The 43,393-nt window shown below is 53.1% G+C and carries 42 protein-coding genes and 2 riboswitches; of the genes, 13 read left to right on the top strand and 29 right to left on the bottom strand.

Annotated features, from left to right (window positions below; translation table 11 throughout):
- From CFI03_RS04540 to CFI03_RS04525, 4 genes are all read right to left on the bottom strand, one after another.
- On the bottom strand, nucleotides 1–583 hold a 583-nt coding region (locus CFI03_RS04540; protein WP_248756608.1), incomplete at its 3' end, for a peptidoglycan-binding domain-containing protein.
- Nucleotides 584–749: 166 nt separating this feature from the next.
- The gene (locus tag CFI03_RS04535) at nucleotides 750–1,568 is read right to left on the bottom strand and encodes a GNAT family N-acetyltransferase (protein WP_248756607.1); all 819 of its coding nucleotides are present in this window, start codon (nucleotides 1,566–1,568) and stop codon (nucleotides 750–752) included.
- Nucleotides 1,569–1,691: 123 nt separating this feature from the next.
- Nucleotides 1,692–2,210, bottom strand: a complete 519-nt coding sequence (locus CFI03_RS04530) for a DUF3231 family protein (RefSeq protein ID WP_248756606.1) — start codon at nucleotides 2,208–2,210, stop codon at nucleotides 1,692–1,694.
- 2 nt (nucleotides 2,211–2,212) lie between these two features.
- Nucleotides 2,213–2,698 carry a WGxxGxxG family protein gene (locus tag CFI03_RS04525; protein WP_248756605.1) on the bottom strand — a complete coding sequence of 162 codons (486 nt, stop codon included), beginning with the start codon at nucleotides 2,696–2,698 and terminating at the stop codon, nucleotides 2,213–2,215.
- Nucleotides 2,699–3,107: 409 nt separating this feature from the next.
- Between CFI03_RS04525 and CFI03_RS04520 the strand changes: the two genes are divergently transcribed.
- Nucleotides 3,108–3,392 (top strand): alpha/beta-type small acid-soluble spore protein, encoded by a 285-nt coding sequence (locus tag CFI03_RS04520; protein ID WP_248756604.1) that lies wholly within the window; start codon nucleotides 3,108–3,110, stop codon nucleotides 3,390–3,392.
- A gap of 30 nt (nucleotides 3,393–3,422) precedes the next feature.
- Here the strand turns inward: CFI03_RS04520 and CFI03_RS04515 are convergent, their stop codons facing one another.
- From CFI03_RS04515 to CFI03_RS04500, 4 genes are all read right to left on the bottom strand, one after another.
- Complete coding sequence (locus CFI03_RS04515) at nucleotides 3,423–3,845, bottom strand: DUF1284 domain-containing protein (RefSeq protein ID WP_248756603.1); 423 nt, start codon at nucleotides 3,843–3,845, stop codon at nucleotides 3,423–3,425.
- Between the two features lie 65 nt (nucleotides 3,846–3,910).
- The gene (locus CFI03_RS04510) at nucleotides 3,911–4,237 is read right to left on the bottom strand and encodes an MGMT family protein (protein ID WP_248756602.1); all 327 of its coding nucleotides are present in this window, start codon (nucleotides 4,235–4,237) and stop codon (nucleotides 3,911–3,913) included.
- 93 nt (nucleotides 4,238–4,330) lie between these two features.
- A complete protein-coding gene (locus CFI03_RS04505; RefSeq protein WP_248756601.1) occupies nucleotides 4,331–5,884 on the bottom strand; it encodes a DHA2 family efflux MFS transporter permease subunit in 1,554 nt (517 codons plus the stop codon).
- 159 nt (nucleotides 5,885–6,043) lie between these two features.
- Nucleotides 6,044–7,438: an aldehyde dehydrogenase gene (locus CFI03_RS04500; RefSeq protein ID WP_481857648.1), complete on the bottom strand. Its 1,395-nt coding sequence runs from the start codon at nucleotides 7,436–7,438 to the stop codon at nucleotides 6,044–6,046.
- A 93-nt stretch (nucleotides 7,439–7,531) separates the two neighbouring features.
- Here CFI03_RS04500 and CFI03_RS04495 point away from each other — a divergent pair, with 93 nt between their 5' ends.
- Nucleotides 7,532–8,182 (top strand): lysoplasmalogenase, encoded by a 651-nt coding sequence (locus CFI03_RS04495; RefSeq protein ID WP_349292459.1) that lies wholly within the window; start codon nucleotides 7,532–7,534, stop codon nucleotides 8,180–8,182.
- A 29-nt stretch (nucleotides 8,183–8,211) separates the two neighbouring features.
- Here CFI03_RS04495 and rlmN read toward each other — a convergent pair whose 3' ends face one another.
- Nucleotides 8,212–9,282 (bottom strand): dual-specificity RNA methyltransferase RlmN, encoded by a 1,071-nt coding sequence (gene rlmN / locus CFI03_RS04490; RefSeq protein WP_127496439.1) that lies wholly within the window; start codon nucleotides 9,280–9,282, stop codon nucleotides 8,212–8,214.
- Nucleotides 9,283–9,628: 346 nt separating this feature from the next.
- A riboswitch (cyclic di-AMP (ydaO/yuaA leader) is annotated at nucleotides 9,629–9,823 on the top strand.
- A gap of 102 nt (nucleotides 9,824–9,925) precedes the next feature.
- Nucleotides 9,926–10,111, top strand: a riboswitch (cyclic di-AMP (ydaO/yuaA leader).
- Nucleotides 10,112–10,232: 121 nt separating this feature from the next.
- Between rlmN and CFI03_RS04485 the strand changes: the two genes are divergently transcribed.
- From CFI03_RS04485 to CFI03_RS04465, 6 genes are all read left to right on the top strand, one after another.
- Nucleotides 10,233–10,652 carry a hypothetical protein gene (locus CFI03_RS04485; protein WP_248756599.1) on the top strand — a complete coding sequence of 140 codons (420 nt, stop codon included), beginning with the start codon at nucleotides 10,233–10,235 and terminating at the stop codon, nucleotides 10,650–10,652.
- Nucleotides 10,653–10,793: 141 nt separating this feature from the next.
- Nucleotides 10,794–10,871: a K(+)-transporting ATPase subunit F gene (gene kdpF, locus CFI03_RS31400; RefSeq protein ID WP_201003172.1), complete on the top strand. Its 78-nt coding sequence runs from the start codon at nucleotides 10,794–10,796 to the stop codon at nucleotides 10,869–10,871.
- 27 nt (nucleotides 10,872–10,898) lie between these two features.
- Nucleotides 10,899–12,578 (top strand): potassium-transporting ATPase subunit KdpA, encoded by a 1,680-nt coding sequence (gene kdpA, locus CFI03_RS04480; RefSeq protein WP_248756598.1) that lies wholly within the window; start codon nucleotides 10,899–10,901, stop codon nucleotides 12,576–12,578.
- A 45-nt stretch (nucleotides 12,579–12,623) separates the two neighbouring features.
- Nucleotides 12,624–14,633: a potassium-transporting ATPase subunit KdpB gene (gene kdpB, locus CFI03_RS04475; RefSeq protein WP_248756747.1), complete on the top strand. Its 2,010-nt coding sequence runs from the start codon at nucleotides 12,624–12,626 to the stop codon at nucleotides 14,631–14,633.
- Between the two features lie 25 nt (nucleotides 14,634–14,658).
- Entirely contained in the window at nucleotides 14,659–15,261 is a 603-nt protein-coding gene (gene kdpC / locus CFI03_RS04470) for a potassium-transporting ATPase subunit KdpC (protein ID WP_248756597.1), read from the top strand.
- Nucleotides 15,262–15,335: 74 nt separating this feature from the next.
- Complete coding sequence (locus CFI03_RS04465) at nucleotides 15,336–17,663, top strand: histidine kinase (protein WP_248756596.1); 2,328 nt, start codon at nucleotides 15,336–15,338, stop codon at nucleotides 17,661–17,663.
- Here the strand turns inward: CFI03_RS04465 and CFI03_RS04460 are convergent.
- Nucleotides 17,635–18,324, bottom strand: coding sequence for an NAD-dependent epimerase/dehydratase family protein (locus CFI03_RS04460; RefSeq protein ID WP_248756595.1), 690 nt, complete (start codon nucleotides 18,322–18,324; stop codon nucleotides 17,635–17,637). The two genes, CFI03_RS04465 and CFI03_RS04460, sit on opposite strands and share 29 nt — an antisense overlap.
- Before the next feature lie 111 nt (nucleotides 18,325–18,435).
- Nucleotides 18,436–19,488 carry an NAD(P)/FAD-dependent oxidoreductase gene (locus CFI03_RS04455; protein WP_248756594.1) on the bottom strand — a complete coding sequence of 351 codons (1,053 nt, stop codon included), beginning with the start codon at nucleotides 19,486–19,488 and terminating at the stop codon, nucleotides 18,436–18,438.
- Between the two features lie 225 nt (nucleotides 19,489–19,713).
- Here CFI03_RS04455 and CFI03_RS04450 point away from each other — a divergent pair, with 225 nt between their 5' ends.
- Genes CFI03_RS04450 through CFI03_RS04440 form a run of 3 tightly spaced genes read left to right on the top strand, consistent with a single transcriptional unit; the run spans nucleotide 19,714 to nucleotide 22,713 of the window.
- Complete coding sequence (locus CFI03_RS04450; protein ID WP_248756593.1) at nucleotides 19,714–20,691, top strand: iron-hydroxamate ABC transporter substrate-binding protein; 978 nt, start codon at nucleotides 19,714–19,716, stop codon at nucleotides 20,689–20,691.
- A 4-nt stretch (nucleotides 20,692–20,695) separates the two neighbouring features.
- A complete protein-coding gene (locus CFI03_RS04445; RefSeq protein ID WP_248756592.1) occupies nucleotides 20,696–21,709 on the top strand; it encodes a FecCD family ABC transporter permease in 1,014 nt (337 codons plus the stop codon).
- Nucleotides 21,706–22,713 carry a FecCD family ABC transporter permease gene (locus CFI03_RS04440; RefSeq protein ID WP_248756591.1) on the top strand — a complete coding sequence of 336 codons (1,008 nt, stop codon included), beginning with the start codon at nucleotides 21,706–21,708 and terminating at the stop codon, nucleotides 22,711–22,713. The genes CFI03_RS04445 and CFI03_RS04440 overlap by 4 nt, the downstream gene beginning before the upstream one ends.
- Nucleotides 22,714–22,761: 48 nt before the next feature.
- On the opposite strand, the gene CFI03_RS04435 is transcribed toward CFI03_RS04440, so the two are convergent.
- Nucleotides 22,762–23,475 (bottom strand): helix-turn-helix transcriptional regulator, encoded by a 714-nt coding sequence (locus CFI03_RS04435; RefSeq protein ID WP_248756590.1) that lies wholly within the window; start codon nucleotides 23,473–23,475, stop codon nucleotides 22,762–22,764.
- A 119-nt stretch (nucleotides 23,476–23,594) separates the two neighbouring features.
- Between CFI03_RS04435 and CFI03_RS04430 the strand changes: the two genes are divergently transcribed.
- Nucleotides 23,595–25,028: an MFS transporter gene (locus CFI03_RS04430; RefSeq protein WP_248756589.1), complete on the top strand. Its 1,434-nt coding sequence runs from the start codon at nucleotides 23,595–23,597 to the stop codon at nucleotides 25,026–25,028.
- Nucleotides 25,029–25,055: 27 nt separating this feature from the next.
- Here CFI03_RS04430 and CFI03_RS04425 read toward each other — a convergent pair whose 3' ends face one another.
- The 10 genes from CFI03_RS04425 to CFI03_RS04380 form a co-directional block, all read right to left on the bottom strand.
- Nucleotides 25,056–26,921, bottom strand: a complete 1,866-nt coding sequence (locus CFI03_RS04425) for an LTA synthase family protein (RefSeq protein WP_248756588.1) — start codon at nucleotides 26,919–26,921, stop codon at nucleotides 25,056–25,058.
- Between the two features lie 16 nt (nucleotides 26,922–26,937).
- Nucleotides 26,938–27,600 (bottom strand): TetR/AcrR family transcriptional regulator, encoded by a 663-nt coding sequence (locus CFI03_RS04420; protein WP_248756587.1) that lies wholly within the window; start codon nucleotides 27,598–27,600, stop codon nucleotides 26,938–26,940.
- Nucleotides 27,601–27,713: 113 nt separating this feature from the next.
- Complete coding sequence (locus tag CFI03_RS04415) at nucleotides 27,714–28,451, bottom strand: hypothetical protein (protein ID WP_248756586.1); 738 nt, start codon at nucleotides 28,449–28,451, stop codon at nucleotides 27,714–27,716.
- A gap of 19 nt (nucleotides 28,452–28,470) precedes the next feature.
- Nucleotides 28,471–29,145, bottom strand: coding sequence for a polymer-forming cytoskeletal protein (locus CFI03_RS04410; RefSeq protein ID WP_201002736.1), 675 nt, complete (start codon nucleotides 29,143–29,145; stop codon nucleotides 28,471–28,473).
- 19 nt (nucleotides 29,146–29,164) lie between these two features.
- Nucleotides 29,165–29,794 carry a YhbD family protein gene (locus tag CFI03_RS04405; protein ID WP_201002738.1) on the bottom strand — a complete coding sequence of 210 codons (630 nt, stop codon included), beginning with the start codon at nucleotides 29,792–29,794 and terminating at the stop codon, nucleotides 29,165–29,167.
- Between the two features lie 151 nt (nucleotides 29,795–29,945).
- Nucleotides 29,946–31,199 (bottom strand): MFS transporter, encoded by a 1,254-nt coding sequence (locus CFI03_RS04400; RefSeq protein ID WP_248756585.1) that lies wholly within the window; start codon nucleotides 31,197–31,199, stop codon nucleotides 29,946–29,948.
- 2 nt (nucleotides 31,200–31,201) lie between these two features.
- Nucleotides 31,202–31,633, bottom strand: coding sequence for a MerR family transcriptional regulator (locus CFI03_RS04395; protein ID WP_248756584.1), 432 nt, complete (start codon nucleotides 31,631–31,633; stop codon nucleotides 31,202–31,204).
- A 229-nt stretch (nucleotides 31,634–31,862) separates the two neighbouring features.
- Nucleotides 31,863–32,831, bottom strand: coding sequence for a quinone oxidoreductase family protein (locus CFI03_RS04390; RefSeq protein ID WP_248756746.1), 969 nt, complete (start codon nucleotides 32,829–32,831; stop codon nucleotides 31,863–31,865).
- A 109-nt stretch (nucleotides 32,832–32,940) separates the two neighbouring features.
- Nucleotides 32,941–33,645, bottom strand: a complete 705-nt coding sequence (locus CFI03_RS04385) for a hypothetical protein (RefSeq protein ID WP_248756583.1) — start codon at nucleotides 33,643–33,645, stop codon at nucleotides 32,941–32,943.
- Between the two features lie 15 nt (nucleotides 33,646–33,660).
- A complete protein-coding gene (locus CFI03_RS04380; RefSeq protein WP_248756582.1) occupies nucleotides 33,661–34,662 on the bottom strand; it encodes a phosphotransferase in 1,002 nt (333 codons plus the stop codon).
- Between the two features lie 145 nt (nucleotides 34,663–34,807).
- On the opposite strand from CFI03_RS04380, the gene CFI03_RS04375 reads away from it, so the two are divergent.
- Nucleotides 34,808–35,659, top strand: coding sequence for a pentapeptide repeat-containing protein (locus tag CFI03_RS04375; RefSeq protein ID WP_248756581.1), 852 nt, complete (start codon nucleotides 34,808–34,810; stop codon nucleotides 35,657–35,659).
- 30 nt (nucleotides 35,660–35,689) lie between these two features.
- Here the strand turns inward: CFI03_RS04375 and CFI03_RS04370 are convergent, their stop codons facing one another.
- From CFI03_RS04370 to CFI03_RS04340, 7 genes are all read right to left on the bottom strand, one after another.
- The gene (locus CFI03_RS04370; RefSeq protein ID WP_248756580.1) at nucleotides 35,690–36,508 is read right to left on the bottom strand and encodes an SDR family oxidoreductase; all 819 of its coding nucleotides are present in this window, start codon (nucleotides 36,506–36,508) and stop codon (nucleotides 35,690–35,692) included.
- A gap of 104 nt (nucleotides 36,509–36,612) precedes the next feature.
- Nucleotides 36,613–37,194 (bottom strand): TetR/AcrR family transcriptional regulator, encoded by a 582-nt coding sequence (locus tag CFI03_RS04365; RefSeq protein ID WP_248756579.1) that lies wholly within the window; start codon nucleotides 37,192–37,194, stop codon nucleotides 36,613–36,615.
- Between the two features lie 206 nt (nucleotides 37,195–37,400).
- Nucleotides 37,401–38,453: a hypothetical protein gene (locus CFI03_RS04360; protein ID WP_248756578.1), complete on the bottom strand. Its 1,053-nt coding sequence runs from the start codon at nucleotides 38,451–38,453 to the stop codon at nucleotides 37,401–37,403.
- Complete coding sequence (locus tag CFI03_RS04355; RefSeq protein ID WP_248756577.1) at nucleotides 38,450–40,225, bottom strand: HSP90 family protein; 1,776 nt, start codon at nucleotides 40,223–40,225, stop codon at nucleotides 38,450–38,452. Before CFI03_RS04355 ends, CFI03_RS04360 begins: the two co-directional genes overlap by 4 nt.
- Nucleotides 40,226–40,415: 190 nt before the next feature.
- On the bottom strand, nucleotides 40,416–41,273 hold the full coding sequence (locus CFI03_RS04350) for a M15 family metallopeptidase (protein ID WP_248756576.1): 858 nt from the start codon (nucleotides 41,271–41,273) through the stop codon (nucleotides 40,416–40,418).
- An 85-nt stretch (nucleotides 41,274–41,358) separates the two neighbouring features.
- On the bottom strand, nucleotides 41,359–42,456 hold the full coding sequence (locus tag CFI03_RS04345) for a sensor histidine kinase (RefSeq protein ID WP_248756575.1): 1,098 nt from the start codon (nucleotides 42,454–42,456) through the stop codon (nucleotides 41,359–41,361).
- On the bottom strand, nucleotides 42,440–43,150 hold the full coding sequence (locus CFI03_RS04340) for a response regulator transcription factor (RefSeq protein ID WP_248756745.1): 711 nt from the start codon (nucleotides 43,148–43,150) through the stop codon (nucleotides 42,440–42,442). Before CFI03_RS04340 ends, CFI03_RS04345 begins: the two co-directional genes overlap by 17 nt.
- Nucleotides 43,151–43,393 lie beyond the last annotated feature (243 nt).

The raw sequence follows: 43,393 nt of genomic DNA, 5'->3' as shown, positions 1-43,393 counted from the left end.
CGCCTGCACCGCCGCCACCAATACCTGTGCCGCCGCCTGCTCCGCCGCCACCGCCAGCTCCTGCGCCGCCGCCTGCTCCGCCGCCGCCACCAGCTCCTGCTCCGCCGCCAGCTCCTGCGCCGCCGCCACCGCCTGCTCCTGCGCCGCCGCCTGCTCCTGCGCCACCGCCTGCTCCGCCGCCTTGGCCAACGCCAAGACCTCTAGCTTTGCCGACACCTTTGGCGCTTACCTTTTTGCCGTATTTAGCCGTGTTGTACGAGTAAGTAATCGACTGGAATGTTTTTGCATCCACCGAGCCAGTCACCGGGAGGCCATGCGTTTTTTGATAATGCTTGACGCCTCTTACGGTTGTATTGTCATAATAACCGTTGATTTTGCCGGAATAGCTGCCGATTCCCTTAAGCATCCCTTGAATAACGTAGATGTCCGGTCCTTTGGCTCCTTTGCCGACCGCAAGAGTCGTTCCGGCACCGCCAAACATAAGTGCAGCAGACAAAACAACCGCACCCAGGATTTTTCCGGCCTTTTTAGCCTTCCCTTTATTCTCGTCCTCGCGGGAAGACAACATCCAATCCCATTTCATTTGTTACTACACCTTCCTATTCTCATTGAATTGTATTTCCACGCCTTACTATTCCCCAATTCAAAATTTCATACGGCACCTTTCGATATAAAAAATAACGGAAAGCTACCGCGGTGCCCGGTAACAACAGCAAACCCTCTCCGCTTAACCGGAGAGGGTTTTGTCTTTAGGATACGAACTTGACGTCGGCTACCTTGCCGCTTTCCACAAAGCCGATATTCTGATACACCTTATTGGAATCGGGGTTGGTCAAATCCGCATACAGCATGGGGATCCGGTTTTCTTGCACGATCAGGCCGCAGCAGGCGGCAACCGTCGCGCTCGCAAACCCCTGCTTACGCAGCTCCAGCGGCGTATAGACATAATTAATACGGGCATGGCGCGGAGAGCGGTGAGCGATATGCGCCATCGATACCGGCCTTTTATCAACAATCCATATGTATAGATTGCCTGTAGCAATCGTATTTTCCGCGGTTGGCAATTGACTAGCCGGATGGACCTTGTAACCGTATGCGTTTTCCGCAAAGCCGGCCATGAAATCCGCGATTAGCGGAGCGTCCGAGGAAACGGTCAGCCGCAGCTCTCCCTCTACTTCCGCCGGATACCGGATGTCCGGACAATAATAAGCTTCCATCCCCATTTTGTACTCGGGGCGCACACGGTAGCGTACAGCGTACAGCTCCGCAAACAGCTTGGCATGCCTAGGCTCCGCCGTAATTCCGCGAAGCGAATATCCGGTAAGCTTCACCAAGGCTTTGAAGAGAAGGAGTCTTTGTTCCTCCGCAAGCGCTTCATCCACCCATAGCCAGGCATTATGACCAGGCGAACCGGCAAAAATCGCGGAGCCGCCCGCGGCTCTATAGATAACCGAATGGCTCATCTCGCATATCCGGTGCAGCAAATTCATCTTTACCTCGTCTGGAATAAATAAGGGTGATCTTAGAGCATCCATAGCCTGCTCGCCAGGCAGCAATCTCTCCCACATCGCGAATTCTCCTTTCTTATATGGCTCGCGTCCAAAGAAATTCTTCCCAGTCTATATGTATCTGTTGTATTCGTCAATCCTGCAAAAAGCCCTGCTCGCTGAGCAGGGCTTTTTGCTTAATTTTTAGGCATGAACAGGCTCGGAGCGCTTCAGTTGGAGCGGTGGCGGGATCAGCCACCCTTTCTTTTTGGACATCTCCAAAATACGCAAGCCCAAGGCTGCCTTAGTCATGTGGTATTTGCCGAACAGCGCGCCAATATCTTCCCTAATCGAGATACCCATAGCCTGGCTGCAAGCCACAAGACCCGCCGACAGACCGCCGGCAATGCCAAAGGCGATTTCGTTATCCGCAAATCTTGCTCCCGCGGGAATATCCTCAAGCTTTACCGGCGGCCTTTCGGGCATCGCCGGAGCAGGCGTTATCCCGTTACGGGTGAGCAACGCGTCCAACTCAGTCGACTCCAGCCTTGACTGGTCAATAAGGTCCTCCAGGATCTTTTTGAGATCCTTATCGCCGGCATGGCTTAAATAAGCCTGACAGCAGGAAACGGCGCTTTTGGCCACCATAGACGCCTGCCATACGGCATAGATCTCACCGTAATGCATCGGCTCGTCTTTTGGATTACCACTTAAAATCCCCATTCTTAGGTACGCTCGCGATCACGGCTTCTAAGTCCGAACAATCCGGCCAAACCAAGCAGACCAAGCCAGCCCCAGTCGTAATCGCGGTCGTTCGTGTTAGCCAAGGTGCGGTAATTGCCGTTTGTTAAGGCGCTTGTTCCCGTACCTGTAGTGCTTGTCGTGCTGTAGCTGTTCATTCGGTTTGTATTACCAATGAAGCTGTTCCGGTTCGGATTATAACCGTTATTGGTGCTGTAGTTATTAGTGCCGTAAGGATTTGTGCCGAAGCCGTTCGTACCGTTCATTGTTCCGTTGTAGTTGTTCGTACGGTTGGTTGTCGTGCTGTTGCCATCCGTTCCGTAAGTTCCGTAAGTCGTGGAACCGTAATGCGTGCTGCGGAAGTTGTCCGTTGCGACCTCATCTTTGGCTGACGCAGCAAAGGCTGGGACGGAAGCGGCAGACATAAGAATAGTTGCGGCGCACAGCGTGGAGAATAATTTCTTTTTCATTGGCGAAAACCTCCCTCGGATATTTGGTACATCCATAAGTGTGCTGTGAGGAAGGCACGGATATTCTGCCAGATTTTTAACTGGAGGGAATGAGGCCTATATCCAAACCATTCCTTCCGAAGTAATCTCATATGCAAATGAGAGTTTATAAAATAAGGATTAGGAAGGGACAAAAGCGAGATGACCAAAGCCATTATTGTAGAAACAAGTCAGGCAAGCGCAACTACATGGTTGTCGTGCATAACAAAAACACGCTGAATCAGAGGCTTCTGAACAGGCATACCTTTATTTGCAACAAGGCAAAAGTGGATGCCATTCTAGCCAAGTTTATTTAATGCTTCTCCTTCATAAATGCCGAGGCTGCAGGGAAAGGTAATACCGTCAAATTACGATGAGGCGGTGCGGCGAAATGGGAAGACGAAGCAGAAGATTACTTGTTCCTGAAGCAGGGGCGGCCATGCAGACCTTAAAGGCAAACGTGATGCGCCAGGAAGGCTACGCGGTTGACGAGAACAGACCGGATGACGTGAAATACGAAGTAGCTAGCGAAATGGGAATCCGGATGAACCGCAATGGCGACAACGGGAATATGAAAACCGAGGATGCCGGCCATGTCGGGGGAAAAATCGGCGGTGCCATGATCCGGGAAATGATCCGGATGGCGCAGGAGAAATTAGCAAAGCGGCAGCCTTAAGCTGCCGCTTTATTTTTTGCCTAAATGAGGTTAAGGCAACGGTCTTAGCATTTTGGCCTGCCGGATATGGGCAACCCCTTCCTGGCACAAACCGTATGGCTCCCATGGACAATCGTAGCAGAGCCTGTGAATGTCATCCGGTTGAACAGCGGCAGCAATGTTCCCGATCAGTTCCTCCCAGCTTAACCGATTGCCGGCCGCCAGCCCGAGCTCGCCTAATATTTCGCTGTCTTTCCGGTATACGCTTGGATTATGGCAATGGTTCGGCTGGTCGGATGGAAAGGCCGCGCAGATCTTATCCGGGCCTTCGATAATCTCTATGATCGTCTTCGGGTCGTTCCGCAGCGTTTCATAAACGGCTGTCATGTTCGTGCAGAAACTTTCCGAATATCCCTTGCCGCGGTATCCAAGCAAACAAAACAGATGATGCCCTCTTAACGCGATGCTTTGCATGGGAACTGCTCCTCCCCTTCATATGTTAACCCGATTTTACCACAAAGGTTAACACATGGGGAGAGTTATCTATCGGGCGGAATATCCGGTTCATACCTGTACTCCTCCAGGTCAATCATTCCGTTAATCCCTATATACACGCCTTCAGCCTCCAGCATATGCCTCTGCAGCATCCGTGATTCGTCTTCCTGGATAGCGATTTCCCCTTTGGCGTTCACCACCCGATGCCAGGGCAGCTGATGGGCGCTGCTCAAGGAATGCAGGATACGCACGACCTGTCTTGCCCCGCGGCTGCTGCCTGCCAATCCCGCGATTTGCCCGTAGGTCATCACTTTCCCTTCCGGGATCTTCTTAATAATATCGACTACTCTCTGCGTATAAGGCTGTAACATAAGCGTTTGTCCTTTCCCCGTATACTCAAAAAGGATCAGTTCCACTAGCGTTGGCTAATGAAACTGACCCTATTCTCGGTTAATTGATTTCCATTATCCCATATGAAGCCCTTCGAGAGCCGCTTCCGGCTTGTCGGCCTGCGCGCTCTCTCCGGAATTTTTCTTGCCTCTGCGCAGCAGAAGCCCCAGCAAGGCTCCGGTTATAGCCACAAACACCATAATGCCGAAGGTGTAGTCAAACGCATCGACCGCCAAGGCGAGGAGCTGCTGCAGCTGCTCCGGACTCGCCTGCGCGGCGCCGCTTCCCGCGGTCTGATTAGCCAGCGCTTCGGGCGGCACGTTCGCTTCAACCATGAGCTTTGCAATCCGCTTCGTCAGAATCGTGACGAGCAGCGCTACCGCCAGCGAGCTGATTACCTGCTGCATCGCGCTCGTAAGCGAAGTAACCCGGCTGACCAGCTCCCGAGGCGTCTTGTTGATCAGATGGGAATTAAGCGGCATCATCATAAGCCCCATTCCCGAACCGGCCATGATAAGCGGCAGCAGCAGATCCTCTCTTCCCGTATGAATGTCGAGATTCGAGTATTGGAAGATTGCTCCGGAAACAAGGCTGAGCCCGATAACAACCAGCCAGCGGACCCCGATCCGGTCGAATAAATACCCGCCGATCGGCATCATGCAGGCTGAAGCCAGCGCTTGCGGGAACAAGGTCAGGCCGGTATCAAAGGCGCCGTAGCCGCGGCCCTGCTGAAGAAACTGAGGCAGCAGGAAAATCGCGCCAAACAGCGAGAACTGGACAATCCACTGCACCACAATGCCGAACGAGAAATCAACCGAGCGGAACACCCGAAGATCCAGAAGCGGATGCTTCGCGCGCAGCTCTACGAAAATAAAGACGATTAACGCGATGCCGCCAACGATAAGGCCGGTGAGCGTTTTGTCCGAAGTCCAGCTTTCGGCGCCCTGGTTAACGCCATAGGATAAAGCGGCGAAAGCGAGCGGCCCCAGAATCATGCCCGGAATATCCAAGCCGGCAAGCTTCTTGGTTGCCAGCTTCGGCAGACTCCATAGCCCAAACAATACGCTGATAATCCCAACCGGCAGATTAATTAGGAAGATCCAGCGCCAGGAATGGTATTCGACCAGCCAGCCCGAGAGAATAGGGCCAATCGCCGGCGCCAGAAGGATCGGCACGCCAAGCATGCCCATGACCTGCCCTACCTTATTGGGCGGACTCAGCCGGTAAACGTACGCCATCGCAACCGGCAGCACGAATCCGCCGCCAAGCCCTTGGATAACTCGGAACATAATCAACGTCTGCGGGTCGTTCGGCAGCGCGCATAGGAGCGAGCCAATCGTAAAGAGAATAACCGAAGTCAGAAAAACCGTCTTGGCTCCGAACCGGTCGGACAGCCAGCCCGCAAGCGGAATGACGGCGGCCTGCGCCAGCATATACCCCGTTACGGTCCACTGCAGAGTGGGAAGCTGCGTATGGAAATCCTCCACGAGCTTCGATAAAGCGACGTTCATCGCCGTTGTATCGAGAATAACCATAAAACAACCGAGAATAATCGCGACAAGCGGAAGCAGAATGCTTTTCATGCTGAAATCCTGCTCCTGAGGGTTATCCGTTAACCGTTGTTCCATCCGTATAACCTCCTACATGGAATACCCCATTACGCCAAGGTTGAGAAGGACAACGGCAGTCTGTAATGGTAGTGTGCAATCCCATGTTACTGAGCAAATTAGGCGAAGTCAATCGATTTTTTGGTAAAAAATGCATAAAACGTTTTCAGCTTTATTCCGCTATTTCATCAGCCGCCGGATGATCGAAAGACCGCCCTTGGCCGACGGATAACGGAAGGCGAAATCGAATCGGGTCGTTTGCTTCAGCACGCTTTTCATATGGGAAAAGGTCTTGAAGCTGTACTCGCCATGATAGGCCCCGATACCGCTCTCGCCCACTCCGCCAAACGGCAAATACGGCGTCGCCAGATGCATAAGCGTATCGTTGATGCATCCGCCGCCAAACGGCACCGCTTCGGTCACCCGCTTCTGAATAGCCGCGTTCTCGCTGAACAGATAGAGAGCAAGCGGCTTCGGACGCGCATTGATCTGATCAATCGCCTCCTGCAGCTCGTCATAGACCAAGACCGGCAGAATCGGGCCGAAAATCTCCTCCTGCATGACCGGCATATTCCAATCTACGCGGGTTAATACGGTTGGCTCGATCCGGAGCGCCATCTCGTCTGCCCCTCCGCCCATGACAACCTCCCCTTCGCGAAGGAAACCTGCAAGCCGACGGAAATGCCTCTCCGAAATGATTTTGCCGTAATCCTTATGCTCAAGCGGATTCTGGCCATAGAACTTCGTTACCGACTTGCGGAGCTGCCTCAGGAACTCCTCCAGCACGCTGTGATGCACGAGCGCGTAATCGGGCGCGATGCAGGTCTGCCCGGCGTTAATGAATTTGCCGAAGGCAAGACGTCTAGCGGCCAGCTTGAGATTGGCGTCATGATGCACGATAGCCGGGCTTTTTCCCCCGAGCTCCAGCGTAACCGGCGTCAAATGCTTGGCTGCCGCCGCCATGACCTGCTTGCCGACGTTAACGCTGCCCGTGAAGAAAATTTTATCGAACGGCAGGTTCAGCAGCTCTTTGCTTACTTCAACTCCGCCTTCCATAACGGCTATGTAAGAGGGGTCGAACGTATCCTGAACAAGCGAAGACATGACCTCCGATACGGCCGGAGACAGCTCCGAGGGCTTCAGGACTGCGGTATTGCCCGCCGCTATAGCTCCGACAAGCGGCGCCATCGCAAGCTGGAACGGATAGTTCCACGGAGCGATAATAAGCGCGGTGCCAAGCGGTTCCGGCACGATATACCCCTTGCTGCCCATGTGGGTGAGCGCCGTTTTGACCTTGGCGGGCTTCATCCACCGCTTCAGCCGCTTCTGCACAAAAGAGATTTCCTTCAGGACAAGTCCAATCTCTAGCATATAGGACTCCTGCTCGCTCCGGTTCAGGTCAAGCCGAAGCGCCTGCATAATCGCATCCTCGCGTTCCGTGACGGCCTGGCGCAGCTTGGCCAGCTGAGCCTGCCGGAATTCGAGACTCCGGGTTGCCCCCGTTCCGTAATAATGCCGCTGCTTTTCCAGCAACGCTTGAGCTGTATTCGTGTTCGAGTTCAAGTTCATATTCATGCGATACCCCGCCTTTTTTCGATATAAATCCGGACTTGCAAAATGAAATTCTATGCTATAGTTAGGAAAAAGGAGCGATGCCGATTGAACAAAATGCTGCTTGCCCTTATTCTGCTTACAGGCTTGCTTTACATTTTTATCATTCCCGCTGAACCGCATGCCGTCAAGCTAATTTTCAAAGCGATTCCGATGCTTCTGATCATCGCTTATGCTTACTTGCAGTCCGCTCCAAACGGTAAGCGGTTTCAATGGATTCTGCTGGCCGGTCTTGTCTTCAGCGTGGTTGGCGATGTTACCCTGGGTAACTTCGTCGTGGGACTGTCCGCCTTTTTGATCGGCCATTTGTTTTATTTAAGCGGATTTTTCGGGCAATGGAAGTTTTCCTTCTGGCGGCTCGTAACGATCGTTCCAATCGGTGCTTATGCCGTCTATATGGGCTACGAGCTGCTTGATGCGCTTGCGAAATCGGAGGACGACGCTCTGAGAATCCCCGTTCTTGTCTATGTAACGGCCATTTCGCTGATGGGCTGGTCGGCTATGATGTCCTGCAACGCATGGGCGATTGCGGGCGCCCTGCTCTTTATGGCTTCCGACTCCATTCTCGCCTGGAATAAGTTTATTTCGGATATTGCCGGGTCAGACGTGCTCATTATGACCACTTATTATGCCGCCCAATTCTGCATCGCCACCTGCATCGGATACCGGAGCCGCACCGCTCCCAAGCAAAAAGCCATGATCCTCTGATCATGGCTTTGATTATGCCGGTCAGGTTGTTATCCGGCTTTTTCCTTGTTCATCTGCTTGCTGCGCAGCTGGCCGCAAGCCGCGTCGATGTCGGCGCCATGCTCGAGGCGGACGCTGACGCTGACGTCTTGTTTTTTGAGCGTATCGTAGAAGCCCTTTATGGAATCGTTCTCGCTGCGCTGGTATTGGCTATGCTCGTCAACCGGATTGTAAGGAATCAGGTTCACGTTCACGAGGGAGCGGCGGCGGTCGCCCACCAGCTCGGCAAGCTCAAGCGCATGCTCCGGCTGGTCGTTGACGTCCTTGAGCAAAATATATTCCAGCGTAATGCGGCGGTTCGTCCGCTCCAGATAATAATCGATCGCATCCATCAGCTTCTCGATCGGAATCGCGCGGTTGATCTTCATAATCCGCGTCCGCAGCTCGTTATTAGGCGCATGCAGCGATACAGCGAGGTTAACCCCTTGATCCTTGTCGGCAAACTCCCTGATTTTGTCCGCGAGACCGCTTGTCGATACCGTAATATGGCGTGGTCCGATAGCCAGACCTTTATGATCCTTGACCGTTGTAAGGAAGTCGTTCAGGTGAATAAAGTTATCAAACGGCTCGCCGATGCCCATGACAACGATATGGCTGACCTTCTCGCCTTGGCCTGCTTCGTCAAGATGGAGCTGAATCTTCATAATCTGCTCGACAATCTCGCCGCTTGTCAGATCCCTGCTCTTCTTCAGCAGGCCGCTGGCGCAGAAGCTGCAGCCGATGTTGCAGCCCACCTGCGTGGTTACGCAGACCGACAAGCCGAACTTATGGCGCATCATTACCGTCTCGATCAGGTTGCCGTCATCCAATTTAAGCAGCAGCTTGACGGTACCGTCCTTCGACACCTGCTTCGTATGCTCGACCAGCGTCTGGATCGCAAAGTTCTCCTCCAGCAGCTTCACGCAGTCCGGATGAACATCCGTCATATCCGCAAAGCTCGTAACCCGCTTCCGGTACAAGTATTCCCATACCTGCGTCGCCCGGAATTTTTTATGCCCGCGCTCGCCAAGCCAAGCCGTTAATTGATCTAATGTAAATCCGTAAATGGATGGTGTACTCATCGTTTTTCCTCTTTTCGTGAAACGCGGCCAAAACAAAACCGCATACTGCTCCTATTGTCCCAAAATTAGCTGACGAAAACAAGGGGCGAAAAAGTCCAATCGTTCCAGAATACGCTCATTCCGCCCTCTTATCTGGCAACCCGGATAAACCAATTTAGGCTTGGCATACACCTAAGTTTCACAACGAATTGCAGCATTCGGGAGATATAAGGTCCAAGAAAGAGCATGGTAGAGTTACCTCCAAATGTAAACGCTCTAACCAAACTCCTTGTCAAAATTAGACAATATGCCGCCTCTACGGTTCATTTACAACTTCGGCCGTCAGGCGTAATATACGATTCAGCAAATGCAACAATCGCTGAGTTTCCGTTAAGGGAAACGGGGGAACCAATCGATAAGCGGCATGGCAACGGTGTGAGAGCCGGCGCGGCATGCTTATCCGGGGTGAATCCGGGAAAAGGCTGCGCGCGGCCGAACCCGGTAGGGCGACTCTCACCGTCCGAATCCGTCAGCTAACCTCGTAAGCGATGAAAATGCTCAAGGCAGGGCATTTTCCAAGTAGAGAGGATGATGTGATCTTGTGACCTTTAAAGGCCGCGGGGATCTTTCCTCTGCGGCTTTTTCTCATGCCATTTTTAATCAACTGTCTTTATCGCTTAATCCCCTTCGCGGGGAACGGGGGAACCAATCGGACGGGCGGCTGTTCCATACAGCCAGCTTGTCCACGGGGTGAATCGCCGAAGCAGCGCGGGACGCGCGGCATCGGCGTAGGGCGACTCTTACGCCCGAATCCGTCAGCTAACTTCGTCAGCGTACCAAGAGAGGCAACGATGATCGTGAATATAGGCGCGGTTTATTTTCTGCTGCGCTTATAAGCCGCGTGAAGAGTCCCTCTTCCGCGGCTTTTTTGTTTGTCGTTGATTCCTCTAACGAAAAGAGGAGCGTAAACCATGGACGATTATATACTCGTCTCCGCACCCAACGTGCAGGGCGAGGATTTCATTAAACAGCTGCTGCGCCGGCATATCCCGTTTGCCGCCATCGTGAACAACAAGACCGAATACGAGCGGATGCTGGAGCTTGGCGTATCCACGATCATCGTCATTAATACAACCGATGAAGCCACCTGGCGTGTTCCGGAGCTGCCCGTCGGACGGATCTTTTTATTCGAAAGAAGCTTGAATCTGTGCTGCCGTTATATCCAGATCTGCCGCAGCTGGACATCCAAATCGATCTGCGTCGTTACGGACAGCGCGAATCCCCGTCTGATCTATAAAGGGATGGGCGCCAATTACGTTATTCATTCCAGCCATGCGGATACTTCCTTTTTAATCATAAACGACCTCATGGCGAGCCAAGATAATCGGTAAGGTCGAAAGTTATTCGCCATTCTTTTAGGAGGAATTTGCTATGCAGGATATCTATATGGTGCTGCTTCTGGCAGCGATATTCGTACTTTTCGCCGGCTTTATGCAATGGTGCGACCGGGCTATTCAAGAGGAGGATAAGCGATGATCGTCACGTTAGTGCTTGCCCTGTTTCTTTTTCTTTACTTGATTTACGCCTTGATCAATCCGGAGAAATTCTAAAACCTTATCGATCGCTGGGAGGCCACAATGGATATTTTACAGCTCATTATCGTGATTGGCGTGCTCGTACTGCTCGTCAAACCGCTCGGAACCTACGTGTACCACGTGTACTCGGATCAACCGAACCGGACCGACCGTTTATTCGGCGGCATAGAACGGTTCATCTATAAAGTCATCGGGCTGAAATCCCGTGACGGCATGACTTGGAAAAAGTACGCGTTAAGCTTCCTTCTTACGAATATCGTGCTCGTCGCGCTCAGTTATCTGATTCTGCGGCTGCAGGGCAGCCTTCCTGGCAATCCAAACGGCATCGGCGCTATGGAAGAAACGCTGTCGTTCAATACCGTCATCAGCTTTATTACGAATACGAACCTGCAGCATTACAGCGGCGAAACGGGGCTGTCCTATTTCTCGCAGATGGCCGTCATCATGATGATGATGTTTACCTCGGCGGCTACCGGTTTCTCGGTTGCGATTGCTTTTATCCGCGGCTTAACGAGCAGAGGCAGCACAATCGGCAATTTTTTTACCGACTTCGTGAAATCCCACACGCGGATTTTCCTGCCGCTCGCAACGCTTATTACGCTGGTACTCGTGGCTCTTCACGTGCCGCAGACGCTGCAGCCTAACGTAACGGCAACAACGCTGGAAGGCGCAACGCAGAGCATCGCCATCGGGCCGGTTGCTTCGCTGGAATCGATTAAGCATTTGGGTACCAACGGCGGCGGCTTTATGGGCGCCAACTCGGCGCATCCATTCGAGAATCCAAGCCCGCTGACGAACGTGATCGAGATTTTGTCCATGTGGGCGCTGCCTGCTTGCCTTCCCTACGTATACGGCCGGTTCGCGGGAAACCGCAAGCAAGGCTGGGTTGTGTTTGGCGCGATGATGTCGCTGTTCCTGGTATTCCTTGCAACGGTCTACACGGCTGAGCTGCATGGCAATCCGGTACTGAACAACCTTGGCGTAGACGCCTCGCAAGGCAGCATGGAAGGCAAGGAAGTCCGGTTCGGCATTGCCCAGTCCTCCCTCTTTACGGCGGTGACAACGGCGGCTACTACCGGTTCGGTCAACAACATGCATGATACGCTGACCCCAATCGGCGGTCTTGTCCCGCTGGCGGAGATGATGCTGAACGTTGTGTTCGGCGGCAAAGGCGTTGGCCTCGTCAATATGCTGATGTATGCGATTCTTGCCGTCTTTATCGCGGGACTAATGGTCGGTCGGACACCTGAGTTTCTCGGGCGGAAAATCGAACCCAAGGAAATGAAGCTGATTGCGATCGCGATTCTCGTTCATCCGTTTATTATTCTGGCGCCAACCGCCATTGCTTTCCTGACGGATCTTGGCCAGGGTGCCATTACGAATCCGGGCTTTCACGGCATCTCGCAGGTGCTCTATGAATACACCTCGTCAGCTGCGAATAACGGCTCCGGCTTTGAAGGTCTTGCCGACAATACGCCGTTCTGGAACATGACGACCGGCGTCGTCATGCTGCTTGGACGATATGTTTCGATGATTGCCATGCTGGCTGTAGCCGGATCCTTGGTCCGCAAAAAGCCCGTACCGGAAACGATCGGCACATTCCGGACGGACAACGTGCTGTTTGGCGGGATCCTAGTAGGAACCGTCGTTATTGTCGGCGCGCTGACGTTCCTGCCTGCCGTTGTACTTGGACCTATCGCAGAGTATTTAACGATTCGCTAACGGATAAGGATGAGGTGAATAACCGTGACCACACAACGTAAATCCATGCTGACCTCGGCGATTATCAGTCGCGCGGTGAAGGACAGCTTTCTGAAATTAAATCCGCTGACCATGATGAGAAATCCCGTCATGTTTGTCGTTGAGGTCGGCACGCTTGTCGTCCTGCTAATGACGATCTTCCCCGGCTATTTCGGAACGGAGGGCCGACTCGGGTTCAATCTGACGGTCTTTCTGATCCTGCTGTTCACCGTCCTGTTCGCTAATTTCGCGGAAGCGCTGGCCGAAGGACGGGGCAAAGCCCAGGCGGACTCGCTCAAGAAGAGCAAAAAGGACATTACGGCAAACAAAGTTACGGGCCAGACCATAAAACAGGTATCGTCAACCGAGCTCCGCAAAGGCGATATCGTCGTTGTCTCCGAAGGAGAGATGATTCCGGGTGACGGCGAAATTATCGAAGGCCTTGCCTCTGTCGACGAGTCGGCAATCACCGGCGAATCTGCACCGGTGATCAAGGAAGCCGGCGGCGACTTCAGCTCGGTAACGGGCGGCACCCGCGTTGTCAGCGACCGGATCAAGGTCCGCATTATGAGCGATCCCGGCGAATCGTTTATCGACCGCATGATCTCTCTGGTTGAAGGCGCCAAACGCCAAAAGACGCCTAACGAGCTGGCGCTGAACACGCTGCTTACCAGTCTGACGCTGATCTTCCTGATCGTTGTGGTTACCCTTGCGCCAATCGCCAAATATGTTGGCGTAGAGCTTGACATTCCGGTGCTTATCGCCCTGCTGGTCTGTCTCATCCCGACTACCATCGGCGGTCTGCTCTCAGCAATCGGGATCGCCGGCATGGACCGGGTGACGCAGTTTAACGTGCTGGCCATGTCCGGCAAAGCGGTAGAAGCAGCCGGCGACATTAATACGATGATTCTGGATAAGACCGGTACCATCACGTACGGCAACCGGATGGCAAGCGAATTCCTGCCCGTCAAAGGCGTAACCGTTCAGGAGCTTGGCGAGTGGGCGGCGGTCAGCTCGGCCAAGGACGAAACGCCGGAGGGCCGTTCCGTCCTGGAGCTGATGAAGAGCAAACAGCTGAGCTATCAGGCCCAGCTTGCCGAGAATGCGCAGGTCATTGCGTTTACGGCCGAGACCCGGATGAGCGGTCTGGATCTTCCGGACGGACGGAAAGTCCGCAAGGGCGCCGTCGATGCCGTGAAGAAATGGGTAGCTTCCCAAGGCGGCACCGTCCCGTCCGATCTCGACGCTACCGGCGAAGGAGTTGCCGTGCTTGGCGGTACGCCGCTCGCCGTTGCGGTTGATAGCCGCATTTATGGGATTATTTATTTGAAGGATACCGTGAAGCCGGGCATGCAGGAGAGATTCGATCAGCTTCGCCGCATGGGGATCAAGACCATTATGTGTACCGGCGACAACCCGCTGACAGCCGCAACGATTGCCCGCGAAGCCGGTGTGGATGATTTTGTGGCGGAGAGCAAGCCGGAGGATAAAATCGCGCTGATCCGCCGCGAGCAGACGGCGGGCAGCCTCGTTGCCATGACGGGCGACGGAACGAATGACGCTCCGGCCCTTGCCCAGGCCGACGTTGGCCTTGCCATGAACAGCGGTACCGTAGCCGCGAAGGAAGCGGCCAATATGATCGACCTGGATTCCGACCCGTCCAAAATTATCGAGGTGGTTGCCATCGGCAAGCAGCTCCTGATGACTCGCGGCGCGCTGACGACTTTTAGTATCGCGAACGATATCGCGAAATATTTCGCCATCATACCGGCCATGTTTATGATCGCGATCCCTCAGATGGACGCCCTGAACATTATGAAGCTGGGTTCGCCCTCTTCGGCCATTCTGTCCGCGCTTATCTTTAACGCGATCATCATTCCGCTGCTCATTCCGCTCGCTATGCGCGGGGTGCAGTACAAACCGATGAGCGCGTCGAAGCTGTTAAGCAAAAACCTGCTGATCTACGGACTGGGCGGCGTTCTTGCCCCGTTCATCGGCATTAAGCTGATCGACCTATTTGTTCATGTATGGATCTAGACCGATCTGAAAGGATGAGATAATCATGACGAACTCCACATCTTCATCGGGATCTAACGGCTCTCTCTTTATGATTGCCTTAAGAGCCGGTATCGCGTTTATTCTGCTATGCGGCATTATTTACCCGCTAGTGTCAACGGGCCTTGCGCAGCTGCTCTTCCCCCATCAGGCGAACGGCAGCATGATCAAGGATTCGAGCGGCCGGATCATCGGCTCCTCCTTGATCGGGCAAAGCTTCACCGACCCTGCTTATTTCCAAGGACGGGTATCCAGCATTGACTATAAAGCGGAAGCATCCGGCTCCAACAACTACGCGCCTTCGAATCCCGACATGCTTCAGCGGACCAAAGATTCGATTGCCGCCTGGCAGGCTGCCAATCCCGACGTCCCGGTCAGCCAGCTTCCCCTTGCGCTGATTACCAACTCCGGCTCGGGTCTTGACCCGCATATTACGCCGGCATCGGCCGAAGTCCAAATCCCCCGCATCAGCAAGCTGACCGGTCTATCGGCGGACACTCTGAAAGAGCTGGTGAAAAAGCATACCGACGGACGGGATCTTGGCGTCTTTGGCGATCCCCGCGTGAATGTGCTGGAGCTGAACATCGAATTAAGCCAGCTCCGCAAGTAAGGTTAAGCCCGCCTGCCCGCAAGTGGCGCAGACGGGGCTTTCCCGAGGTTTACGGAGAGGAGGAATGACCGAACATGAACGACAGCTATCGCCGCAAAACACCCGAAGAGCTTCTGAAGGCCATAACGAAGCTGCATCACGGACGGCTCAAAATTTATATCGGTGCCGTCAGCGGGGCCGGCAAAACGTATCATATGCTGCGAGAAGGCCAGCAGCTGCGGAAGCAAGGCATCGACGTGGTCACCTGCGCCGTCTCCACGATGCAGCGGCCGGAGACGATGGAGCAGCTTGCCGAACTGGAACGAATCCCGAGCATTCATTGGCAAAAGGACGGGATAGAGCGCAAAGATCTTGATATGACGGCTATTAAAGCGCGCAATCCCGAGGTTGTGCTCGTGGACGGCCTTGCTCACCGAAACCGGCCGGACAGTCCCCTTCCCACCCGCCTCGACGATATTCGTCACTTGCTGGAATGCGGCATCAGCGTGATTACAACGCTTAACGTATATGAGCTGAACGGCGTATCGGACCTGGCCTTTCAGCTCACCGGCATCGAGGCCGAGCATACCGTTCCCGACGATATTCTGGAGCTGGCCGATGAAGTCCGATTAATCGACGTATCGCCTGAAACGATTCTAACCCGCTTGAATGAGGGGCATTTGCGCAACGCAAGCTCCCCCCATTTGCTGCTTAGAGGCAATCTCGGCAAGCTGAGAGAGTTAGCGCTGCGGCTGATGGCGGAGGATGTAAACGATTCGCTTGAAGATCACAGGAGACAGCAAGGCCTGGTAGGTCCGTCCGGCGCAGCCGAGCGGATCCTGGTTGCCGCCCAATATCACTGGAACGGCTCGATCCATATCCGGAGGGGCCAGCAGGTTGCCAGAAGGCTGAACGGGGAGCTCCTTGTCGTATCCTTCGTCAAAGCGGAGAAAGCAATGACGAAGGAATCAGCCGCGTTCAAGCGGTCCATTATCAAGCTTACCCAGAAGATTGGGGCAGGCTTTGAAGAGCTTGCCGTTCCCCATCTGCACCGGCGCCATCTGTCCGAGCAGATGGCGAGATACGCGATGGATCACGGCGTGACCCGCATCGTGCTCGGCCATTCAAAGCATACGCCGCTGCAGGAGCTGCTTCACGGCTCGGTTGTGAACGGCATTTTGCGCTATGCGCGCCATATCGACGTCTTTTTCGTTGCGGACCGCACCGAAGCTGAAGGCGAGCGTATCTTGCCGGCCAAGCATCGGACCACTCCGGAACCCGTCTACAAAAGACTTAGCCCTGCCGAGCAGCTTCAAACGACGAAACGGCTCAAACGGGGCACCTTCAAGGTCTATATCGGGGCCGCGCCAGGCGTCGGCAAAACCTACACGATGCTGAGGGAAGGAAATGTCCTTCTCCGCAAAGGCATTGATGTTGTCATTGGGCTTCTCGAGACGCATGGACGCAAGGATACCTTGGAGCAGATCGGCGATCTTGAGATGATCCCAAAAGCCACTATCCCTTATAAAGGAACGAAGCTTGCGGAAATGGATGTTCCGGCGATACTGAACCGTTTTCCGGAGGTTGTGCTCATTGACGAGCTGGCCCACACGAATGTGCCGGGAAGCCATTACAAGAAGCGGTACGAAGATGTCCTCGCCATTCTGGATGCCGGCATTTCGGTTATTTCAACCGTAAACGTCCAGCATCTCGAGAGCTTGAACGATGCGGTTGAGCAAATTACCGGCGTTAGGGTAAGAGAGACAATCCCGGACCGTATGCTTCGGCTGGCGGACGAAGTCGAGCTGATCGATGTATCGCCCAAAGCGCTGCAGGAGCGGATGCGGCAGGGAAAGATCTATCCGATGAACAAGGTCGAGGAGTCGCTTGGCGCGTTTTTTCAATTGGGCAATCTGATTGCCCTTCGGGAGCTGGCTTTACGCGAAATCGCCGATGACGTGGATGAACGGCTGGAGTCGTGGGAAAGAACGGGCGCGTTGCGCGGTCCCTGGCGGAGACAGGAGGTTATTTTCGTAGCCATAACCGATCTTGCCCAGGGTGAGCGGCTGATCCGCAGGGGCTTCCGAATCGCCTACCGGCTGAAGGCGGAATGGCATGTCATGGCCGTGGATAACGGCCAAGCGGATTGTGCCGCGACAGAACGCCGCTTGGAGGAGCTGCGGGAATTAACGGAGCAGCTTGGAGGTGCGTTTATCCGAAAAGAGATGAAGCAGACGCGCGATATTCCCGCTTTTCTGCTTACCCATGCCAACGCGCGAAAATCCACGCAGCTAATCGTTGCCCAAGAGAAAAAGGGCTGGCTTGCGCGGCTGTTCCGGCCATCCATTATGAAGAAGCTGCTGCAGGGCGGCCGGAACATGGACGTGATGGTGGTCAGTTGCCTTCCTTCGCAAGAGCAATAATATCCTTCGGATCGAGAATATGACGATCGTAATCGGTATAAGAGGTCTGAATCATGGCAAGGCCCACCTGACGCAGCGTGATGAGATGGTTAGGAAATATCGGCCGCAAGAGCGGATACAACCAGGTCAGCGCCCTTGCCCATTTCGGAATCCTTACCTGCCCTTTGCTCGGGTGCATGTAGCCCGGACGGAACATAAAGGCCCGGCGGAACGGCAGCTGCAGCAGGTGATTCTCGGTTCTTCCCTTCACTCTCGCCCACATGCTCCTGCCCTGCTCCGTGCTGTCCGTCCCGCCGCCCGTTACGTAACAGAACACCATATCCGGGTTCAGGGTGGAGAGCAGACGGGCAACATGCATCGTAAGATCGTAGGTCACGCGGGTATAATCGGCCTCCGACATGCCGATGGAGGATACGCCAAGGCAGAAATAGCAGGCATTGTAGCCTTCCAGCTCATGCTGGATAGGGGTCAAATCATGAAAATCCTGATGGATGATTTCCTGCAGTTTCGGGTGCGCAACGCCGCTAGGCCGCCGGGTAATGACAAGCACCTGCTCGACATCGGGGTGAATCAGGCATTCCATCAGAACGCCTTCTCCTACCATGCCCGTCGCTCCGGTCACAATCGCTTTAATTTTTGGTTTTGCCGGCTTCTCTTCCATCTCCCGCATCTCTCCCTTATTTGCAATCACTACAACCATTATGGCATAGGCAATAAACAGGTACAAAAAAAGGACGGAGCAGCTACCTTGCTGCTCCGTCCTTTTTCTAAGCTAGACCATCATTTGCTTCACAAGCTCGCGGTTTCGTTCTTTGAATAATTCATTATGGGATGAGACCATTCCGTACTTATTGGCTTCCGGTTGGATGTAGGATTTCGCTCTGTTTACCGCATTCGCCGCATCCTGGAAGCAGCCTGCAATAAGATGCAGCTTGCCGTCATGCATCAGGATATCCCCTGCCGCAAACATGCCCGGTACGGAGGTTTCGCCGCTTGGATTGCCCTTCACATACCAATTGTCGACCATCTCGATATTCAGCTTGCTGTTCTCGAGCAGAGAGGAATCCCGGTCGTAACCGTGATTAATGACCACCTCGTCAATCGACAGACGGGATACTTCGCCGGACTTGCTGTTCGTAAGCTCGACGTGTTCAACAAGCTCATCTCCGGAATTTGCCAGCAGCTTCGTAATTTCGGTATGGAACAAGCACTCGACTTTCGGGCTGTTCAGCAGCGTCGTTACATTCGCTTCATGCCCGGACAAGGCCTCTTTGCGATAGGTAATATAGATCTTCCTCGCGAATGGCAGGAGCTCCATCGCCCAATCCACGGCCGAATTGCCGCCGCCGGAGATCACGACGTTCTTGTCTTTGAATCTCTTCAATGATTTAACGGTATAGTGAAGGTTGGTTACCTCAAACTTCTCCGCGCCTTCAATCGCAAGCTTGGTAGGATTCAGAATGCCGCCGCCAACCGCAACGATAACGGTCTTCGAATAATGGATGCGTCCCGATGAGCCATGGAGCTCAAAGATATTGTCTTCGTTCTTGGTAATGGATTCGACCTTCTCATTCAGGACAACCTCAGGATCGAAGGTCAGCCCCTGTTTCACCAGTTGCTCGATCAGCTGCGCGCCTGGCGTTGGCGTTAAGCCTCCAATGTCCCAGATCATTTTCTCCGGATACACATGAACCTTGCCGCCCAGAAACGGCTGGAATTCGATCAGCTTTGTCTTCAATTCTCTAAGACCGCTATAAAAAGTCGAGTAAAGCCCCGCGGGACCGCCCCCGATTACCGTTACGTCATACAACTCTTCTTGCGTCATGAACGTTCCTCCCCGGAAAAGCACCGTCGTAATTGATTATCATTATCAACAGTATAAAGCTTTTGAGAATAATTTTCAATAAGCGGTTGACAATCGGACCGAATCCCTATAATTTAGTAAATGGCACTAATAGTGATAATCATTATCATTGAATGAGTGTTACATTGAGTCTATTGCTTTCGTTGCTTATGTATTTCATTCCAATATAAAGGAGTTCACACACCCATGAAAAAAGCAATTATCTCCCTCATGATGCTCTTCGTTATTATTCTGAGCGCATGCGGCAACAACAACTCTGGTAATAATGCCGGATCAGGAAACACGGCGGCAACAAACAACGCCGGGGCGGCAAACGCGTCCCCATCGGCGGACACGGCTTCCGAAGCAACAGGCACGATTACGTTCCAATCGGAGAGCGGTCCTATGGAAGTGCCTGCTAATCCGAAGCGTATCGTCGATCTTTCTTCTTATACCGGCAGCTTGATTTCCCTCGGTCTTACTCCTGTCGGCGTTACCTCCTGGGCGAAAGACAATCCCAACTTCGCCGAGCAGTTGAAGGATGTAACGGAAGTATCCGAAGATGATGTCGAGAATATTCTCGAGCTTGAGCCTGATCTGATCATTGGCACGGAAACGACAAAAAATGTGGATAAACTGAAGGAAATCGCGCCAACCGTTATTTTCACCTACAATAAAGTCGATTACCTGCAGCAGCATATCGAAGTCGGCAAAGCCGTTAACAAGGAAAAAGAAGCAACGGCTTGGGTAGAAGACTTCAAAACACGCGCCACTCAAATCGGCAAAGACATTAAAGCGAAAATCGGTGAAGATTCCACGGTTACCGTCATCGAGAACTACGACAAGGAATTGTATATGTTCGGAGATGCCTGGGGACGCGGCACCGAAATTCTGTACCAGGCGATGGGCCTGAAGATGCCTGAGAAAGTAAAAGAAATGACCTCGAAAGACGGCTGGTATGCTTTGTCCCTGGAGGTTCTTCCCGAATACGCAGGCGACTACATCGTCTTCAGCCAAAGCAAAGACACGGCGGGCTCCATTACGGAAACCGAAACTTACAAGAACATTCCGGCTGTGAAAAACAATCATGTTATCACGGCGGACGCTAGAGGCTTCTACTTCAACGATGCCTATACGCTTGACTATCAGCTGAACTTCTTCAAAGAGCAGTTCCTGGGGAACTAAGCCGATGACGCAGGAAACGAGACGCCCCATTCCTTTTGCGTTTAAACTTTTTGCAGGGATCGTTTTCTTTGTCGCAATCTTCTTCTTGGCCATGGTGTTCGGCGCTGCCGACACCACGGTCCATGATACATGGCTCGCGCTGACGTCACCCCACGATACTAGTGAAAAGGTGACGCTTTTGCGCGAAATCAGACTGCCTCGCGAGATTGCCGCAATCTTTGTCGGTGCGGCGCTAGCCGTATCCGGCGCCATTATGCAAGGCGTGACTCGGAATGCTTTAGCCGACCCGGGGCTTCTCGGCTTATCGGCCGGAGCGAATGCCGCTCTTGCGGCAACGGTTGCGCTGTTCCCTCAAATCAATTATTTCGGCATTATGATTGCCTGCTTTATCGGCGCGGCCCTTGGCTCCATCCTTGTCATAGGAATCGGCGCGGCGAAGCGAGGCGGCTTCTCCCCTATTCGGATCGTACTGGCGGGAGCGGCTGTTTCCACGTTTCTGTACGCCGTTGCCGAAGGCATCGGCCTCACCTTCAAGGTGTCCAAGGATGTCAATATGTGGACCTCCGGCGGTCTGATCGGAACGTCCTGGGGGCAGCTTCAGACGATTGTTCCGGTTATCGCAGCCGGCATTCTTATTGCCATTGCCATGTCGAAGCAGCTTACCATCCTTAGTCTTAGCGAAGACGTGGCGACCAGCCTTGGGCAAAAAACCGGTCTGATCAAAGGTATTCTGTTCACCGTTACGATTCTGCTCGCTGGCGCTTCCGTTGCGCTTGTCGGCAACCTGGCTTTCCTCGGCCTGATGATTCCGCATATCGTGCGGGCTATTGTCGGCCAGGATTATCGTTATTCCATTCCGATGTCCGTTTTCGCGGGCGCTTCCTTTATGCTCCTCGCCGATTTGATCGGCCGGACCATCAATGCGCCGTACGAAACACCTGTGGCGGCCGTTATTGCGGTTGTGGGCCTGCCTTTCTTCCTCATCATCGTTAGAAGAGGAGGCAAAGCGCTGAAATGATTTTATCGCATATGGTTCGAAAACAACGCATTATTCTCGGGGTCCTGCTTCTGCTTATCGTGGCGACCGTCATTGCAAGCCTTAGTCTCGGATACTCAACCTTAACCTTTAAAAGGCTGCTTCCGGTACTTTTGGGGGATGGCACGAAAAAAGAAAACTTTATTCTGTTCGACATACGGATGCCGCGCGTCATCATTACTTTGCTCGCCGGCATGGCGCTTGCCTTGTCCGGCTCCATTCTGCAAGGGGTATCCCGCAACGACCTGGCCGATCCCGGCATTGTTGGCATCAACTCGGGGGCTGGCGTTGCCATCACGGTCTTCTTCCTGTTCTTCCCGACGGAGGCCGGTCCCTTCGTGTATGCTCTGCCGGTTGTCGCCTTTATCGGCGGTCTGGCAACCGCGGTCCTTATAGCTCTTTTCTCCTGGAAAAAGCATGTCGGCATCCAGCCGGTCAGCATGGTGCTGACGGGCATCGGCTTCCAAATGGCGCTTAGCGGCGTCATGATCGTGCTCATCTCCTCGGCTGACCGCCAGAAGGTGGATTTTATCGCCAAGTGGATCGCGGGCGGCATTTGGGGAACGGATTGGGTCTTTATTAACGCCATGTGGCCATGGCTCGCCATCTTTATTCCGTTTACGCTCTACAAGGCAAACCGCCTTAACATTCTGGCGTTAAACGAACCCGTCGCGGTTGGGGTTGGCATCTCGCTGACCAGAGAGCGCCTTGTGCTGCTCTTCTCCGCGGTTGCGCTTGCGGCCTCCGCCGTATCCGTCACGGGCGGGATCGCCTTCATCGGCCTGCTTGCTCCGCATATCGCGAAGGCTCTGGTAGGTCCGCGAAATCAATTGTTTATTCCGATCTCCATTTTGTTTGGCGGCTGGCTGCTTGTTCTGGCCGATACGATTGGCCGTCAAATCGACATCGCGGGCGGATTGCCTGCAGGTATCGTGGTATCGCTGATCGGCGCGCCGTATTTCCTGTTCCTGCTGCTCAAGAAATGATTATAAAACTAACAAAAGGCTGCCCATGGGCAGCCTTTTGCAGCCTCCTCAGTTGTTCATGATGATCCTCGCCTCGTAACGAATCACCCACTCTTTCCAGAAAGCCTGCAGGTCAAAGCTCTCGGGCCGCTCGAATCTTTCTCCTGTAACCGTCAGATCCTGTATGCGGGATAACCGGTAAGCTTGCACCCCCTGATTGCTTTCCCCAACGAGAAACCAGATACCGGCTTTGGCTACAAGGCCGTAAGGCTTAACGGTTAAGCTTTTTTCCGCGCCGTCACGGCTCCGGTAGCTAATCTCCACCGCGGAAAGCTGCATGATCGACTCTTGAACCGCGGCAAAATGCGGCAAGGCCTTCTCTTCCTGCTGCCAGGAATCCGGGTCGATATGAATGCGCTGCCGGATCCAGACGGCATCCTCGCGGCTTTGCTCCGGCAGCGCCTGCATCAGCTTGAGCAGCGCGGAACGAAGGGCGGAGCCAATTCCGAGCTGATCCAACGATCCCTCCGCCGCATACAAGAACAAGGCCTGAATTTCCGGCGTCGTTAAGCCGTCAATCGGGCTTTTGTAATTAGGCGGAAGCGAGAATCCGCCGCCGGCACCGGGATCCGCGTAGACCGGAACGCCCGACAAACTGAGCGCATCCATGTCGCGGTAAATCGTACGCTCCGATACCTCCAGACGCTCGGCCAGCTCCGCGGCGGTCTTCTTCCCCTCCAGCTGAAGCAGCATCAATATGGATATGAGCCGGTCAGCCCTCATGTCCAGCTCTCCTTCCGACAGTTAATCTTGCTCTTATTATTAATCACTGACAATAGATGTCAAGGTTGATGTTGTACACTAGCAGCATAATCCACACTAAGAACGGAGCTCTGATTCCTATGATACGGGCACCAATACGGTTACAGATACAGAAGTGGAATAATTGGCTCGGTCACCATCCCACTTTAAGAAGATTACAGCTTATCGCCCTGCTCCGCAGTATTGGACAAGGCTTTGCGGCGGTCGAGACAAGCTTATATTTGAGGGATCTCGGCTGGAGCGGAGCTTCGATCGGAGGATTGTTCGCGGCAGCCGGTCTATTCCGTACCCTCATCGCAACCTTTACCGCGGAAATTAACGCCCTTCTTGGTCCAAAAAAATATTTGCTGCTGTATGAGGGCTTAACGGGAGCAGCAGCCTTAATGGTTATCCTATCAAGCCGTACGGTGCCGCTATGCCTGGCCGTCATCGCTGCCGGCTTTGGCATGGGCCACAGCGGATCAGGAGGCCCGGCGGCCCCCATAGAAAGGCGATGGCTTAGCGCCTTCTCCCGCAAGCTGACCATCCTCTTCGGCAAGCATGCGCTGCTCGGTTATGCGGGGATGGGACTTGGAGCATTTATCGCCTGTCTGACTCCCCTGCTCCAGATCCGGCTGCCGAATCAGGAAGCCTATCGGCTGCTATTTATCGTCCCCGCTATATGTGCCTTTGCCGGCGGCGCGCTCATCCTCACCATTCAAGGCGGAGCAAGGCGCCGATCGGCTACGGGCGAGGAATCCCGCCTTGCGGCTTCCGCATCGGCAGCGCCGCCTCCTTCGGTCAAATCGGCCATAAGCAGACGTATGTCCTTACTGCTGGCTGCAGGAGTCATTATGCTGGGCTTCCTCACTCTCTTTGCTAGGGGAAGCGCCAGCTTTCCGCTGCTCTCGGCATTAATGCCCGTACTGCTCTTCCTGCTGCTTATTGCCCTAGCCATGATTCGGGCAGCCGGCAGCTCGCCGGAAGAGATGGCCGGCATGATGAACATGGTACAGACGGTCGCGGTTACGCTGACCAGCACCATGAGTGCTTATTGGTTTTCCGAACGGTTTCGGGTATCCGCCACTGAGGTTGGATTGGTCATTGCTCTGTCTTATCTGCTAGCCGGGGCCTTGTCCTATGTCCTGATTCATGCTTCAGAACGAATGGGGCCAATCAAGCCGGTAGTCAGCCTGCAGCTGGCCGGCGCGGCATGCGTGCTTTTGCTGCCGCTCGCGCCTTCTTTTATTACAGCCGCGAGCCTCTATGCGCTGTGCAGCATGTTCAATCTTGGCACGCGTGGCACCCGATACGCCGTTATGATGGACGAACAGCCAATAAGGAAGCAGCGCTCCCCGTCCTCGCGATTAGCTTCTTTCCTAATCCGGCTTGGCGCCATTCTGTGGCCCGGTGCCTTTGGCCGCATGATCGATGAAGGCGAGCATATGCTTCCTTTCTTCCTGGCAGCTGCCGTTCAGCTATTCTCCACCTGGCGATTCAGCAAAAAAGAACAAACAAAGGCCCCCTTATCCTAAGGGGGCCTTTGCCTTTCGCTTTAAATCCTATTTATGAGGAAGCTGCTGTACGTAGCTGTCCGACAAGTGCAGAAGCTCAAGCGCTCTATTGTACTCGTCTTCGGTTACGCCGCCTTCCGTCGTTTCCGTGCCGTCGACCACTTTGTGGTTCGTGCCGTCTTTGTATTCGATACCCGGAACAAACAAGTTCTCGTTGTCGATTACCGAGCCGCTAGGCAGGAAGTGACGCATTGGAATCAGCTCGGAGCTTTGGTTCAGAAGATCTTCGCCAAAGTGAATCTGATTGGACAGCGACGCGCCTACCAGGTTCGCAACGGTTGGCAGAATATCGATCTGACCACCCACTTTATCCACTACGGACGGTTGAGTTACGCCCGGAACGTGCATAATAAGAGGGATATTAAACATTTCGGTATGACCGTAATCCGTGCCAAGCATTTCTTTCATGAGAGCTTTTTCGTTATCGTCCAGCGAATACAGCGGCAGACCTTGGTGGTCGCCGTACATGAGGACGATGCTGTCATCCCACAGACCGCTCGATTTCAGGCCGTCGATAAATTGGCCAAGCGCATAGTCCGCATAGTTTTGTGCTTTCAGATAACGGGTTACAAGGCTGTCATCCTTGAATTCCGCAGGAAGCTCAATCCGGTATTTCGAAGTCGGAATGTTGTAAGGGTGATGCGCGCTCATCGAGATGACTTGCGCATAGAACGGCTTATCCGCCTGATCCAGCTTCGCAAGCTCAGGAAGAGTCTTCGAGTACAATACTTCGTCCGAAGCGCCGAAGGCTACATGGTCTTCGTCGCCATAGAAGGCTTGATCGTAATATTTATCCCAGCCAAGAGCCGAGTACAGCTCCGTACGATTCCAGAACTCAACCGCGTTCGTATGGAATGTTGCGGTATAATAACCGTTCTCTTTCATCAGCTTCGGCAAGCTTGGCAGTGCTTTGTCGACGTTAACGTCTGTCGCTGCTTTATGCTTAGGCACGTACAGCGATGTATTCACCACATACTCCGCGTCGGAAGTCGTGCCTTGGCCGACCATCGTATAGAAGTTTTTGTAATGCGTAGCTTCTTGAACCAGCTTGTTCATGTTCGGCGTAATTTCAACGCCGCCAACTTTCAGGCCGATCAGGAAATCCTGGTACGATTCCATTTGAAGAATAATGACGTTTTTGCCTTTCGCGGCGCCAAAGTATTTCGGCGATGCCTGCTCGGTAATGCCTTTGAGCTCATCGATTTTGGCCTGCGTAATTTGGTTGATCGGCGTAATCGGCTCTTTCTCCATCATTTTATCAATGATGTTGTATACTTCGTAATCGAGAAGACCCATTTCTTCGGCCTGCTTGTTCTCGTTCATGCTCGCGCGGTTCGGCCATACGTTCACCAGGCAGACGACTACGGACAGGGCGAATACCGCCATCCACGCTTTGCTTCTTACCGGGCGCAGCTGCGCATCCTGGCGTGCTTTCCGGAATCTTGGCAGAATCAGAACGACCGAAATAACGATAATATCAAGGAAGATAAGCAGATAATAAGGATCCATCAGCGAGTAGGTGCTTTCCCCTACCTCAGCCATTTTGTTGGCTTGGCTTAACGCATCCGTATTGACGATAATGCCGTAATATTTGTAATACATCAGTATGGCGAAATATAAGGCCGTAAACAGTAAATTGACAATCATGTAGTAAAGCATCTTGCGCTTGCCGGCAAAAAACTCAATCAGGCAGAATACCGCGACAAAGAACGGAATCTCCGTCATAATGGTCAGCCACGAGAACCCGTTGCCGAAGACGACATCGCGGGCAACGATACTTTTGATCAACAGGATAATAACGAAATAATAGAATCTTCTATTTAAAAATCTAGTTATTAAAGACACCCTAGTCATCACCTTTCATTGTATTTCATTGGGAATCGCACAAAAGAACCTTCGGCTTTATCTCTGTAGCAGAAGGAGCTCTCCATAGATCTATTGTAAAATCCACATTCTCTTTCATGTGTTTATAAACATCCGGTTCGTTCAGGAGCTGTATCCCAACCGATTTGCTCATAATCGCATGCAAGGTAGTGGACAAGAATTGTCTCGACGCTATCCGGAAATCGAGCGCGCGAATCTCGCCTTTCTCGTGCCGGTCTCTCAGAAACTTCTCAAAAATGGCGCACTGCTCGCGAATCAGCGCCGTTAATTGCTCGGCTTCCTCGAAGCCCAGCAGGTCATTCTCCCGGAACAAAATCCGGGTTAAATCCATGTCTTCCGTAAACAGTTCGTACAAACGGCGCTTAATGGTGATCATCGCGTCCCGCAGGTCGAGATCCTCGATAACCCGTTGTATCTGCTTTATTCCTTCTCTGCGGTGCTCGAAGCTCTCACGTAGCAGCACCGCCATAATCTCCCGCTTGCCGCCCGGAAAATAATGATAAAGGATACCGTCTCCCATCCCGATCTTCCTCGTAATTTCTCGTACCGGGGTGCCGTGGTATCCTTTTTCCGCAAATAATGATTTTGCTGCTTCCAATATTTTTTCTCGTGTCTCAGCGGCCTGCTCTTTTCGGATGTTGCGAGTCATCGTCGCCACCTCCTTACTTCGTAAGCGTAAATTTCACTGAACGATCGCACAGCGAAATTTTAGCGCAAGGCCGAGGTGATGTCAATCGGTCTGCCAAAACATCACAAAATCGCCTAAACTTTTCGGTTATCTCTTACGACGGCGTCTTTTCTTTTCTCGAAATGTTCCTTGAATTCGACAAGTCCAATCTCGCAGCCGGGTCCGATCACAACTTGGTTCCCTCTTACTATATCAGCAATCGTATTTTCCAAATAGATATGATCTCCTTCCATAACTGAGACCGTTAACCTAGCGCTGGAAGAAGGTTTGAAAAAGAAGCTGAGAGGATGCAGCCACTTGGCTTTGCGAACTATTATATGTCCTCCGCCTATTTCATGTGCCTTGCAGTCCCGGTACAGATGAATTTGGAGCTTGCCCGCATTCAGCAAACCGCCGATTTCAAAGATGCCCCGCGCCGTAAACTGCTCGGCCTCGCAGTCGCCCAAGGTGTGCAGCATGCCCCTCAGCTTGATTTGCTCACTGTAGACATGATTCTTCGATTCAATCGTGCCCGCTATATTCAGCTCCCGCAGCTGAGTAGTCCCGCCAACGCTGACCGTGCCTGAAGTCTTGAGCTCTCCCCCGCGAAGTCCGCCCGATACCTCGCAAGTACCCACAATGTTCATTTTGTCGGCCGCTACCGTTCCGTCTACCTCCAGCGTGCCCACGCAGCTAAGCTTGGCGCAGCTTGTATCTCCTTCAATCATGCCTTCTCCGACAATTTTGACGCTGTTATAGGTACCGCCCATGACGCTGGAGCTGCCCGTGATTCTTAAGTTTCTTATTTCCTTTCCGGCCGCCTGCTGATTCATCAGATCTCCTCCTTTTCCGTTATCTTTGGACATGCTTGATGATCTTGGAGCTGCTATGCACATCAAGGCTTTGCTTATATTCCACGCTGCCGATGGTACAGCCCGGTCCGATTCGGACGATTCCCCCGCGCACGATATCCGCCGTCGTATACTCCAGATAGACGTTGTCCCCTTCTATGACTTCCGCGCTCAGCTTGTTGGCGAAGGGTCCCGGAACGGACTGCAGCCATTTGGCGAACCCTTTGCCGGGCTGCTTGCCGACATGAATGCTCTCGCCGCCAATCTCGTTGATATGACTGCTTCCCTGCAACGTCAGCTTTATTTGACTCGCATTCAACGAATCGATGTCCATCCGGCCGTTTGCTTCGAAGATCTCGGTCTCGCAGCTGCCTTTCACCGTTACCATGCCGTTCATGCGCATCTGTTCGCCCGTGACGGATCCGCCAAAGCTTACTTTGCCTTCAATGTTAAGCTTGTCGGCATGCAATCCCCCACGGATTGAAGACATGCCGTTGATAGAAGCCGTTACCGCCCTTACATGCCCCTGAACGTCGCCCTTGCCGTTAATCGACAATTCATAGCAGCGGACATCTCCTTCAATCTTGCCAACTCCCTCAATCTTCGCCAGATGAACGTCCCCGCCCCCGGATCTGCCGATTCCGGTAATAAGTATTTTTCGTTGTTTATCTCCCATTGTACGTTTTACACCTCCGTCATATCGCCATTAGCTTCAATTTTAATTGCTCGATCATAGCCGGCACATCCACTCGGAGAATGATCTTTACTCCGCTTTCGAAATGAATTTCGCCTCCGGATGGGACTAGAAGAAAGACGGACACGCCCATTTTGCGAAGCAGAATCAACTCGCATTGCTGCTCCTTGAACTTCTTGTAGTGCTCGAGGAAGGTTGGCAGCATCGTTTTGCCCTCATCCAGGCTGATCTCCCCCGTCTGCAGGCAGTAATCCAAAATGTAGACGCATAAGGTCTGCTCAAACGTGTACATTTCCGATTGTCCGATATAGGTTTCGGCTGCTTTCGAGGCGCTTAGTGAAACAATGTTTCGTTCTATTAATTCCTTCATTGATATCGAGATGGCCTTTGAGGCCGGCGAGAACATATCCGCCAGCTCATCCAAGGAAAGATCGTCCTTCATGTTAACGATTTTATCGATTCGGTCCAGGATCTTCTGCTTTGGAAAAAAGGTCTCTTGCCCGGTAAAAGCCGACTTGCGGATAAACCATTCCTCCGGCAGCAGGTTCTTCCGCTTCCAGCGGTACAACTGCCCGTATGAAATACCCGTAAGCTCCAATAAATCTTTCTTGGATATTAGTTCTTCCTCCATCATTCTACCTCCTTTGCACTCAATATAACATAACATTGTTACGTTGTTAAGTCAAAAAGGAAGCCGCCCGCAGAATTAGGCTTCTGCAAGCGGCTTATTTTTACTCTCCCCTCAGTTCCCGAGGTTCATACAGACAGCTTTTGAAATCCTTTTAATGGCCGCCCGCATGGTCGACATGCTTCACATGCTTATGGTTCGCTAAAATGAACAAGACCGAAACGATAACAAAACCTGCCCCCACATAGAAAGGAATATGCGGGTTGAACCATTCCGCCAGCTTGCCGGCGAAATAAGGGGCAATCGCGCCCCCGATAAACCGGAGGAAACTGTAGGCCGCCGACGCCGTCGAACGCTCGACGGGAGCGGCATTCATGACGCCAGTTGTAATCAGTGTATTATTGTTGCCCAGCAAGGCCCCGGCAAAAATAACGCTGGCGATAATGACCCATTGGGTATCCGTCCAGATGGCCATCGCAAGCAAGGTAAGACCAAACAACGTCAGCATAACCGCCATCGATTTGACCGTACCGAATTTGCGCTGAAGCCATGGCGCCATGAAGACGGAAGTAACGGCCAGCAAAATCCCCCAACCCAGGAACACGTAACCAAGCTCGTGGATGCCAAGCCCCATCACGAACGGCGCATAAGCCATAAGCGTGAAGAACCCGAAGTTATAGAAGCAGGCCGTCAGGCCAAAGACGACAAGCGGACGATGCCGCAAAGCCCGGAACGGATCAAGCAGCGAGGTTTTCTTCGCCGGTGCGGACGATGCCTTGGGAGCTCCCGCTGTTTTGGGCATCATAAAGATAATCGCCAGGAAGGCAACAACCATAAGACAGGCAACGCCGATAAACGGACCTCTCCATGAAATGGAGCCCAGCTCGCCGCCAAGCAGCGGACCTACCGAAATCCCGATGCCAATCGCGGCTTCATATAGAATGATGGCTTTTGTCACGCCGCTTTTGGACAAGGATACGATTGCGGTTAACGCCGTCGCTACGAAGAACGCATTGCCAAGACCCCAGCCGGCCCGATAGCCGACAAGCGCCCAAATATCGTTCGACAGCCCGCCGAGAAGCGAGAATACCGCAATAATGACGACGCCAAGAAGAAGCGTCCATTTGATGCCAATTCTTGAGGTCACTACGCCGGTGATCAACATCGCAACCGCCATAACGGCGTTGTAGCTGGTGAACAGCAAGCTTACTTCACTGGCCGATGCATGCATTTCTTCCGCAATAGCCTTCAGGATCGGATCGACAAGACCAATTCCCATAAAAGCGATAATGCCTGCGAAAAAGACGGCCCAGACCGCACGGGGCTGATTAAAGAAACCGCCTTTTTCTACGGATAAAGTTTTATTGGCAGCCGAGGCTGCCGGTTGAGATGAATTTGCCACGCTCATTCTCACTCCTGTTTATATTTCTTTTTGGCTTCGTTGATTCTGTCCTTAAGCTGGTAAATCTCCGACCGCATGTTCTTCATCTTCTCCAGCTTCTGGTCAAGCAGCTCCAGCTGCTTATCTACCGTCTGCTCAAGCTCGTCAATCTTCTGAAGACGCAGCCGGGTGTCCTCCGTCTGCCGGATTTCATCGCGCTGATTAATAAATTCCTCGCTCATCGACACGTATTGCTGCAACTCCTGCAAGGAGAAGCCCAGCACGTCGCGCGCGTTAATCAGCATCCTCAGCCGCTCCACATGAAAGTCGGTATACAAGCGGAAGCCGCCTTCGCTGCGCTCCGGCGGAGTTAACAAGCCAAGCTCCTCGTAATAACGAAGCGTGCGTTTCGTTAAACCAACCATCTTCGCAACATCCTCGATTTTGTAAAAGATCTTCATCGCCTCTTTCCTTTACTCTCTCTGCTAACTACTCTACACCCAAGTTAATGTTAACGTCAACGTTAACTTTGGAAAAATGACAAAGCTGGTGCCATCTTCCTCCGGGATAAAATTAAGATGCCCTTCGCTCCGCGGACTCATTCCGCGCTAGGCATAACAAAAAACCGGAGACGCCTCTAATGATTGCGTCCCCGGCTTGGCCGATTGGTTAGGGAAGTTGTGATGAACGTTATGGAACAAGAATGATCTTACCCGTGCTTTGACGGCTTTCGAGCAGCCGATGGGCTTCCGCGCCTTCCGCAAGCGGAAAAGCTCTGGGCTGCTCCAGCTTCAGACTTCCGTCCCGAAGCCAGCCGAACAATTCGCCCGCCCGGCGGATGCGGTCTTCACGCGACGTGACATGATTCCATAGATCCCCGCCCGTTAACGTTTTCGACGTATCCATAAGCATTCGCGGGTCTACAAAAGCCGGGTCTCCTCCCGCCATGCCGAAGAAAACAACCGCCCCTTTTATCCTCACAGCCGCAAAGCTGTCCATTAACGTAGAACCAACAGAGTCATACGCAACCGATACTCCTTCGCCGCTGGTTGACCAGTTCTTCGCCGCATCTACCCAATTGCTGCCGTAGAGCAGCGCTTCGTCGGCACCTGCCGCTAGCGCTGCTTCCCTCTTCACCTCGGAAGAGACAAGCCCCAGCACGCGCGCGCCCTGCCGCTTCGCAAGCTGCACGAGCAGCTGTCCGACGCCTCCGGCGGCGGCATGGACAAGCACTTCGTCGCCCGTCTGCACGCGATAGCTGTCACGCGTCAAGTAATGCGCGGTCATGCCCTGGAGAAGTACGGCCGCCGCAGTCTCGAAGCTGATATCGTCCGGAAGCGGTATCGCCTTCTCCGCCGGTACCAGCACCAGCTCCGCATTGGCATGCGGTACATCGCAGAAAGCGATCCGGTCGCCCCGTTTCAATCCTTCTGCGTCCGGACCGGCCTCCTCCACGATGCCCGCTCCCTCGTAACCCAATATATAAGGCGGATTCCCCGCCAGATGATAATTGCCCCGCCTGCGGTAAATGTCCGCGTAGTTCAGACCGGCGGCCTTTAGACGCACTAATACGGTTCCCGGTTTTACCTCCGGCGCGGGAATTTCCCTGTACGCGAGCACCTCCGGCCCGCCAAACGTTTCAAATACCAATGCCTTCATGCTATTCATCCTGCTGCCTCCGCATACGTGCTTAATATCACTCTTATCTTCCCCGGTTGAAGGTTAAATCTTCATCAAATTTAAATCGATCATCCGCATTCCAACGCAGCTACTTCGTAGCCATCATAATGCTCCCGAAATCGGTCGGATCATCAAAGGTTTTGCTCGCCACAGCTTTTCCTTCTCCGTTGAGAGCTTCAATCTTGTACGGTTTGTCCGCTGCAGCCGGAAGGAGGGCATACCAGATTATCTGCTGTACGCCTTCGCTAATCATCTTGGCGTTATATTCTCCGGCAGCCTCACCGCCTACGGTAACTTTGACACTAGCTATAGCGCTATTCGCAATCTGGCCGAATATAATCGGGAACGGGCCATTTATCCCTTTATACTTCGGTATACTCATGAAGTTTAAAGCTTCATTCTGATCGGCAGCAGCGGAATAGCTATAATTTCCACCATAGACCCATTTCCAACCCAGCAAGGTTTTCCGAACAAATTCAAGCTCCAGATTGTTTCCTTCTTTCTGTTCATTCAGCTTATTAAACAGCAGGAAACCTCCGGCAACAGGCTCCCGGTAAATGATATGGGTCCTTGCGTCGTTCCGGAATTTCCGAACGGCTTCCTCCGGGGTATTTCCCAGCGGAATTTTAATCGTTCCCGATATACCCGACGCGCGCGAATATCTCCAATCCGCGATACCGCCAGGCCGGTCATAAGCATACACAAATCCAATAAATAAAACCAAACATACCGCTATAGCAATTGCCGATCTCATGAGCCATATTTGCCTGACTGTACGTATTTTCGGATACATGATTGCCTCCTTGCTTTATGTGTGCGAAGCATGCTGAACCAATCCCGCCGAGCGGAATTCCTCCAGGAATTCATTCAGCCAGTCCTCGCCGTAATCAAGCGCGCCGGACTGGGTCGGGACGAAGAGGACATCAAGGCTCATGATCCAAAAACGCCGGACAAGCACAAACAGCTCCACTGCCTGCTCATCCTTTTCGGAAAAAGACCTTACGCTGCGGTATCCGGCCAGCAAGGCCTGCCACAGCTGCTCCTTGTTATCGGCGGATTGCCGCTTTCTGCTCCGGACTTGGGCAAGATCGTACGCCCGCCAGCCGGGTGCCGACCACTCAAAGTCAAAATGGGTGTAGCGTCCGCCCGTCTCAACGGCATTATTGTTGCCATGCATATCGCCGTGGCAGATGCCCCAATCCAGCCCGTCCGCTGCGGCGGAAGCAACTCTGTCCTGCAGGGCATCGGCATACTCGCGGAGAAATACCGCCGCCGGATGCTCCTTGCCAATATGGCGAATAATGCGCTGCAAGGATTCCTCCACCAAAAACTCCGTATTCAGCTCCCGGCGCGGAAGCTCAAGCCTGACCCGATCCATCGCCAGATGGAGCTGCGCGGCCGATTGCCCAAATGCGTAACAGCTCTCCTCGTCCTGCAGACGGTTCTCAACGCCTTCCACATACTCGAAAAGAACGGCGATCCGCTCCCCTTCCGGCGCGGCAATAACCGAATAGCGGGTGCCGTCCGCCTTTCTAACCGGCCGTGCTATCGAAGCTTCCGTTCCCGCCAGCAGCTCTTCCAATTGACCAAGAAGCTCCATCTCATAAGCGGCTTCTTCCTTCCCAATCTCCTGCCGGTAGATTCTTAATATATAGGTTCCCTTTTCGGTTTGCACGCGGTAGGTATCATTCAAGCCGCGGAGCCAATACACGCATTGGGCCCAAGGGCCAAGCTCATACTGCCCGCTAAGGCCGTTCATCAAATAATCGGGCGCCAGCACCGAGCTGACAGCCATCGGCTGATTGGTCATTTCACATCGGTCCCCTTCCCTATTTCAGTATCTCTATCATAAACGAGCATCACTTCCACATAAAGGAATTTAATTGTTTTATCCGTTTCTATCACGCCCTCCATCCGTTAAGATAGTAAGAGTAGACCCTACAAGGAGGAATAAAATGATCCCTGACCGCAAACGCCTTCGCGGGGATTGCGACAATTGCTTCGGGTTATGCTGCGTTGCGCTCCCTTTTGCCGCTTCGGCGGACTTTGCCATAGATAAACAAAGCGGACAACCCTGCCGCAATCTGCGGAACGATTACCGCTGCGGCATTCATGCCAAGCTTCGTCAGCAGGGCTTCCGGGGCTGTACGGTGTACGACTGCTTTGGAGCCGGGCAGAAGCTGTCGCAGCATACCTTCGGCGGGCGCAGCTGGCGGGAAGAGCCCCAAGCAGCAAACCTTATGTACGAGGTCTTTCCCGTGATGTGGCATTTGCAGGAGCTGCTCTGGTATTTAGCCGATGCGTTTGAGAATCCAGCTGCCCAGCCGCTTCGATCGGAGCTGCGTGCCGCTTGGGAAGAAACGGAACGCCTTACCGGCTTGGATGCGGAAGCTTTGCTCAAGCTGGATTTTGCCGCTCACCGGGCCGAAGTGAATACCCTGCTGCTGAAGACAAGCGAGGTCGTACGGGCTAAAGCGCCAAAGGCCAAGACCGATACCCGAAGAAAAAAACCGGTCGGACGCGGTGCCGACCTTATGGGCGCCAAGCTGCGGAACGCCGATCTTCGCGGCGCTAATTTGCGCGGGTCGTATCTCATCGCGGCCGATCTCCGCGGGGCCGACCTTCGCCATGCCGATCTGATCGGCGCCGATATGCGGGATACCGACCTGAGCGGGGCAGACTTAAGCGAAAGCCTGTTCCTCACCCAAGTTCAGCTCCAAGCGGCAAAGGGCAATGCGGACACCAAGCTTCCGCCCGCGCTTAGCCGCCCCGACCATTGGAGCGGCAAAAAGCCGGCCACGTCCTAAGACGAGACCGGCTTTTCTCCCTGCACCGCATTATTGATATTGCGCTGCAATCCGTTCCAAATACTCTTCAATCGGCAGTGAATTTCTCATATCCGTCAATTGATGGGCAGCTTCTCCGACCAATGTGCGGAACTGCTTGCTTTCTCCCAAGGCCAGACGGGCGATGGCATCCACAATCGTCTGCGGATCATCCAGCTCGCCTTCGGAAGATTTAGCCATCATCTCTTTTACTTTCGCGGTAATGTCGTCATAATCGGTAATCTCTTCGCTGTGGCCCCAGGCGATCTTGTTCACAAAGTTATTGCCCGACGATCCGCCCTGCTCCACCAGTCTCAGCTCAATCCCAAGCGGCTTCAGCTCGTAATACAAGCCTTCGATTAAGCCTTCCAGGGCAAACTTGGACATGTTATATAAAGAACCCGTCGGCACGGCTGTCGTTACGCCCATAAACGAGCTGATCGTAATGAACATCCCCGACTTATTCGCGCGAAAATGCGGGAGCATTGCGCGAATAACGTTAATGGGCCCACGCACGTTAACGCCGAACTGCCAGTCGATCGTCTCTTCCTTCGCCAGCTCCAAGGCGCCATAAGCGCCAACGCCGGCGTTATTGATGACAACGTCAATCCGTCCAAAAGCTTCAATCGCATCGGCTACCGCAGTCCGGACCTGCTCCACATCCGTAACATCCAGCTTAAACAGCTTCACATTGCTGTACTGCGTCAGCTCCGTCTCGTTCTCCGGCGTACGCATCGTAGCCGCCACATTCCAGCCCAGCTTGGCAAAATGGATCGCTGTCAGCTTGCCTAATCCGCTGCTTGTTCCCGTAATCAAAATCGTTTTATTCATTATGATTCTCTCCTCTAATTTTTAAATCGAATGTTCATTCTAGTGAATCCAGAAGCCGGCCATGGAAGGCCGCGACAGCGGAAGCCTGCTCGTCATTGATCGCGCTATCCTCTAATTGCTCCCTGCCAGCATATTTCTATCGCCTGCCGAATCCCGGCTTCGGTTAGATCCGAATTGCCCTGCAAATAACTTTTCACCATGTAGACCATGGAGCCGTAATGCATCTGGACAAGCAGCTTGGGGTCCATTTCCCGGAACAGTCCTTGCTCCATAGCCTCCGCGTAAAGCTTGTTCATCGGCGCGCACCAGCCGCCGTTGTAGGCTTTTTGCTTCACCTCTTCGTAAATATACGGCGAGAAGGAGTACTGCTCGATGAACTGGAAGCCCTCCGGATACTGCCGGCTGGTCTCGATTACGCGTTCCCAGCCCCAGATGAACCGCTCCCGGATCGTTCCTTCCCGGTTCAAGCCTTCCTGGACGAATTGGCCGTTATACGCAACGATAGCCGTGTACAGCTCGTTAATAATTTCTTCCTTGCTGCTGAAGTAATGATAAATGCTGCCCGTCGATACTTTAGACTCCTTGGCGATAAGCGCCATCGAAGTAGCTTGAAGCTCTTTGCGGATAATGATCTGCAGCGTTGTCTCAAGCACGGCTTTCTGCACTTTGTTGTATTGTTCGAACATGTTGCTTCCTCCAACAAGTTAAGATCCACTAGATAGAACGTTCATTCTAGTGCAATTATGTACCTTGCGACTGCCGCTGTCAACTGGTAAGGAGTAGTATGCCTCGCACTCCGGCAATTACTCAAGCTCTAACGAACTTATCGTTAGAGCCCGCTACACAAAAAAGCGGCTACCCTAAGCCATTTCGGCTGGGGAGCAGCCTATTCTCATGTACCATAAGCGGCCTGCAGCCGCGCTGCCACTTTTTCTTTCTCCCGAACCAGGTCCTCCACGAAGGTATTGCCGTTACGCCGGTTAAACGCTTGAGCCAGGCGCTCGATCTCTTCATCCAGCCAGGCTAAAGTGACGGTCTCCGCCTCGGCAAGTTTTTTCCTCCGTTTGCCTTTGCTCCATTCCCTCAGGAAAATACGGACGGACAGCATATATTGCAGCCGGTCCCATCCAAGCTTGCTGCCTAGACCTAGCCGGATCGTCTGCTCATAGAGCTTGACGGCCTTTGGCATATCCGTTACGGTGAAAAACTGCAGGAAGGTGCCGTATTCCTCCAGATAGGACGGCCCTTTAAGGGCTCGGTAGGCTTTTTTCGCGGTCTCCAATGCCCGGTCGTATTCCCCAAGCTTAAGCAGCGGCATCATCATTTCGCTGTACGTGCTCTCCGGGATCGATCGGCAGGACAGCTTGCCATCAAGGATAGGCTTCAGAGATTGGAGCCCTTTTTTATGATGATTAATCGCAAAATGATAGCTGCCGAACATGTTCTGCTCGCAGGCGCTGCAGTCCGACAACGAATCCCGCTTCGCGGCTCTCCAGCTCTTGTAGTAATCTGCCGCTTCGGCAAGCTTCCCCTGCCATAGCATGAGACTAAGCCGCTTCTGGTAGTAAACCCGGAGACTATAGCCGTAAGCGATGCATTTCTCCTTAAAATCCTCGTAAATCCGCTCAATCTGCTCCAGGCTTAATTCCGGTATCCGCCACACGTACCCAAGCACCCATTTATAATGCCACATGATATAAAAGTTCGAATACGCGCCCGGATTGTTCTCGAATTTGGACAAGCACCAGGAGAAGGAGACCAGCATTCGCTCCGGACAACCGCATTCCGGTGCCGCATTGGAGTAGTCCATTCTCGCGTGATAAGCCTCTTCTTCCGTCATATACCGGTCGGCGACGCGAATCATCTCCTCCAGAACGGCCAGCTTCTGCTTGCCGTCCGGCATGGACCATGTTGAGCGCCTCAGCTCATGAAAACGGTTCTTCATCGGCCGACCTCGGCGTTCCGGTCAAGGCCCATATTCATGAATTGGAGCAGCGACTCGTTCATCAGCCTCAGCTCCTCGCTGCTCAGCGGGTGGTTCCCCATTAGCAGAGCCTGCGTGTATAACAGCTCGATGCTGTTCTGCTGGAGCTTAAGATCTCCGGATGCGATGGCCTTGCGGACAATCGGGTTATTGTAGTTGAAGCACAGCCTTGCGTAAGGCTTCTCGTACAACTCATCCTTGATCACGTGTATAACCTCGGCAAACAGCGGGTTGGCCTGCTCCTCGCTCTCCTCCATCATTTTAAAGAAGTTGACCTCCTGATTAATGTTGAAGAGAACCGGAATGTCCGCAGGCTCGAACCATTTGATGAGCGAGCGGCATTGATACGGCGCAAGCAGACGGTCCGCCAGGTCCAGGAAAGGCTGTACTTCATCCCGCTCGCTTCGGCCGAGCGATTCGAAGCGGCTGGAGAAGCTGAGAATATCGAGCACGCTGACCTGCACCTGCTCGTCAATGGAGGGAAGCTTTCGAATCAGCTCCAGATCATGGACGTAGCCGCCGTTAATGACCATCATGTTCTTGGCCTTCGCCACGCGGGCTACCTGCCTGAACTCGTCAAAGCTGGAAGTGACCATAACGGTACGGTGATTGCGCAATATATCGGCCATTTTTAGATCGCCAAATGACGTTTCGAAGCTCAAATGCAGGATAAAGAGCTCATACAGCTCCTCATCCTCGGCAGCCATCGTTTTGAGCGAAGCATAATGAATGAGGACAATCCGCGCGAACAACTCCGGATCTTTGTCGGCGAGCTCTAGCAGATAACGCTTGATACAGACGCCAAGCTCATCCCGTACCGCATAGAAAAGGTCGTTTTCCTGGAAGGACTCCCTCGACGCGGTAGGCCGCAGGCTGTTTGTGTTAATGATGCCATTAACGAAAAAGGCCCATGACGGCAGCATGTTGTTCATTTTGTCCGACAGCAGGACGCGCTTCAGGTACGCCTTGTGGCGTTTCTCATCCTGCAGGCTGACGGAATAAGGCAATATGTAAGCAATCCCTTCCGTGTCTCCGATCAGAGACTTCAAAGGGATAATATCCATCGGTTTCTCGTACTCGCTGTCCTCGATATAGGAGATCGCTTCTGCTTTGCCCATGCGCCAAGGAGGAGTCGTATCGTTGATTTGCCGGCTGTCCTTGTCCTCCGTCAGCACGATTGGCGTCTCCAAATATTTGCCGAACCGCTCGAGCTGCTGATACATCTTGTACCACTCGGCGTATTCCTCGTATTCCGGCTTCAGCTTGAGATACACCGTCGTTCCGATCGGAACCGTTCTCTTCAGCTTATTCGTGACATAGGTGCCATCCGCCTTGCCTCGCCATTCCAGCGAATCTCCCTCGAGGGCAGACCGGGTAATAAGCACAATCTCGTCGCTGATGACGAAGCAGGACAGAAGACCAACGCCGAACTGGCCGATATAATCGTCCGCCGAATCCTGATCCGCTTTCTTCGTTGTGCTTCCGATCCGCGCCAGAAACTGTTCGATTTCCGATGCCGTAAGACCAATGCCGTTATCCATGAAAGAGATCGTATGCGAGGACGGGAACAGCTCTACCGCTACCTTCCCCTCCGCTATATGTCCAAGTCTCTTTCTCGCCGTCACCGCATCCACCGCATTCTGAAGCAGCTCGCGGACGAATACGCCCGGATCGGAATATAAATGATTGGATAAGAGATCGATAATGCCCTGCAAATTCACTTGAAAATTCATATTGCCCAAACTCTCACCCCACGGTTCATTTCTAGTTTTTCCCTGCTATAAGCCAACAGTACAGTATGAATATCGTCAGGAACAAGGGCACTTATAAGTATAAAAAAAGTAGCGCGCCGACAGCGCAGCTGTAAATACGGTTTTTCCCGTCCTACAGTTGCGCCGTAGGCGCGCTTTGCAATAACTTTATCTAGGCGTACATCGTTACGATTACGCCGTCGTAATTGTTGCCGGATACCTCGTACGGCTTGCCGTTCCGCACTTGAACGGTGGCGCCGTTTCCGACCATCGGGTAGTAAGCGACGGTATATTTTTGACCGCCTGCCGTGATTGACATAGCCTTCGTTTGCTTCAGCTTGTCCAGATACTGCTCCAGCGTCAGATCCTGCTTATACATAATGGCACTATGCGCTTTCCCGACGTAACGGAAATGCCAAGGCTCATATTGAATGCCCGTGATATCTTCTTTCCCTTTCGGATACCGCAAAATAAACCCGTATTCCCACGCGTGCTTCTTCAGCCATTTGCCTTCCTCGGCTTCGTCCATCTTTGCAGTGGTTGAACCGATATCCAGCGATAAGCCGAGATTATGCTCGCTGTGGTAAGCAGGAAGCGCATAATCATGCCCCATATCGCGGTACAGCTGGTCTTGCTTCTCCGCGTCGCGGTAGCCGCTGCTGATGAGAAAATGCTCCACACCGTCTTTCTTCGCTCCTTCCACCATCTCGCCAAAGTCCTTTGCCACCGACTCGGACAGCTGAATCGACGAATCTAGCAGGCCGTAGCCTTGCACCAGATCCGGGCGATCCGATAGCGAGACGATATCCGAGCGTATTCCTTCCGGATGCAGAGCATAGTCGTTATTCACAAGGAGCAGATCCCCCTTATACATCTGCTCCTTGCTTACGGTTATCATCTTGCTGTCTTGCTGCGGCAGCGACCCGTTTTCTATATCAACCTTGTCTTCCCCGGCGCTTTTCACATTAAGCTGCGAGATCCCGTAACTTAACAGGATGACAAGGATAAACGCAAAAACCCACTTCCTCATGGCCCCATTCCCCTTTGCTTTGTTCATGCAACTAAGGATATAGGACACAATTTAAAAAGAAGTGGGGTAAAAGTTAAAGTTTTTCTTAAATCGGCAGCTTAACCGTAAATACCGTCCGGATCGTGCTGCTCTCCGCCGTTATGGTGCCTTGATGCTGCTCGACGATATTTTTGACGATAAACAGCCCTAGCCCCGTGCTTCCTTCGGGAGAACGGGCGCGGTCGCCGGTGTAAAACATGTCGAACAGATGCGGCAGATCCTCCGGCTTGATCGAGTCGCCGTAATTAATAACCTCCAGAATGGCATGACCGTTCTCGGCTCTTCCCTTGATGTCGACATATTCGCCATCCTGTCCGTAACGGGCGGCATTCGTCAGTAAATTCTCGAATACCCGGGCCAGCAGCTCGCCGTCCGCCTCCATCAAGAGATGGGGAGGAAGGTCCAGCCTTGCCGTCAGGCGGCTCTTCACAAACACCGGGTACAGCTCTTCGCTTAGCTGCATCAGAAGCTCGGATAAATCAATCTGCTTCTTGTCCAGCGTGAGCATGCCGTAGTTCATCCGGGTAACCTCGAATAGCTCGTCCACCAGCCGCTCAAGTCGCTGCGATTTGTTAAACGCGATAGCGGCAAAATGCCTGACCTGCTCTAGGGACAACTGCTCGTCGCGCAAAATAAAATCCAGATAGCCAAGCACCGAGGTGAGAGGTGTCCGCAGATCATGCGCGAGATTAAGCACGAGTTGATCCTTGCTGCTCTCGGCGAAATCTCCCCGCTCTACCGCCTTCTGCAGCATCTCGCCGGCAACGTTCAGATCCCCCGCTATCACTCCGAATTCATCGTCCGAGGGAACCAGCACCCGCCCGGTGAAATCCCCGTTGGCGAGCCGGTGAATGCCGGTCGAGATTTCCTTGAAGTAAGAGACGTAAGGCTTGGTGAATAAATAAAAGAAAAAGAACGATAACGGCAGGAAAAAAATCAGGAAGAAATTCAGATCGCCAATATCGTTAAGCCAGCTGCGGGCTTGTACAATCGGATCGTCAGCGTAACGGACTCGCTGATTATAGTAAGACTTCAGCAGCCTGTAGATCAGGTAAGTCACCGCTCCCGAGATGAGCAGGCTCATGACGAACAGCTCGATCATTCGGGTACGGAAGCTGCGTAATTTTTTAGCCTTGGAAGGCATAGCCTACCCCCCAGACCGTCTTGATCCATTGCTGGTGCTGCTTGTCCTCGCCAAGCTTCTTGCGCAATGTCCGGATATGAACCATTACCGTGTTGCCGCCGCTCTCGTAATAAGCCTCGCCCCATACCTGCTGGAAAATATGCTCCGCGCTGAATACCTTCTTCGGATGGCTGGCCAGCAGGTGAAGAATATCGAACTCCTTCGGCGTCAAATCGATCCGGTCATTGTACAAGGTAACGGTGCGCTGCTCCTGGTCAATCGTGAGACCTCCCGCCACAATCGCGGAAGACGCATGACTTGGTGCGACAACCGGCTGATTTAACTGCCTGAAGCGTCGCAGCTGGGCATTGACTCTTGCGAGCAGCTCCATCGGATTAAACGGCTTGGTCATATAATCGTCGGCGCCCATAACGAGGCCGGATATTTTATCGAAATCGGACGTCTTGGCGCTTAAGAAAATAATCGGCATCCTGTACTGCTGCTCCCGAATAACGCGAACGACTTCGTAACCGTCCATATGCGGCATCATAATGTCGAGAATAACCAGATCGATTGTATTCGTCTGAACGAGACGGACGGCTTCTCTCCCGTCAGCGGCCTTCAGCAGCTGGTAGCCCTCCTTGCCCAGATGGAGCGCAATCAGCTCCGCAATGTCCGGGTCATCCTCCGCAATCAAGATCGTTGTGCGCTGCATCCCCATTGCAAATCATTCCTTATCCAGTTTCTTGTTTATTCCAACTCTTATTGTAACCTCTTGGACGAGACATTACACGAAGTAGTTGCACCTTGGGCTCCAAACCCCGAGGAGAGGGCTGTTTCCGCCTCGCGTTCCCGCGCTCATCCCGTTGTAAGACGGTTTTTCCGTCTTATTTGGCCGTTTCCGCCTTGCGTTCCCGCGCTCACCTCGCTGTAAGACGGTTTTTCCGTCTTACAGCGA

Origin of the sequence: Paenibacillus sp. ATY16 (assembly GCF_003399985.2) — a bacterium.
In the GTDB taxonomy this organism is placed as follows: domain Bacteria; phylum Bacillota; class Bacilli; order Paenibacillales; family Paenibacillaceae; genus Pristimantibacillus; species Pristimantibacillus glycanilyticus.
The sequence above is the reverse complement of the archived record's forward strand: the minus strand, read 5'-3'. Positions and strand labels throughout refer to the sequence as shown.

What these genes read in the sequence shown, in the direction of transcription:
- CFI03_RS04535 (WP_248756607.1), bottom strand. Translation starts at nt 1,568, where the DNA reads ATGTGGGAGAGATTGCTGCCTGGCGAGCAGGCTATGGATGCTCTAAGA.
- CFI03_RS04530 (WP_248756606.1), bottom strand. Translation starts at nt 2,210, where the DNA reads ATGGGGATTTTAAGTGGTAATCCAAAAGACGAGCCGATGCATTACGGT.
- CFI03_RS04525 (WP_248756605.1), bottom strand. Translation starts at nt 2,698, where the DNA reads ATGAAAAAGAAATTATTCTCCACGCTGTGCGCCGCAACTATTCTTATG.
- CFI03_RS04520 (WP_248756604.1), top strand. Translation starts at nt 3,108, where the DNA reads ATGGGAAGACGAAGCAGAAGATTACTTGTTCCTGAAGCAGGGGCGGCC.
- CFI03_RS04515 (WP_248756603.1), bottom strand. Translation starts at nt 3,845, where the DNA reads ATGCAAAGCATCGCGTTAAGAGGGCATCATCTGTTTTGTTTGCTTGGA.
- CFI03_RS04510 (WP_248756602.1), bottom strand. Translation starts at nt 4,237, where the DNA reads ATGTTACAGCCTTATACGCAGAGAGTAGTCGATATTATTAAGAAGATC.
- CFI03_RS04505 (WP_248756601.1), bottom strand. Translation starts at nt 5,884, where the DNA reads ATGGAACAACGGTTAACGGATAACCCTCAGGAGCAGGATTTCAGCATG.
- CFI03_RS04500 (WP_481857648.1), bottom strand. Translation starts at nt 7,438, where the DNA reads ATGAATATGAACTTGAACTCGAACACGAATACAGCTCAAGCGTTGCTG.
- CFI03_RS04495 (WP_349292459.1), top strand. Translation starts at nt 7,532, where the DNA reads ATGCTGCTTGCCCTTATTCTGCTTACAGGCTTGCTTTACATTTTTATC.
- rlmN (WP_127496439.1), bottom strand. Translation starts at nt 9,282, where the DNA reads ATGAGTACACCATCCATTTACGGATTTACATTAGATCAATTAACGGCT.
- CFI03_RS04485 (WP_248756599.1), top strand. Translation starts at nt 10,233, where the DNA reads ATGGACGATTATATACTCGTCTCCGCACCCAACGTGCAGGGCGAGGAT.
- kdpF (WP_201003172.1), top strand. Translation starts at nt 10,794, where the DNA reads ATGATCGTCACGTTAGTGCTTGCCCTGTTTCTTTTTCTTTACTTGATT.
- kdpA (WP_248756598.1), top strand. Translation starts at nt 10,899, where the DNA reads ATGGATATTTTACAGCTCATTATCGTGATTGGCGTGCTCGTACTGCTC.
- kdpB (WP_248756747.1), top strand. Translation starts at nt 12,624, where the DNA reads ATGCTGACCTCGGCGATTATCAGTCGCGCGGTGAAGGACAGCTTTCTG.
- kdpC (WP_248756597.1), top strand. Translation starts at nt 14,659, where the DNA reads ATGACGAACTCCACATCTTCATCGGGATCTAACGGCTCTCTCTTTATG.
- CFI03_RS04465 (WP_248756596.1), top strand. Translation starts at nt 15,336, where the DNA reads ATGAACGACAGCTATCGCCGCAAAACACCCGAAGAGCTTCTGAAGGCC.
- CFI03_RS04460 (WP_248756595.1), bottom strand. Translation starts at nt 18,324, where the DNA reads ATGGAAGAGAAGCCGGCAAAACCAAAAATTAAAGCGATTGTGACCGGA.
- CFI03_RS04455 (WP_248756594.1), bottom strand. Translation starts at nt 19,488, where the DNA reads ATGACGCAAGAAGAGTTGTATGACGTAACGGTAATCGGGGGCGGTCCC.
- CFI03_RS04450 (WP_248756593.1), top strand. Translation starts at nt 19,714, where the DNA reads ATGAAAAAAGCAATTATCTCCCTCATGATGCTCTTCGTTATTATTCTG.
- CFI03_RS04445 (WP_248756592.1), top strand. Translation starts at nt 20,696, where the DNA reads ATGACGCAGGAAACGAGACGCCCCATTCCTTTTGCGTTTAAACTTTTT.
- CFI03_RS04440 (WP_248756591.1), top strand. Translation starts at nt 21,706, where the DNA reads ATGATTTTATCGCATATGGTTCGAAAACAACGCATTATTCTCGGGGTC.
- CFI03_RS04435 (WP_248756590.1), bottom strand. Translation starts at nt 23,475, where the DNA reads ATGAGGGCTGACCGGCTCATATCCATATTGATGCTGCTTCAGCTGGAG.
- CFI03_RS04430 (WP_248756589.1), top strand. Translation starts at nt 23,595, where the DNA reads ATGATACGGGCACCAATACGGTTACAGATACAGAAGTGGAATAATTGG.
- CFI03_RS04425 (WP_248756588.1), bottom strand. Translation starts at nt 26,921, where the DNA reads ATGACTAGGGTGTCTTTAATAACTAGATTTTTAAATAGAAGATTCTAT.
- CFI03_RS04420 (WP_248756587.1), bottom strand. Translation starts at nt 27,600, where the DNA reads ATGACTCGCAACATCCGAAAAGAGCAGGCCGCTGAGACACGAGAAAAA.
- CFI03_RS04415 (WP_248756586.1), bottom strand. Translation starts at nt 28,451, where the DNA reads ATGAATCAGCAGGCGGCCGGAAAGGAAATAAGAAACTTAAGAATCACG.
- CFI03_RS04410 (WP_201002736.1), bottom strand. Translation starts at nt 29,145, where the DNA reads ATGGGAGATAAACAACGAAAAATACTTATTACCGGAATCGGCAGATCC.
- CFI03_RS04405 (WP_201002738.1), bottom strand. Translation starts at nt 29,794, where the DNA reads ATGGAGGAAGAACTAATATCCAAGAAAGATTTATTGGAGCTTACGGGT.
- CFI03_RS04400 (WP_248756585.1), bottom strand. Translation starts at nt 31,199, where the DNA reads ATGAGCGTGGCAAATTCATCTCAACCGGCAGCCTCGGCTGCCAATAAA.
- CFI03_RS04395 (WP_248756584.1), bottom strand. Translation starts at nt 31,633, where the DNA reads ATGAAGATCTTTTACAAAATCGAGGATGTTGCGAAGATGGTTGGTTTA.
- CFI03_RS04390 (WP_248756746.1), bottom strand. Translation starts at nt 32,831, where the DNA reads ATGAAGGCATTGGTATTTGAAACGTTTGGCGGGCCGGAGGTGCTCGCG.
- CFI03_RS04385 (WP_248756583.1), bottom strand. Translation starts at nt 33,645, where the DNA reads ATGTATCCGAAAATACGTACAGTCAGGCAAATATGGCTCATGAGATCG.
- CFI03_RS04380 (WP_248756582.1), bottom strand. Translation starts at nt 34,662, where the DNA reads ATGACCAATCAGCCGATGGCTGTCAGCTCGGTGCTGGCGCCCGATTAT.
- CFI03_RS04375 (WP_248756581.1), top strand. Translation starts at nt 34,808, where the DNA reads ATGATCCCTGACCGCAAACGCCTTCGCGGGGATTGCGACAATTGCTTC.
- CFI03_RS04370 (WP_248756580.1), bottom strand. Translation starts at nt 36,508, where the DNA reads ATGAATAAAACGATTTTGATTACGGGAACAAGCAGCGGATTAGGCAAG.
- CFI03_RS04365 (WP_248756579.1), bottom strand. Translation starts at nt 37,194, where the DNA reads ATGTTCGAACAATACAACAAAGTGCAGAAAGCCGTGCTTGAGACAACG.
- CFI03_RS04360 (WP_248756578.1), bottom strand. Translation starts at nt 38,453, where the DNA reads ATGAAGAACCGTTTTCATGAGCTGAGGCGCTCAACATGGTCCATGCCG.
- CFI03_RS04355 (WP_248756577.1), bottom strand. Translation starts at nt 40,225, where the DNA reads ATGAATTTTCAAGTGAATTTGCAGGGCATTATCGATCTCTTATCCAAT.
- CFI03_RS04350 (WP_248756576.1), bottom strand. Translation starts at nt 41,273, where the DNA reads ATGAGGAAGTGGGTTTTTGCGTTTATCCTTGTCATCCTGTTAAGTTAC.
- CFI03_RS04345 (WP_248756575.1), bottom strand. Translation starts at nt 42,456, where the DNA reads ATGCCTTCCAAGGCTAAAAAATTACGCAGCTTCCGTACCCGAATGATC.
- CFI03_RS04340 (WP_248756745.1), bottom strand. Translation starts at nt 43,150, where the DNA reads ATGCAGCGCACAACGATCTTGATTGCGGAGGATGACCCGGACATTGCG.